The organism is Antarcticibacterium sp. 1MA-6-2, assembly GCF_021535135.1.
Lineage (GTDB): Bacteria > Bacteroidota > Bacteroidia > Flavobacteriales > Flavobacteriaceae > Gillisia.
In genome coordinates this window covers 4,208,150-4,265,820 of record NZ_CP091036.1, presented here as the reverse complement: position 1 = coordinate 4,265,820, position 57,671 = coordinate 4,208,150, and the positions used below count along the sequence as shown (strand labels likewise).

The window sequence follows — 57,671 nt, the reverse complement described above, 5'->3', positions numbered from 1 at the left end:
TAAAATCTCAATTCTCAATTCTAGTATCTCAATACTAAAAACAGTGGAGAATATCGGAGTCGAACCGATGACCTCCTGCGTGCAAGGCAGGCGCTCTAGCCAGCTGAGCTAATCCCCCAAATCAAAAATGAAATTCCAAAAAAACTAAAATTCCAAATTCCAAAAAGGATAGGCATCCCAACTTCTAAAATTTCCTTTCAATACTTGTAATGAACTTATGTCTCCAGTTCAACTTTGAACTTTAAACCTTTAACTTTAAACTCCGCCCTTAGGCGGTAGTAGTCTCAGGCAGACTCGAACTGCCGACCTCTACATTATCAGTGTAGCGCTCTAACCAGCTGAGCTATGAGACTGCAATTAGTAGTGAGTATTTAGTACTGAGTAGTGAGACAAAACTTTTTACTCAATACTCAATTCTTAGTACTCAATACTTATTTTATAAATTAAAATCGACAGCTAAACTAAGACCAAAGAGTTCCTCTTTGAGAACCTTTGATAATTGCGCTTTGCTCTTTAATAAGCAATAGCTCTAGAAAGGAGGTGTTCCAGCCGCACCTTCCGGTACGGCTACCTTGTTACGACTTAGCCCCAGTTACTAGTTTTACCCTAGGCGGCTCCTTGCGGTGACCGACTTCAGGTACCCCCAGCTTCCATGGCTTGACGGGCGGTGTGTACAAGGCCCGGGAACGTATTCACCGCATCATGGCTGATATGCGATTACTAGCGATTCCAGCTTCACGGAGTCGAGTTGCAGACTCCGATCCGAACTGAGATAGGGTTTATAGATTCGCTCCTCTTTGCAAAGTGGCTGCTCTCTGTCCCTACCATTGTAGCACGTGTGTGGCCCAGGACGTAAGGGCCGTGATGATTTGACGTCATCCCCACCTTCCTCACGGTTTGCACCTAAGCAGTCTTGTTAGAGTTCCCGACATTACTCGCTGGCAACTAACAACAGGGGTTGCGCTCGTTATAGGACTTAACCTGACACCTCACGGCACGAGCTGACGACAACCATGCAGCACCTTGTAATCTGTCCGAAGAAGGAGGTGTTTCCACCCCTGTCAGACTACATTTAAGCCCTGGTAAGGTTCCTCGCGTATCATCGAATTAAACCACATGCTCCACCGCTTGTGCGGGCCCCCGTCAATTCCTTTGAGTTTCATTCTTGCGAACGTACTCCCCAGGTGGGTTACTTATCACTTTCGCTTAGCCACTCAGTCCGAAGACCAAACAGCTAGTAACCATCGTTTACGGCGTAGACTACCAGGGTATCTAATCCTGTTCGCTACCTACGCTTTCGTCCATCAGCGTCAGTATTTTATTAGTGATCTGCCTTCGCAATCGGTATTCTATGTAATATCTATGCATTTCACCGCTACACTACATATTCTAACCACTTCATAAACACTCAAGAATAACAGTATCAATGGCAATTCTACAGTTGAGCTGCAGACTTTCACCACTGACTTATTATCCCGCCTACGGACCCTTTAAACCCAATGATTCCGGATAACGCTTGGATCCTCCGTATTACCGCGGCTGCTGGCACGGAGTTAGCCGATCCTTATTCTTACGGTACCGTCAAGCTCCTTCACGAAGGAGTGTTTCTTCCCGTATAAAAGCAGTTTACAACCCATAGGGCCGTCTTCCTGCACGCGGCATGGCTGGATCAGGCTCTCGCCCATTGTCCAATATTCCTCACTGCTGCCTCCCGTAGGAGTCTGGTCCGTGTCTCAGTACCAGTGTGGGGGATCTCCCTCTCAGGACCCCTACCTATCGAAGTCTTGGTAAGCCGTTACCTTACCAACTAACTAATAGGACGCATACTCATCTTGTAGCCATAAATGTTTAACCTAAAAACAATGCTGTCTCTAAGTACTATGGGGTATTAATCCGGGTTTCCCCGGGCTATCCCCCTCTACAAGGTAGATTGTATACGCGTTACGCACCCGTGCGCTTAGTCGCCACCATCCGAAGACGTGCTGCCCCTCGACTTGCATGTGTTAAGCCTGCCGCTAGCGTTCATCCTGAGCCAGGATCAAACTCTTCATCGTTAATCTTTAAATAAATTTACAATTACTAAGGTCGATTTCATCTCTTACCTAAATAAGAAATGCTCAAAACGAATTCTCTAGTCTTAATTTAATTTCTTTGCTTTAATCCCGAAGGATTAAAACGCGCTGTCAATTTCAATATATCAATGAACTTTGCCACATTGTGGCTTTTGTAAAAATAAAAGGACTCGAACCTTTTTCTCTCACCCACCCGGGATTTCTTATTTTTCAATAACTCTTAAAGAACTCTCGCTCGTTTTTAAATCGGCTGCAAATGTACAACAACTTTTAATTAAGCAAAACTTTTTTTTGAAGTTTTTTTGAGGAAATTTTTTGTAGAACTTAACCGCCTTTTCTAATTAGCGGGGTGCAAATATACACCCGAAATTCTTTCCACCAAAAACTTTTTTAAAGTTTTTTTAAGAGACTGCAGAGACTATTCTCCCTACATTTACTCCTACTCCAGTATTCAATGAACTTCCCGCTCTTTTTGAAGCATTACCCTCTCTCTAAGCGGCTGCAAATATACACCCCTTTTTTTCTTTCCCACAAATAAAATCTCCTGATTTATTTTTAAAAATTGTACCCCAATTCTTAACCAATTGACTGTCTTCTTTTTGAAACTAAAACTTTAACATTTGAGGTGACGTCGAATTGTGCAATTAAATTCAGGAACAATCTCAAGGCTGGGGTTAGCCACTAATGCACTAATGTATTTTTATGTGAAGAACGCAGGTACTCTTTGTATCTTCTGATTATGAATTTTATAATTTTAAAAAGAAGTTATGTCATCCTACATCTCCCTTAAGAAACTTCCCGGCAGGCAGGTTGCAGCGGTCGCTTTTATAAAGCCACCAGCTTTTTCAAACTATAGCAGAAATCCCGAACAGAAGGAAAATCTGTAAACATTATAAAGAAAGATTTTCCCCAGTAATTGACGAAGCATCCATGAAGGAAACATATATGCTGGAATATGTACATACTATATTGTGCAACCACATTTATCCTATTATCTTTGCTCTATAATTAAAACAGCGCATGATCAAGATAAGCCTGCCGGATGGCACTATTAAAGAATTCGAGAGCGGCACTACTCCTATGGATGTAGCAAGGAGTATAAGTGAAGGCCTTGCCCGCAACGTAATTTCAGCAAAATTTAATGATACAATAGTAGAAGCATCTACGCCACTAACACAGGATGGCAGTCTTACTTTATATACATGGAATGACAAAGAAGGAAAAAAGCCTTCTGGCATTCCTCCTCTCACGTGATGGCACAGGCTATTGGAGAGTTATATCCAGGAGTGAAACTAACAATCGGTCCCGCGATAGAAAACGGGTTTTACTACGATATTGATTTTGGAGAGCATAAGATTTCTGAAAATGATTTTAAAAAGATCGAAGACAGAATGCTTGAAATTTCCAGAGGTAAGCATGACTTTAGCCTAAGAGCTGTTCCCAAGGAAGAAGCTTTGGGCTACTATAAAAGAGAGAACAATCCATACAAGGTTGAACTAATTGAAAACCTTGAGGATGGCACTATAACATTCTGTGACCACGACACCTTCACAGATCTTTGCCGCGGAGGACATATTCCAAATACCGGAATAATTAAAGCGGTAAAATTGATGAGCGCCGCAGGGGCTTACTGGAGAGGCGATGAAAAAAATCCTCAGCTTACGAGAGTGTACGGAATCTCTTTTCCGAAGCAAAAGGACCTGAAGGAATACCTGGAACTATTAGAAGAAGCCAAAAAACGTGACCACCGAAAACTGGGGAAAGAACTTGAACTATTTACTTTTTCACAAAAGGTGGGACAGGGACTTCCGTTATGGCTTCCAAAAGGAGCTGCTTTAAGAGAGCGGCTTGAAAATTTTCTGAAGAAAGCACAGAAGAAAGCGGGATATGAAATGGTTGTTACTCCACATATCGGGCAAAAAGAACTTTATGTAACTTCAGGCCATTATGCTAAATATGGCGCTGACAGCTTTCAGCCGATCCATACTCCCAACGAGGGTGAGGAATTTTTACTAAAACCCATGAACTGTCCTCACCACTGCGAAATATATAATGCGTCACAATGGAGTTACAGGGATTTGCCAAAGCGTTTTGCTGAATTTGGTACGGTTTACCGTTACGAACAAAGCGGGGAACTTCATGGTCTTACTCGAGTGAGAGGCTTTACGCAGGATGATGCACATATCTTCTGTACGCCGGATCAGCTGGATTCTGAATTTAAAAAGGTAATCGATCTTACATTATATGTATTTGAATCTTTAGGATTTAATGACTTTACTGCCCAGGTTTCTCTACGGGATCTTGAAAAGAAAGAAAAGTATATAGGAAGTGACGATGTATGGGAAAAGGCCGAGAGTGCCATAATTGCAGCTGCGGATGAGAAAGGATTGAAGTATGTGGTAGAAACTGGAGAAGCTGCTTTTTATGGACCAAAGCTGGATTTCATGGTAAAAGATGCACTGGGAAGAAGCTGGCAGCTGGGAACTATACAGGTAGATTATAATTTACCTGAAAGATTTGACCTCACATACAAAGGCAGTGACAACGAAATGCACCGCCCGGTTATGATCCACCGTGCCCCTTTTGGCAGTATGGAACGCTTTGTGGCAGTGCTGCTTGAAAATACTGGCGGAAATTTCCCTCTTTGGTTAATGCCAGATCAGGCTACTATTCTCTCTCTCAGCGAGAAATATGAAAAATACTCACAAAAAGTTTTAACTTTGCTGGAAAATAACGAAATTCGCGCCCTGGCTAATAACCGGAACGATACCATTGGAAAGAAAATAAGGGACGCCGAAATGAGCAAAATCCCTTATATGCTTATTGTGGGAGAGCAGGAAGAAAAGGATGGTACAGTTTCTGTACGTAAACACGGGGAAGGGGATATAGGAACAATGCCTGTAGAAGATTTCGTCGAATTAATAAATAATGAAATTAAGAAAACGCTTAAAGCGTTTGAAGTTTAACCAAAAATATAAGAGCCATAGCAATACGTAGAAAAAGATCGAAGCGACCGCTTAGAGAGATTAAAGAAGATCAACACCGCATTAACGGAAAAATCCGAAGTGATGAAGTTCGCCTTGTAGGTGAAAATGTAGAGATGGGAGTTTATCCTATTAAGCGAGCATTAGAAATTGCGGAAGAACAGGAACTGGACTTAGTAGAAATCTCTCCGAATGCCAAACCACCCGTAGCCAAAGTAATGGACTACAAGAAGTTTCTCTATGAACAAAAGAAGAGAGACAAAGCTTTAAAAGCTAAAGCAACAAAGGTGGTGGTTAAGGAAATTCGGTTTGGTCCTCAAACAGATGATCACGATTACGAATTTAAAAAGAAGAATGCCGAAAAATTTTTAAAGGACGGTGCTAAATTAAAAGCATTTGTATTCTTTAAAGGACGGTCTATTGTTTTTAAAGATCAGGGTCAAATCTTGTTACTACGACTTGCACAGGATTTAGAAGAAATTGGCAAAGTTGAACAAATGCCTAAACTGGAAGGTAAACGTATGACTATGTTTATGTCTCCTAAGAAAACCAAATAAAGATAAGAAATTAAGAACGTTAATATAAAATCGAAAGAGCATGCCGAAAATGAAAACAAAATCCAGTGCCAAGAAGCGTTTTAAGCTTACAGGTACCAGTAAAATAAAAAGAAAGCACGCGTACAAAAGTCACATCTTAACAAAGAAGTCTAAAAAACGCAAGCTTGCTTTAACGCACAGTACTTTGGTACACGAGGCGGATGAAGCAAATATCAAAGCACAATTACGTTTAACGTAATAACCTTTGATGGTTTAAACAATTTAAAAACCCTGGAGTAGTGCAATAAAAGTGTCATTTTGACCGCCTGCTACAAAAAAATTAAAAAATATGCCAAGATCAGTAAATTCAGTTGCGAAGAGAGCCAGAAGAAAAAAGGTTCTTAAGCAAGCAAAAGGTTACTTTGGACGTCGTAAAAACGTTTGGACAGTAGCAAAAAATGCGGTTGACAAAGCAATGTTATATGCTTACAGAGACCGTAAAACCAAGAAAAGAAATTTCCGTTCTCTTTGGATTATGCGTATCAACGCAGGTACAAGACAGTTCGGAATGTCTTATTCTCAATTCATGGGAGGATTAAAAGCAGCAAACATCAATTTGAACAGAAAAGTTCTTGCAGATCTTGCTATGAATCACCCTGAAGCGTTTAAAGCTATAGTCGACAAAGTAAAATAAATTAAAAAAAGTTAACGTTCTTATATATGAAGATCCCGCTCATTGAGCGGGATTTTTGTTTTATGCCATTTAATCCCCGAAAGCAGTAAGAACAAGTTTTCTTGATCCTCCATTGTTCCTGTGCTCACACAAGTAAATTCCCTGCCAGGTGCCAAGATTTAATCTACCATTGGTAACAGGGATTTGGAGAGAATTTCCAAGAAGAGAAGCTTTAATATGAGCCTAAGCATATCATCGGGTCCTTCAAAAGTGTGCTTATAATATGGCTGATTCTCAGGAACCATTTTATTTATGTGGCTTCCAAAATCTTCCCTTACAGTAGGGTCTGCATTCTCATTGATAGTTAAACCTGCCGAAGTATGCTTTATAAATACTGAAAACATCCCAACTTTAATTTCAGATAATTCGGGAAATTGTCTGATAATTTCTTCAGTTACCAGATGAAAGCCTCTTGGTTTTTCTTTTAGTTTTATTTCTTTCTGAAAGATTTTATTCATTTTCCTGCTGAATGATTAGAACTACCTATATCTCTAAGTTATAAAATTCAGCAGCGTTTCTTCCGAAGATCTTACTTTGAATTTCCTCACTATATGCTGAAAAATACTCCTGAACGATGGACAATATTTCTGAATAAGTAGCAGCTGTAAGACTCATAAGCCAATCTGAGCCGAACATCAGCCAGTCTTCTCCAAAACTTTCGTAAATTACATCCAGGAACGGTATAAATTCTTTCGCTGTCCAGCTGAAGTTTTCTGTTTCGGTAACCATTCCGCTTATTTTGCAGTACACATTTTTTAAGGCAGCCAAATTTTGAATGTTCTTCTTCCATTCCGAAGTTATTCCTCGTGAGATTTGCGGCTTTGCCATATGATCTAAAACAAACGGCTGATCAGGAAATCTTTTAACCAGTTCTACCGCTCCCGGCAGCTGATAATCAAAAACAAGAATATCATATGTGAGATCAAAATCTTTTAATTGGGATATTCCGTTTTGAAAAGCAGGATCAAGTAAATATTCTCCATTTTGATCATATACGGTATGTCTTATCCCTTTCAGTAATGAATATTGGGCGTATTTCTTCAATCGGCTTGCTACATCAGGATAACTTAAATCTATCCAGCCAACTACTCCCTTAATAAATGAATTATTTTCCGCAAGGTTCAGGAGAAATTCTGTTTCGGCTTCGCTTTGATCTGCCTGCACAGCAATACAACCATTAAAGTTGTGCTTATTCAGAAGAGGCTGAAGGTCTTTGGGTAAAAAATCCCTTCGGATGCTCTTCATATTGTCACCTATCCAGCCATACCGCACAGGATCATATTTCCAGAAATGTTGATGACTGTCGATTCTAACTTCCAAACTATTCATAGCTTGTAAAAGGGTTGGAATTAAATTTTATTTTTCTTTTTCATTGGCCGACATATTCCCTCTTGCCTTCTTTCCTGTTACATTCTCTGCAGTCTCAGGCTTCTTTATCTTATTTTCTAAACTATTAGCTTCCAGATTGTCTTTTACATACAACTCCTCTATTATAACCATAAGAGCTGCCAGAATAGGGGTAGCCAATATTAAACCCAAAATTCCTGTAAGCACACCTAATAGCACCATCCAAAAAAGAGTAAGAGCAGGAGGTAAACTCACCATCTTCTTTTCTATCATGGGAGTAATTAAATAACTTTCGACTATCTGGATACCAAAATAAAGTATAAGCACATATATAAACATGTTTCCGCCCTGCATGAGTGCGATTAATACGGCAGGTGCAAGAGCCAGATAAGGTCCTATATTTGGAATAAAAGAAAATAATGCCGCCAATAAAGCAAGGGCATAAGGCATGGGCATTCCAAGAATCTCTAAACCAATCGCAGTAAACACACCCACTACCAGCATAGAAATTAATTTAGCTACCATCCATAGACTAAGGGTATATTGGGTTTTATCCATTACCTCCTTTAATCTCGGCCTAAAATTTAACGGAAATAATCTTACGAAACCACTGGTATAAATGTTCGGACTGGAGGCAAGAAATATTCCTGTTACGATTATGATAAAAAAGTTTGCTATTGCACCTATGGTCGTAGAAAAAGAACCTACAATTCTGGACATTACCTCTTCCCTATTTTCTAACAAGGCTCCAAGATCACTGGGAAGTTCTTCAAACAAATTTTTTCCTATTGGAGTTTGGGTTATCTCGTGCTTTAGATTACTAAGGGATTGGGGCAAAGTATTACTCATCTCCTCTACCTGCTCTACCATGGATGGGCCAATCAATATGATTATCAAATAGAGAATCCCTGTGATAAAGAGTAGAATCAAAAACAACGCGAAGCCATAAGACAATGGCGTTTTTTTAACCAGCCAGTTGGAAGCAAAGTTTAATAAAACAGAGAAAAAAATGCCCGCAAAAACTAAAAGAAAAAAATTGGCATGAAAAACAAGAAGAGCGAAAGCTGAAATCATCAGCAGGGTAATGAAGACCGTCTTCGTGATCTTTCTATTAAAAGTATTTGTTTTTTCCATAGTTGAATAAAGATGGCTATTACCGCTCTACGTTTTCTGCTTTTTCTTTTTCGCTGCGGGAAAGAGAACATTATTTAAAATAAGCCTGTAACCGGGAGAATTAGGGTGAAGTTCGAGTTCCGTTTTAGGATCCCCTACTCTATGCTGATAATCTTCAGGATCATGACCGCCATAGAAAGTAAAAAATCCCTGGCCTTTTATGCCGTGGATATATCGGGCTTCTCCGTTGAGTTTGTTTTCTGATAAAACCAGTACAGTAGGTTTTAATGTAGAAGGATCAAAGGCGGTAGTCTGGCCCATGAATCCTTTTACAAGCACCGTATGATTCTGGTTAAGCATTGTAGGCACCGGATCCCATTTTGCTGAAAATTCCATCAGCGTAAAATAATCTCCATCCATAGGGACCTGCCTTTTGGAGGTCATATCTATAGAAGAAAATTCATAAACCATAGGACTTCTCTCAAGTACAAAATCTGTAAAGGCAAAAGTATTTGAGAAATCAAGTTTTGCCTGGTAACCGGGTTCACTGGGATCGCCATCAAACATTGGCTCGGCAATATCTACTCCTTCTGCCGCAAGAGCAATATCAAAACTATCTGTAGCACTGCACATTGCGAACATAAATCCGCCACCGATCACGTAGTTGCGAATCTTTAGGGCCACGGCAAGTTTTTCTTCAGAGACTTTGCTGTATCCCAGCTTTCCCGCTAAAGCTTCTGCTTCCGCTTTTTCCTGTATATACCAGGGAGTGGTTCTGTAGTTCCGGTAGAATTTTCCATACTGGTAAGTAAAATCCTCGTGATGCAAGTGCAACCAATCGTACATCACGAGAGCATCGTTTAAAACCTCTTCATCGTAGATAGTTTCGTAAGGAATTTCGGCATAGGTTAATGCCATAGTAACAGCATCATCCCAGGGCTTATTCCCCTGCGGAGCGTAAACAGCTATCCTCGGCGCCTTCTCAAGAACCATGGCCTCCATATTTTGAGATGGACTTTGGATCTCTTCCAGAATTGCTTCAGCTTTGGCATCACTTACTACTTCAAACGAAACTCCCCGGATTTGGCACTCCTTCCGCAGAGATTCAGTATCTGAAATTAAAAAAGATCCACCCTGATAATTCAGCAGCCACTGGATCTGTAAACCATTTGCTAAAGCGTAGTAGGTAATTCCATAAGCTTTCAGGTGGTTTGCCTGATTTTTTGCATCCATCGGGATCAATATGGAAGAGGCGTGGATTGTGTCTGGGCTAAAAAATAAAAAGAGCATAAGAAAACCTGTTCCTATGCTCCTTTTAAAATTAGTTATTGAATATAATTTTATATTTTTTGTTCTATCGATATATTTAGAAAGGTACATCATTGTCTTCATCATCGCTAAAATCATTCATAGCACTTCCAAAGGCCTCATCTGCACTTGGATTAGGTAATGGTTTGCCCCTGAAGTGATCATCACCCGCTGCTTCATTCATTTTAGAATGAAACTCAAAAGGAGAGTCAAAGTCATCTAAGTTATCGAATTTACCTAAATGACCAAGGAATTTCAACCTAATATTTTCGAGACCACCGTTCCTGTGCTTGGCCACAATAAACTCACCCTGGTTAGCCGTAGGAGATCTTTCTTCATCATCCCATTCATCAATTTTATAATATTCAGGACGGTAAATAAAAGATACAATATCGGCATCCTGCTCAATTGCTCCGGATTCCCTAAGGTCACTTAATAATGGTCTTTTACTACCACCACGCGTTTCCACCGCACGGGAAAGCTGGGAAAGTGCAATTAAGCACACTTAATTCTTTTGCCAGAGCTTTTAGGTTACGGGAAATAGTTGAAATTTCCTGTTCCCTGTTTCCTCCACCTTTTACCGCACTACCTGCAGTCATTAACTGAAGGTAATCGATCATTATCATCTTTATACCATGCTGCGAAGCCAAACGACGGCATTTCGCCCTTAAATCGAAAATGGATAATGAAGGAGTATCATCAATAAATAAAGGAGCTTTTTCCAAATCTTTCACTTTCACATTTAGCTGTTCCCACTCGTGGGTTTCCAGATTTCCTGTTCGTAATTTTTCTGAAGAAAGTCCTGTTTCAGAAGAAATTAGCCTGGTAATAAGTTGTACTGCGGACATTTCCAGGGAGAAAAAAGCTACCGGGATATTACTGCCCACTGCAATATTTCGAGCCATGGACAAGGTCAAAGCAGTTTTACCCATACCGGGACGGGCTGCAATAATGATAAGATCACTGGGCTGCCAGCCGGAGGTAAGTTTATCTAACTTATCAAATCCTGAAGGAACCCCACTCAATCCTTCTTTATTGGAAATCTCCTGTATCCTGTTCTTTGCCTGAATCACGAGGCTGTGAGCAGTCTCTGTAGATCTCTTTATATTTCCCTGAGTTACTTCATATAATTTCGATTCTGCTGTATCGAGAAGATCGAAAACGTCTGTAGATTCATCATAAGAATCTTCAATAATTTCGTTGGAAATTTTTATCAGGCTTCGCTGGATATATTTCTGCAGAATAATCCGTGCGTGAAATTCAATGTGAGCTGAAGAAGACACTTTTTGAGTAAGCTGAATGAGGTAATATTCTCCTCCAATCTTATCAAGTCTGCCATCTTTCCTGAGTTGGTTAGAAACGGTTAATAAGTCAATTGCTTCAGTATTTTCAAACAGCTTGTAAATAGCTTCATAGATGTACTGGTGTGCAATTTTATAAAAAACATCGGCGTGCAGGATATCAATAATCTCATCAACACCTTTTTTATCTATCATCATTGCTCCAAGCACAACTTCCTCCAAATCAACCGCTTGAGGAGGTATTTTCCCTTTTTCCAGGGTGACTACGTTGCCGGAGCCGTATTTTATATTTTGAGGGGCAGTTAGTTTTTCCATTTTACGAATGTAAATAAATTGTTAAGACAATCTTAATGAATTGCGGCCAACTTAATTAACTAAGTCATAAACAATTGCCTGTTGACAACTATATTATTTTGTTAACAAGGCCAAAAAAATCCGAAGTTAATACCTCGGATGTTTTTGAAAGGGTGATGCTTAAAAGAATTACGATTTGAATACTCCCATGTTAGAATATTTATCCATTCTTTGATCAACTAAATCTATTGGTGATAAGTTCTTTACCTCATCAAGTGCAGATAATATCGATTTTTTTACACTATCAAATGTTTCTTCCCTATTGCTATGCGCACCCCCCAACGGTTCTTTCACAATCTCATCAATGAGCTTTTGTTTCTTCATATCCTTAGCAGTAAGTTTCAATGCCTCTGCGGCTACTTCTTTATATTCCCAGCTTCTCCAAAGTATGGACGAACAGGATTCAGGCGATATAACCGAGTACCACGTATTTTCCAACATAAGAACCCTGTCTCCTACCCCAATTCCCAAAGCTCCACCACTGGCTCCTTCTCCTATTATTACTACAATAATTGGTACTTTGAGCCGCGTCATCTCCATAATATTTCTGGCAATAGCTTCTCCCTGTCCTCTTTCTTCTGCTTCCAGCCCGGGATATGCACCCGGAGTATCTATAAAAGAAACAACAGGAATACCAAATTTCTCTGCAGACTTCATAAGTCTTAGCGCTTTACGGTATCCTTCAGGATTTGCCATTCCAAAGTTTCTGTACTGGCGGGTTTTGGTATTATAACCTTTTTGCTGGCCAATGATCATAAAACTTTGATCCCCAATTTTTCCCAAACCACCAATCATGGCTTTATCATCCTTTACATTTCTGTCTCCGTGGAGCTCAAGAAATGTATTGCCACAAATTGCATTAATATAATCAAGCGTGTAGGGACGGTTAGGGTGTCTTGAAAGTTGTACCCTTTGCCATGCTGTGAGATTCTTATAGATCTCTTTCCTGGTTTCGGCCAGTTTTTTTTCGATTTGTTTACAGGTGGCAGTTACATCAACATTACTTTCAGCTCCAATATTACAGGCCTTCTGGTACTGCTCTTCTAACTCTTTAATGGGTAGTTCAAAATCCAAATATTCCATAGGAAGTTATGGTGTTTTTATTAGCATACAAATATAGGAAACTTCTAAAGGAAGAGTCTTTAAGTTGTCTTATAAATTTTTCTTTTCGTCTTAAGATAGCCGTTCAGCACAACCGTAGTAAGAATTATGGCCGCACCGTAATAAAAATGAGAATGCATTTGTTCTTTGTTTCCGAAGACAAGAAACGCAAGAACAATTCCGTATACTAGCTCAAGATTTATCGTAAGCATCACTGTGTACGGACTAAGATGTTTCATTACAGCCACGGAAGCAATAAAAGCATATGCCGTACAAACAGAAGCAAGGATTGAAAGATATAACCAGTCGTTGGAGGACAGGGTGAAAAATTCAGAATTAAAACCTCTGTCACCGTCACTTGAAAAGCTGATATATAAAAGGTACAGACTTATTGCCACAACTCCTGTAAGCAATTCGTAAAATGATATTACTGAAGATGCCGCATGTTTCACTAGTTTGCCATTCATTAGCGTAAAAACTGCTGAAAGAAATGCGGATAAAAGGCCCAAAAGAATTCCGAGGTAATGCTCTGTCTCTACTCTAAAAATTATGTACAGGCCAAACATCACTATTAATCCGAAAATAACTTCATATCCTACCAGTTTCCGCTTATAGAAAATTGGTTCCAGGAGAGAGGTGAAAAAAGCTCCCGTTGATAATAAAGCCAGGGTAATAGAGACATTGGAAACTTTAATAGCTCCAAAGAAGGTAAGCCAGTGCAAAGCTATAACAACCCCCGCTATTAGAAGAAGGATAAGTTTACTGGTGGCAACTTTCAGGTCCTTCTTTTTCCACAGGATCCATAAAAAGATAAAGCCACTTGCAATCAACATTCGGTACCAAACCAGAGGTATGGCATCCAAAGTAATTAGAGCTCCAAGAACGGCAGTAAACCCCCAAATGAATACAATCAGGTGAAAATGAAGATAACTCTTCAGTTTATCGCTTGGCATTGAAAAGAAGGTAAACAGCTAAAATTCCGAAGACGAAATTAGGGAACCAAACGGCGATCAACGGCGAAAAAGTAGACTGTTCAGCTATGGTCCCGAAGACCTTATCAAAAAATATAAAAATAAAGGCAAGTGTAATTCCAACTGCAAGATTTACTCCCATTCCCCCACGCCTCTTCATCGAAGATACCGCCACGGCTATAACTGTAAGAATAAAGGCTGAGACCGTGTAAACTCCATCTTTTATAAGCTACCACTAAATACCTGTTCATATTGCCGGAGCCCCTGCGTTTTTCCTGCTCTATAAAATCATTGAGTTCATTATAATTAAGAGTTTCAGCTATATAAGAAACGGGGGTGAGCTCATCAAATTCGAATGGCAGGATAGTATCCAGGGTACGCATATGATAAATTTCATCGCTCCCTTCCCCTATTACTCTTTTGTTAACATTGGTAAGTTGGTAGGAATTAGATGAATCGATATATACAAGACGGGAAGCGCTAATTTTAAACTCCATTTCGTTCCCGTTAAAGTGCTCTATGGTAAAATTTCGGGCAGACTTATCGCTGGGCTGGAAGTTACTCGCATAGATATATTCTGAATCGTTGATCTGCCTGTAGACGTCATTTGTCTCCTGTACTTCTGCACCTCTTTTCAAATATTTAAACTTAAATTCATTAAATCCCCGGCTGGCCTGCGGTGCTAAAAACATTCCAAGGATAAGGGCGCCTGCACATACTATGGCAGCACCAATAAGGTACGGTCGTAAAAACCTCCAAAAAGAAACTCCACTACTAAGAAATGCTATTATCTCAGTATTATTGGCCAATTTCGATGTGAACCAGATAACACTCAGGAATAAGAACAACGGGAAAAGAAGATTTGTAAAATAGATCGTGAAATTTATGTAGTAGATCACCACCTCGATCAAAGGAACCTCATTCTCCAGGATCTTACCAATTTTTTCAGCAAGATTTATGGTTATTCCAATTGGAATAAACAGAAACAACATCAGGAGAAAAGTTCCCAGATATCGTTTTAATATATACCAGTCAAGAATCTTCAATTTTAAAGTCGCTTATCCATTTGCTTTACCATCATAGTTTTCCATGTGGAAAAATCTCCGGCTAAGATATGTTTTCTGGCTTCACGGACCAACCAGAGGTAAAAGCCAAGATTGTGTATTGTTGCAATTTGCTTGCCAAGCATTTCATTAACAGAAAACAAGTGCTTAAGGTAAGCTTTGGAATATTCTGTATCTACCCAGGTAATATCCATTTCATCAATAGGAGAAAAGTCGTCCTCCCATTTCTTGTTTTTAATATTTATGGTGCCGTGAGCTGTAAACAGCATTCCGTTTCGGGCATTCCTTGTTGGCATCACACAGTCAAACATATCAATTCCCAAAGCTATGTTTTCAAGAATATTAATTGGAGTACCAACCCCCATCAGGTAACGCGGTTTGTCTTCAGGAAGTATTGCTGTAACAACTTCAGTCATTTCATACATTTCTTCTGCAGGTTCTCCTACAGATAATCCTCCAATGGCATTTCCTTCAGCTCCAACTGATGCGATATATTCCGCTGATTCCTTCCGAAGATCTTTATAAGTACTCCCCTGAACAATCGGAAAAAAGGCCTGGGTATAATCGTACAGGTATGGAGTTTTCTCAAGATGCGCAATACAACGATCCAGCCAGCGGTGCGTCATATGCATAGATCTTTTGGCGTATTTATAGTCACAGGGATAAGGAGTACACTCGTCAAAAGCCATAATAATATCGGCTCCAATAGTTCTCTGGATCTCCATCACATTTTCCGGAGTGAAAGTGTGGTAAGAACCGTCAATATGAGATTTGAACTTTACACCTTCCTCTTTAATTTTTCTTCTTTCTGAAAGGGAATAAACCTGGTAACCTCCACTATCGGTAAGGATATTCCGGTCCCAGTTAATGAATTTATGAAGTCCTCCGGCTTTCCGAAGAATTTCAGTTTGTGGCCTGAGGTAAAGGTGATAGGTATTTCCCAGAATAACATCAGGATTTATTTCCTCCTTCAATTCTCTCTGGTGTACTCCTTTTACAGACCCCACTGTACCCACCCTAAGATGAAAATAGGAGTTTCTATTGTTCCGTGGTCTGTTGTTATTTTTCCTGCTCTGGCTTTACTACCGGGATCGGTAGTTAAAAGTTCAAAATTCATACTGCTTTTTAAGTGGTGCAAAGATACTTAACTAAACGACAATTGGAAGACAGCAATTTTGAAAATTGTTACTTACAGAGCTGAATACAATATGTTCGGTAATTCTGGTTCAGAATAATGGACTCACTCCTTTGTGCTGAAACAATGAGAATTCAGAAACAAATATTTAAAATATAAAATCGGGCACTACTAATAATAATATTTTGATTCTGTAAATCTTTGAAGGAAAAATTACTTCTAACCTATTAATCTATAGGCTAATTCCATTAAAGACGCGCAGGCTTTTATAAGTGCAAAAATATTTGGCACCTCTATTGCGTTATAATTGATCTAACGCTAATATAATTAATATGAAAAATTTACTAGTTGCAGCACTGCTGTTTATGGCTAAGCAGTACATATGCTCAAACTTCATTTGGAATTAAAGGAGGTTTAAATTATGGTGCTACAGGAGAATATTCATCTGTTTCAGAAGGTTTTGAAGATGCCACAGACGGGGAAAGCAAAATGGGGTATCATCTGGGTGGATATGCACGATTTGGAATTCTTGGCTTTTTTCTTCAACCTGAATTAGTATATACCAAATTAAATACTGACTACAATGCCTTTGAATACCAGATACAGAAGATAGATGCGCCAGTTCTTGTAGGAGTTAAAATACTTGGACCCTTAAATATAAAAGCAGGACCATCTTTTCAATACATACTAAGCAATAAACTTGAAGATTCAGACTTTGAAATAGCCGAAGCAGAGAACAGTATAACTATGGGGTACCAACTTGGAGCTAAGCCTTAATCTTGGAAGATTTGGTTTAGATGTGAGATACGAAGGCGCTTTTAAAGAGAATACAGCCTTCAGCGACACCGCCAGTGAAAACTTTAGGATAGATTCCAGACCCTCACAATGGATTTTTAGTTTGGCATATAGCTTTAATTAGGAAATACCAGATAAAAAACTTTATAACCCCTGAAGCTGCTCTTCAGGGGTTTTTTCATGTAAAAAATTGATATTGTAATTTTTGCTCCTCCCTAATAGGAGAGAAAGGGCTTAAAGTCATTAAATAGAAGACAGGCTTTCCTCTTTTAAATTTTATTAAATAGAAATGCCCCAAAAAACTTAAATGTTTTTTGGGGCATTTTATAATGGATCTTTTATCTATTCCTCTGCGTTTACATTTTTAAATTCATCCGGATCAAGATGAGCAGGAATATCATTGTTATTGTTGTCATAAAATATAATTACACCATCTTCCCCAACTGTAATTTCATCTTTGGTAGGCATCCCGTCTCCATCATCATCCAGATCAGAATGATTGGGAATGCCATCTTTATCTGTATCGTCATTAAAAAGATCCCCGTTATCATCTATATCTTCCGAAATGGAGGGAATTCCATCACCATCATGGTCAGCTTCTACAGTCCTCAAAAGGTTGAAACTAAAGATTAGAGGACTATAAGCAGGAATACTAGCGGTTGGGGAATTAAAATATCCAAGTCCCGATGGGAAAAAAACTGCTCCAATTCCAAAGTCATTATTCCAGGATATGGTATTATCAGGATTTACCTGGTACCCGGAACCTTCTTTAAATTCTGTTATTCCTGCAGGAAATCCTGGCACTGTACCTCCAGCTTTTACTAATTGCCCTTGGGTATTACGGGTTACATAACCCTCAAAATCAAACCACGCAGGTATAATGGTATTAGAATCGAAAACTTTTCCTCCGGTTAATGATCCCTCATATCTTACATAAGCAGAATCAGCAAAGGTTGGTTGTTCTCCTACCCCTTCCCTTATAGTGAGTATATAAACTTTATAATCAACCTCATTTATAGTAATGGTTTTAGAAGTAAGCTTATCTGATTCAATAAGAGGTGTTTTGTTTTGATTGTCTCCGGCAATAGTATCAAATTTTGCGATGTAGTTAAAATTAGGTCCGGGGTTTTCAAAATCTTCTTCATTGTAAAAATGAGTCTCAAGAAATGAAACCAGGGTTTCATCATCTGCAAGAGATTGTTCCGCAGCATCTCTAGGAGGCTCTACTTCAACTTTATTGTCATCATCTTTAGAACACGATATAAAAAAAACAGTGCTTAACACACTAGTAAAAAACAACTTTTGAAATCTCATCATTAATTAAATTTAAGGGCGCAAGATACAATATTCTTGTATTTTTGTTTAAGATTTCATTGGTTTTAAGCAGCTGTTTTATGAGAGTTGACAAGTTTTTATGGTGTGTAAGATATTTTAAAACAAGAAGTATTGCCACCGAAGCATCTTAGCAGGGCAAAGTGAGGATTGGTGGTGACATTGTTAAACCCTCCCGGGAAGTTTATGCAACAGATAAAATTACGGTGAGAAAAAACCAAATTGATTACCAAATTGATGTTCTGGATCTTCCTTCCAGCCGTGTAGGAGCAAAAATTGTAAACCTTTATATCAACGATATCACTCCTAAAGAAGAATTTGATAAACTGGAGCTTCTTAAATATTCTAAAGATTATTACCGAAAGAAAGGTACAGGCAGGCCTACTAAAAAAGACCGCAGAGATATAGATGAATGGTTTGAAAGTCCCGATGAGGAAAAAAAGAATGACACTGAATAAGAAGTACTGGGAATCCCGATATTTTGAAAAAAGTACAGGTTGGGATTTGGGCAGGATCTCCCCACCTCTAAAAGAATATATCGACCAACTTAGCGATAAGGAAATAAAGATCCTTATTCCCGGCGCAGGAAATTCCTACGAAGCGGAATACCTGTTTTCCCGCGGTTTTAAAAATGTTTATATATTGGATTTTGCAAGGCAACCACTGTTGAACATACAAAACCGAATTCCTTCTTTTCCAAAAGAACATTTGATAGAGCAGGATTTCTTTGAGCATAAAGGACAATACGATTTACTCCTGGAGCAAACATTTTTTTGTGCTTTGCCCGTTGAACAAAGAAAGCAATATTCAAAAAAGGCATACGATCTTTTAAAACCGGAAGGCAAACTTGCAGGAGTTTTATTTAATATTAATTTTCCCAAGCCGGGTCCTCCTTTTGGTGGCAGTAAAAAGGAATATGAAGACTGCTTTAAAAATAACTATGAAATTAAAGTTCTTGAACCCTGTTACAATTCAATTGAGCCACGACAGGGAATTGAATTGTTTTTTATCTTTAAGAAAAAATAAAAAAGATGTCTACATCAAATATTATCCTTAATAACGAAGAGGTTAAATATAAAATTAGAAGAATTGCCTATCAAATCTATGAAAGCAATGTGAATGAAAGTCATCTTCTATTAGCAGGAATTGCCAATAGTGGCTTCGTTTTCGCCGGGCGATTAAAAGAAATTCTTGAGGAGATATCTAATCTTAAAATAGAATTATGTGAAGTTACAGTTGACAAAAAAAATCCTCTTAACCTGGTAAAAACATCTTTACCTCCTGAAGATTACACCAACAAATCTATAGTTTTAACAGATGATGTTCTTAACTCCGGGACAACTCTTATCTACGGAGTAAAACATTTCCTGGAAGTCCCGTTAAAGCAGTTAAAAACCGCTGTCCTCGTAGACCGAAGTCATAAAAAATATCCCGTTAAAGCCGATTTTAAAGGGATCTCTCTCTCTACTTCTATGAGCGAAACCGTCAAGGTTCGTTTTTCTGGAGGAAACGACCGGGTAGAATTACTGTAGTTTTTGAATAATTTCTTCAGTAATAACTTCAGGCGTCTTTCCTTCTACGTTAATTATCAGGTCGGCCTGATTGTAATAGTAGGATCGTTCAAAAAGATGCTTCCGAATAAAATCTTCCAGCTCCTCTTTATTTTTTAAATGGCTAATAACAGGACGCGTATCTTTTTCATTTAATAACCTGTCAGTTAAAAATTTTACTGAGGCTTTTAGATATACGGTCTTAACATCACCTGAGGCTTTAAGCAGTTCCATATTATTACCATAGCAGGGAGTTCCTCCTCCCATTGCAATAACAAGAGACGCAGGTTCTTCAATAACATCTTCTAACACATTGGTCTCTCTTTTCCTAAAATATAACTCACCTCGTGTCTTAAAAATGGCAGGAATGCTTTGCTCTTCAATAAGCGCTATTTGATCATCAAGATCAATATGGGTATAATTAAGTTTTTGGGCCAGATGATGAGCAATAAGAGATTTACCACTGCCCATGTAACCGGATAAGAAAATTTTCATACTGATAAAGAGGGTTTTATATTTTAATTTGAAACAAAAGCAAATTTATACCAATTTCCTCTTGAAAAATAAATTAATGATAGTATATTTGCACCCGCATTTGAGAAATAATGCACTACCCGATTTGGTAGCTCAGTTGGTAGAGCATCTCCCTTTTAAGGAGAGGGTCCTGGGTTCGAGCCCCAGCCAGATCACAAAGTTTAGAATGATTTTGTTGGGCGAGAAGCCTTTCCTGAGTGAAGCGTAGCGAAACCGAAGGAAGCCCTAGCGAGATCACAAACTGAAAATGTTCATTTTATTTTAGCTGAAATATTTTTGCGGGAGGAGTTATTGCTCTTACACCTTCAAATTTTTTCAACTATAAAATTAGATTTGGTAGCTCAGTTGGTAGAGCATCTCCCTTTTAAGGAGAGGGTCCTGGGTTCGAGCCCCAGCCAGATCACAAAATTTAGAATAATTTTTGTTGGCGAGAAAACTGTCCTGAGTGAAGCGTAGCGAAACCGAAGGAAGCCCCAGCCAGATCACAAAATTTAGAATAATTTTTGTTGGCGAGAAGCCTGTCCTGAGTGAAGCGTAGCGGAAACGAGGTAAGCCCAGCCAGATCACAGAATATTCCGGTATTCCGGAATAAGTTTTAAGGAAGATAATTTTTCTTCCGACGTTCTTTTAGCAATTGCTGATTTTAAAATACAGCCCTTTAGATTTTCTAAACTTTTGCCCGGGTGCTGGAATTGGTAGACAGGCATGGTTGAGGGCCATGTGTCCATTAGGGCGTGCGGGTTCAAGTCCCGCTCCGGGTACAACTATTACTTTTCTCCTCCTCTTTTATTAAAAAACAAAAATGGCAGAGGTATTTTAAAACTCCAAAGCTATTCTCTCTATCCTTTTTTGCTTTTCTTCTGCAATTTATTAGCAGGTTCAAATACACTTACCACCTGATTTACTGGTTTCAAATTTTGCAAATATTCATAGATTGCACCCAGATCTTCTTCAGTCATTTCACCATAAAACATCCAGGGCGTCACAGTTTGAAACTCCCCCGGCTTAACTTTATTCGGGATATACGAAGAATCAGAATAAGCTTTAAAACGTGCAACAAAGAGTTCTTTGGTCCAGGTGCCAATCCCCGTTTCGTGCGGAGTAATATTGGCCGACCTCAATATAGCTCCATCAGGGAATTTGAATTCAAATCCGTAAACAAATAATTCTCCTTCTACCTGCCCATTCACTTTTTGGGTATGACATTCTACACAAGCTGCAGCATTCACAAGGTGCTTCCCATATTTAAGGGTTTCCGTCTTTGGTGGTCGTGTTCCAAAATTAGCCTTTTTTGGAACTGTGTTTAATATAAGGCTCATAGGAAATTCAGATCTTGAGAGTTCAGGCTGATGATCAATTGGCTCAAGAGTTCTTATATAAGCGATTATATCTTTAATATCTTCTTTATCCATCGATCCATAATTAGCGTGTGGCATTACAGGAAAAATAGGTTTATTATTCCTGCTAACTCCAGTTGTAATTGCCCTTAGTAGCTCCCCATCTGTCCACTCCCCTAGATTAACAGGAGTGATATTCCTTGACACAAATTTACCTGGGAAGCCCATAGACTGATCAAATATTTCCCCTCCCTGTCCTTCAGTACCTTTTATGATTGGCCATGAAAAATAACTCCAGTCTCTTCCTATGTGACAATCCATACAAACCGTTACATTGTTTGCCAGATAACTGCCCCGCTCCACCCTTTCCGGAGTAACTTCTATAATAATGTCCTCCGGCTCCCCTACATTGGGCAACATGGTTGAAACGTAAATTATTACAACGAGCACAATCAACAGGAGCATACTAAAAATTAGTAAAAACGCTCTTTTAATCCTTTTTTTCATAATGATCTCTAAAGTTAAGACAAAGACGAAGCTAGATTAAGTAGGTAATATACTGGGGATCAGCTAATATAGATTATTTTTACTTACGTTCTCCAAAGCCATAAAATATTTTTTGTTTAAATATTTTCAGATTATATTAAACATTTAACATTTCCTAAATCAACATCGAATACAATTTGTTTAGATTTGTTTAGCATTTTTGGAGACTATGGAACATATTAAACAAAATTTCAGTATTAAAGACCTTGAACACCTTAGCGGTATCAAAGCCCATACGATTAGGATATGGGAAAAGAGATATAATATTCTTACACCAGAGAGAACTGATACAAACATTAGGACCTACGACATTAGTAATCTTCAAAAAATCCTGAATGTTACTTTTCTAAATGAACATGGATATAAAATTTCACGAATTGCTAAACTTAGTGATGAAGAAATTTCCAGTATGGTAAAAAATGTTGCGGCCACTGCAAGTCTTCAAAATCGCGCCATTAATTCATTTAAAGTTGCTATGATCAACTTTGATGAATCATTATTCAGCAAAACCTATAATAAGCTACTGGAGACCAAAACCTTCCGCCAGATATTTCATGAAATATTTCTTCCTCTCCTGGAAGAAGTAGGTCTTTTATGGCAAACAGATACTTTAAATCCTGTTCATGAGCATTTCATAGTAGATCTTATCAAGCATAAGCTTTATTTCAACATAGCTTTATTAAAGGAAAACATACAGTATACAGATGAGAAGCTTTATGTTCTTTTTTTACCTGAAAATGAAATTCATGATCTGGGTCTTCTATATATAAATTATGAACTTCTTCTAAGTGGCAGAAAGACCATTTTCCTTGGGCCAAGTATGCCACTAAAGGAAATGAGGTACATCCTGGAAATTCATCCGGATCCTGCGTTTATAAGCTATCTTACAATTACTCCAAGGGACATAGATGAGTTTATAACCGAATTTAAAACAGAACTATGTACCGATAAGATTAGAAAATTAAACCTGTTTGGAGCTAAAATACAAAACCTTGATCCTTCTAATCAACCTGAATATATTAAAATATACAAGTCTATCACCGAATTTACTAATGAATTGGAATGAAAACCCGGGTTAGCGTCATAGGATCAGGATTTGCATCTTTGGCAGCTTCCTGCTATCTCGCAAAAGAGGGATATGCAGTTACTGTATACGAGAAAAACGAGCAAATTGGGGGAAGAGCCCGGCAATATAAGAGGGAAGGCTTCAGCTTCGATATGGGACCTTCCTGGTATTGGATGCCCGATGTCTTTGAACGTTTTTTTGCAGATTTTGGTAAGTCAACTTCAGATTATTATAATCTCAAAAAATTAGATCCGGCATATCAGGTTGTATTTGGGCCTGATAGCTCAATTAGTATTGGTGATACTCTGGAGAAAATCTACAAAACTTTTGAAAAAGAAGAAGCCGGAAGTGCCGAAAAACTCAAAAATTTTATAGCCAGCGCCAGGAACAATTATGAAATTGCTATAAAAGATTTGGTGTATCGCCCGGGAGTCTCCCCTGTTGAACTTGTTACACTAGCAACTATAAAAAGGATAGGGCAATTTTTTAGTACAATTTCCAGGGATGTGCGAAAAGAATTTAATGATGAAAGGCTTATTCAAATCCTGGAATTTCCTGTCCTGTTCCTGGGTGCAAAACCCAGTGATACTCCCTCTTTTTACAGTTTTATGAATTATGCCGATTTTGGCCTTGGCACCTGGCATCCCATTGGCGGAATGTATAAGGTAATTGAAGGAATGGAGTCGCTCGCGCTGTCTCTGGGGGTGAAGTTTCAAACCAATGCTACAATAGAAAAGATAAAGGTTGAGGAAGGAAGTGTTACTTCCCTTCAAATTAACGGCAAAATCATGCCAACAGAGGTAGTAGTTAGCGGGGCTGATTATCACCATAGTGAAACCTTACTGGATTTGGAACACAGGCAGTATTCTGAAAATTATTGGGCAAAAAAAACATATGCACCTTCTTCCCTCCTGTTTTATGTGGGTTTTAATAAAAAGCTGAAAAATATTGAGCACCACAACCTGTTTTTTGATGTAGATTTTGACGCTCATGCCAGAGAAATTTACGATGACCCTCGATGGCCTGATGAACCTCTCTTCTATGCCAACTTCACCTCTGTAACCGATAAGGGCACTGCACCTGCTAACTGTGAAAATGGATTTTTTCTTATTCCTATAGCACCGGGTTTAAATGATACGCCCCAATTAAGGGAAGAATACTTTGACAAAATCATAACACGGTTTGAAAAATTAACACATCAGGAAGTAAAAAGCAGTATCTTGTTTAAAGATTCCTTTTGTGTCAATGACTTTGTAAAAGATTATAATAGCTACCTGGGAAATGCCTATGGAATGGCAAATACCCTTTTACAAACAGCATTTCTTAGACCCAAATTAAAAAGTAAAAAAGTCAATGGCCTGTTCTTCACAGGACAACTTACAGTACCCGGTCCCGGAGTTCCCCCTTCTCTAATTTCCGGCAAACTTGTTTCCGGCCTTGTACAAAAAGAATATAGTATATGAAATCCATTTTTGACACCGTTTCCGGCACCTGTAGTAAAGCTGTAACTCATGCTTACAGTACATCCTTCTCACTTGCTACAAAAATGCTTGCTCCTTCAATAAGGCAGGATATTTACAATATATACGGATTCGTACGACTTGCTGATGAAATAGTTGACTCTTTCCATGAATTTGATAAAGAAACTCTATTAGAAGAATTTACAGAAGATTTGTACAAAGCCATTGAGAATAAAATAAGTCTTAACCCCATCCTCAACTCTTTTCAGGAAACTGTTCATAGGTATGGCATTGAGAAAAGTCTTTATTGTGCCTTCTTAAAAAGTATGAAAATGGATCTTTACAAGTCTACTTATCTTACCACTAAAGAATATAAGGAGTATATTTACGGCAGCGCAGATGTGGTAGGATTGATGTGTTTAAGAGTTTTCGTAAAAGGAGATCAAACAAAATATAACGAGTTGCGGGAATCGGCGATGAGCCTGGGTTCGGCTTTTCAAAAAGTGAATTTTTTAAGAGATCTTAAAGATGATTTGGAGGATTTAAACAGAAGCTATTTCCCGGGCACTAACCTTCACTCCCTGGACGAATTAAATAAGCAAAGAATAATTGCTGAAATTGAGGCCGATTTTGAGGCAGGCCTGAAAGGAATTTCTAAGTTACCTGTGGAGGCAAAGTTTGGAGTTTACACTGCGTATGTTTATTATAGTAAACTATTGAAGAAACTTAAAGATGTTCCCTCCCTGGAGATCAAAAGCAGGCGCATAAGTGTTCCCAATTATCAAAAGGCCGGACTCCTTGCAAGATCATATATCTTTTGTAGATTAAATCTTTTATAATGGAAATTGTACTTTGGATACTTGTTTTTATTGGAACTTTCCTTGGAATGGAAGGCATGGCGTGGTTTACGCATAAATATGTTATGCACGGATTTTTGTGGAAATTGCATAGCGATCATCACAAAAAAGATCACGACAGCTGGTGGGAGAGAAATGACCTCTTCTTCGTTTTTTATGCTGTTATAAGTATAATCTTTTTCCTATTGTGGCAAAATGAAGGTATTTGGTATGCCTTGCCTATTGGTGCAGGAATTCTGGCTTATGGAATTGCCTATTTTACCGTGCACGATATTTTTATTCATCAGCGGTTTAAGATATTTAGAAATGCCAATAACAGGTATGCTAAAGGTGTGAGGCGCGCACATAAAATGCATCACAAACACCTGGGAAAAGAAGATGGAGAATGTTTTGGAATGCTTTGGGTGCCTATGAAATATTTCAGAAAGTAAAATATAGCTCTTCCTATGCAAAAATATTATGATTATATCATCATAGGAGGTGGACTTGCTGGATTGCAATTAGCATTACATATTGGAAGGGATAGATTTTTTGAACAGAGATCCCTTGCTATCATAGAACCTTCAGAAAAAAACTTCAATGATAAAACCTGGTGTTTTTGGGAAAAGGGAAAGAGTGAATGGGATGGCATTATTATAAAAAGCTGGAAGCAGGGATATTTTATTTCTTCTGAAAAAAATATAGATCTCTCTCTTTCTCCCTATTCCTATAAAATGCTGAGATCAATAGATTTTTATGATTATGTGAAATCACAGCTAGAGGATTCTCCAAACATAAAATTTATAAAAGATAAAATCTCTGATATTGATAAAGCAGCAACAATGGCATATGGAGAAAGCCATTCTTATAACGCATTACATATTTTTGACAGTCGTGTAACCGCTAATTACGCTGAAGCTCCCAACACAACTACCCTATTTCAACATTTTAAAGGCTGGATGGTGGAGACTGAAACTCCACAGTTTGATCCGGCAGCATTTACTATGATGGATTTCAAGGTCAAATATAAGAACAGTACCAGTTTTACCTACGTTCTCCCCATAACTGAAAAGAAAGCTTTAATAGAATTTACTTTTTTCACCCCTTATTTGACCAGAGAAGAGACTTATGATGAGCACCTGGAAAAATATTTGCGGGAGGTTCTAAACATTAATGATTACAGTATTTCGGAAACCGAGAAAGGAGTGATTCCTATGACCGATTATCCTTTTCATAAAGAAAGTACAGCAAAAATCACCAAAATAGGCACGGGAGGTTCCTGGGTGAAAGGATCTACAGGCTATTCTTTTAAAAGCTGTGAAACAAAAGTCATAAAGCTTATTCAAAACATAAAGGAAGGTAAAGATCCTGCCGAAAATTTAATAAACGAGCGCTCCAGAATTTATGATTCCATATTTCTGGATGTTCTTTCCCGAAATAACGAGCTGGGAGAACAAATCTTCACCAAATTTTACAGCCGGAATTCTCCTCAGGAAATCTTTAGGTATCTGGATGAAGAATCAGATCTAAAAGAAGAACTTAAAATTATGTTCTCTCTTTTCCATCCTCAGTTTATATATTCTTTTTTCAGAAAAATAACTTAGCGAAGAGTTACAGGTTGTTGAAGTAATTTATCTATAGTATTGCGCACACTCTCACTATTCCAGTCCGCCGCTCCCACTTTTTGAATTACTATGTTCCCCTGTTGATCTATAAGGTAGGTGGTTGGTAAAGTATTTCCATTTAATGGTTGTGGGGCTTCAGATAGTGGCCTGTAGGCGGGTAGAGTAAAATTCTTTCGGTTTAGGTATCCTCTCACTGTTTGGTGATCTTCAGAAGAAACAAACAGGAAATTTATTTTGTCTCCGTAATCATTGTATAGTTCCTGGAAGCTTGGCATTTCTGCAATACAGGGAGGGCACCAGGTAGCCCAGAAATTAACCAAAATGACCTCTCCATTATATTCCGAAAAATCCAGACGATCCCTGTTGTTTTTTTCTAAAGCCCAATCATAACCTGCTATAGATTCTCTATCCTCTTTTGAAGTGACTGATGGACTAAAAGAAAAGATTTTATTAGCAAATATTTGCAGTGGCTTACGTGTTCCGGGTATGATGAGCACCAGAATAACTACGGCAATTATAATGTTTGACCATTGATTTTTAAAGAGCTTCATCGATGGAAATTTTAAACCGCAAAGAAAAGGATTTTTGCTAAAGCTTCCTAATGGAGTAGCTTATTTCCCTAATTTCTGAAGCTTTTTTTGAACTGCAAAAAGTTCTTTTTTAAGGAACTCGATAGATTCTTCCAGACTCTGTATTTTACCACTGGAAGCCATTTGATGATGGGGAATTAATACATTGGTAATCTTGCCTCTCACCATCATAATTTCCTGAATTTCGGACCTTGAAAATCTAAGGATTTCACTGTCCTCGGGATTATCATTATCAAAAAAGAACTCATCCTCAATATTGCTTTTTCGGAAGCGTTTTACGAGAAGGGCCTCCTTTGTAATAATTAAAACTATAGATCCATCTAAAATAGAATTTATTTTAGGCTGGTTTTGGCATATTATTATATCGCCCGGTAAAATAGTAGGAACCATACTACTCCCTTCAACCTCAAAAAGATAATGATCCTGAGAAGGATTATAGCCTGGAATCCTATACCATTCCCGCTCTTCTTCTGCAAGAGATTTAGTCATATTCCTGATAAATCCCGCGTGAGCTGCAAGTTTTATATAAGGTACAAAACCCATATAAGGCGAAATTCTTATAAGGTGTTTATCTCCTTTTAAAATAAAGTCTGTAGTGACGTCATAAAGATTACTAAGGCTAATTATATGCTCGGCAACTACTCCATTTTGAGAATTTTCAATTAAGGAGTAAGCAGCCTGAGAGATAAAAAGATTTTCGGCTACCTGTTGTTGCGAAAACTTGTTTCTCTTTCTTAATTCTTTAAGCCTGCTACCTATAGCCTGTCTATTATTCATACGTATAATCGAAGATGTGTGGGAAAAAATATTTACTAATCTAGCTAAATCAAAGGTCGTTCAATAAACCTGGTAAATGTGTTCTTATAATTAATAATAGTAAAAGCGACGTGTACCAACATAAAAATTATTAATATTATGTTAAAACAATATTAAACGTTTTTAGCTCTAGGTTGTGGGGTAGATTTCAGTAAAATTAATCTTTTCAATGTCTTTCTACCTATATTACCAAATTTTACGCTTACAGGCATCTAATCGTAATCTCATTAACATGTACATAGAGATCTTAAATGACAGCACTATTGAAGACACTGATTTTCAACGGCCTTTGCTACGGGATAGGATGATTTCCAGGCAGTTGATTGAGCAGGAACTTGTCCAGTGTCAAAATCAGGAAATTCTTGGAAAAATGAAAAACATTGTCAAAAGGATCTTTTCTTCTACCTTACCATATACTGTAGAACTGATATATTTAAAGAAAGTTAATGGTCCTCACATTTTGGAAAAATGCCAGACTTTTGAAATTGAAAATATTACAAAATATTATACTATTTTATACAATACAAAGCTTTCCCGAACCATTACCGATCTTTTACTCCGTCAAAAAGAGCAGGTAGAGAATTTTAATTAATCGACGTGTTTGGGTGAGGAATAATAGAGTAGATAATCCTAAACAAAAAAACTCCTGTTGAAATACAGGAGTTTTTTATATAAGTTACTTCATTCACTAAGCAGCGTTCTGCTTTTTAATAAGATTTAAAGCTGAACCTTGTCTATACCACTCTATTTGTGGCAAATTGTAAGTATGATTTGCTTTAATAACGTCCTTACTACCATCTGCATGAACCACCTCAATTGTAAGAGGCCTGTCTGGTGCAAAACCTTCAAGGTCTACGAAATTGAAGGTATCATCTTCCTGAATTAGGTCATAATCGGCTTCATTTTGGAATGTAATTCCCAGCATTCCCTGTTTTTTAAGGTTTGTTTCGTGAATTCTTGCAAAAGATTTCACCAAAACAACTTTAACTCCCAGGTGGCGTGGTTCCATTGCCGCGTGTTCTCTGGAAGATCCTTCTCCATAGTTGTGATCTCCCACAACTATTGTAGGAATTCCAGCTGCCTTGTAAGCCCGTTGAACTACCAGGGTACTCCATCATATTCCCCGGTTAATTGATTCTTGACATAATTGGTTTTTTTATTGAAGGCATTGATAGCACCAATAAGCATATTATTAGAAATATTATCAAGATGCCCACGGAATCTTAACCATGGACCTGCCATAGAAATATGATCTGTAGTACATTTTCCAAATGCTTTGATCAACAATTTAGCACTAAGTTAAATTTTGGCCATCCCATGGTTCAAAAGGCTCAAGAAGTTGAAGACGTTCACTATCCCTGGCTACTTTTACTTCTACATAACTTCCATCTTCAGAAGGTGCTACATAACCCGGATCCTTAACGTCAAATCCTTTTGGTGGTAACTCAATTCCTGTAGGCTCATCCAGCATTACTTCCTGCCCATCCTCATTTAATAATTTGTCCCGGGTAGGATCAAAGTCTAATCGCCCTGAAATTGCAATTGCAGCAACCATCTCAGGCGAGCCTACAAAAGCATGAGTATTAGGGTTTCCGTCGGCACGTTTAGAGAAGTTCCTGTTAAAGGAGTGAACAATTGTGTTCTTTTCTTCTCCTTTCCTGTCGCTTCTATCCCACTGCCCTATACATGGACCACAGGCATTTGTAAAAATTGTAGCATTAAGATCTTCAAAAATTTGAAGAAGTCCATCTCTTTCTGCTGTATAACGTATTGTTTCTGATCCCGGATTAATACCAAAATCTGATCTTGCCTTAACTTTTTTATCTACCGCCTGCTTAGCTATTGAGGCTGCACGGGTAAGATCTTCATAAGATGAATTGGTACACGAACCAATTAGCCCCCAATCCACATTTATTGGCCAGTCGTTCTCACGTGCCTTTGCTCCCATTTCTGAAATTGGGGTAGCAAGGTCTGGAGTGAAAGGTCCATTAAGATGCGGCCTTAATTCGGAAAGATTAATTTCTATTAATTCATCAAAATATTGTTCAGGATTAGCATAAACCTCAGCGTCACCTGTAAGGTGTTCTCTTACCTGGTTTGCAGCTTCTGCTACATCGGCGCGGTTAGTTGCGTTAAGGTATCTCTCCATTGACTCATCATACCCAAAAGTAGAAGTTGTTGCACCAACCTCTGCTCCCATGTTACAAATAGTACCTTTACCAGGTAGCAGACATAGAGCGCGCACCTTCCCCAAAATATTCTATAATAGCACCTAGTTCCTCCTTTAACAGTAAGAATACCCGCTACTTTTAAGATCACGTCTTTAGGAGCCGTCCATCCAGATAATTTTCCGGTTAACTTTACCCCAATAAGTTTAGGGAATTTTAATTCCCATGCCATTCCTGCCATTACGTCTACTGCATCTGCACCTCCCACTCCAATAGCAACCATTCCTAACCCACCTGCGTTAACAGTGTGAGAATCTGTCCCAATCATCATTCCTCCCGGAAAAGCATAGTTCTCCAGTACTACCTGATGAATAATTCCGGCTCCCGGCTTCCAGAAACCAATCCCATATTTATTGGAAACAGATTCCAGAAAATCAAAAACTTCACTACTGGATTTGTTAGCTGCCTGTAAATCTATTGCAGCTCCCATTTTAGCCTGGATAAGGTGGTCGCAATGTACAGTAGTTGGTACAGCAACGTTCTTCTTACCAGCCTGCATAAATTGTAATAAGGCCATTTGCGCGGTGGCATCCTGGCAGGCTATCCTGTCTGGTGCGAATTCCACGTAATCCTTACCTCTTGTAAAGCTTTGGGTCGCATTGCCATCCCACAAGTGAGAATAAAGAATTTTTTCAGAAAGAGTCAAAGGTTTTCCAACAACTTCACGTGCTTTATTTACACGTTCCGCCATCTGGCTATAAACCTTTCTAATCATATCAATATCGTATGCCATTTTCTATTAGATTTTTGTTCAAAACGTCCTGCAAAATTAAGGAATTTAACCCGATTTTGAAAATTATAACCTAAAGTCAACATTCAATAAACATCTTTCAAAATTCTAAAAAAATTAGTTATGAATTTTACTTGATATTGAATTAAACACCCTTAAAATGTCAAATTCGTAAATTTCACCCCTTATCATTCAATTAGCCAGAAAATTATTTGGATTACAATTAGGCATTTTTTAAAGGAATATAGGATATATGATTACCGATAAGCTGCTGAAATATAAAAAGCATTAATTAATTCCTGGTCAAGCAGAGAAAAACACTTACTGTTCCTGAAAATTTTTCTAAAGGTGCGGGTAAGTATCGCTAAATTGAAGTAGCTTCTCCTTTGCAGAATTCAAAAGTTCTATAGGCAGATTTCTCCCGTAGAACATCCAAAAACAATGAAGCAGAAGATAAAAGGAGAATAATGCAAATCCAGGAAATTAATTTAGAATCTGGATATTTTAGAAAATGTGGGCTTTGTTAGGATCTAAATTTCCTGTAGCAAAAGGAATGCAATGGATGAAAAATTCTGTTTTTCAGCAGAAAATTCATCTATTACTCAAGGCATTAAAATAACTTTCTAATTAGATATTCTTCAGTTATTCCTTCTGCTTCGGCTTTATAATTTTTAATGACTCTATGCCGAAGGATTCCAATAGCAACAGCCTGAACATTTTCTATATCAGGAGAAAATTTTCCGTTTACAACAGCATGAGCTTTTGCAGCAAGAATAAGATTTTGTGAAGCCCGGGGACCTGCACCCCAGTCTACATAGTTTTTCACAATTTCTGGCGCCGCATTGTGCTGTGGCCGGGTTTTCCCAACTAATCTTACTGCGTATTCAACAACATTGTCTGCAACGGGAATGCGTCGTATCAATTCCTGTATTTTAATAATTTCTTCCGCAGAGAAAAGAGGTGATATTTCAAATTTGTTATTTGAAGTAGTGCTTTTTACAACATTTACTTCTTCCTCAAAAGTGGGATAATCCAGATGTATGGCAAACATAAATCGGTCCAGTTGCGCTTCGGGCAAAGGATAGGTTCCCTCCTGCTCAATGGGATTTTGAGTTGCCAGCACAAAATAAGGAAGACTTAACTTATAGTGATTTCCTGCAACGGTAACAGCACGTTCCTGCATTGCTTCCAGAAGTGCTGCCTGGGTTTTAGGAGGAGTCCTGTTAATCTCGTCAGCCAGAATAATATTTGAAAAAACAGGACCTTTAATGAATTTGAAATGCCTGTTCTCATCGAGAATCTCTGAACCCAATATATCGCTGGGCATAAGATCAGGCGTAAACTGGATCCTTTTAAAGTCCAGTCCCAGGGCACGGGAAATTGTATTTACCATTAAAGTTTTGGCTAATCCCGGAACTCCTATAAGCAAGGCATGACCACCTGCAAATACAGACAGGAGGATCTGGTTTACCACTTCCTCCTGTCCTACTATAACTTTTGCAATTTCCTGCTTAAGTTGTTTATGTTTTACAACCAGATTTTCTACCGCTGCAACATCGCTCATGTAATTACTGCTTTAACCAGTTATTGGTGAATTCACAATTACGGTATTTTCCATTAATTTTTATGTAAGTGTCGGCAATTTTCTCTTTTTGCCATTTCGCAATTGCATCCAGTTGTTTCTTTTGCAAAGCCAGTTCCTGAATTTTCATGTAATCCTGTGCAAAATCAGCTTCATGCTCAGGAAATCGCTTATTTACCATAATGATCTTATAAAAGACTCTCCCCGTACGATCCTGATCTGAAAGTATAAGGGAAACTTCTCCCTCTTTTAAATTTACAACCTGATCATATATGGTAGGATCTATTTTGGTAAGTTCAAATCTTGTATCTCCCGTAGTAGGATTAATTAGCCTCCCGTTGTTCGCTGCAGTTTGTTCCTCATCAGAATATTTTTTCGCAGCCTGGGCAAAAGTTATTTCCTTACTAACAATTTGATTTCTTATACTATCAAGTTGTTTTCGAGCTTTATCCATTGTAGACTGGGTAACATCAGGTATTAATAAAATGTGACGAATTTCAAGATTTTGTCCAATGACTTTATCAAGTTTAATAATATGAAATCCAAATTGAGATTCAAAAGGCTCACTTACTTCACCTTCCTGAAGGCTAAAAGCAACATCTTTAAACGTTTTATCCAGAGGATCTTTACGAGAAACAATCATTTTACCTCCATCCCTGCTGGAGCCTGGATCCTGGGAATACATAATAGCTTTCGTATTAAAACTTGCGCCGTTATCGAGTACATCTTCTCTCATTTCGAGAAGACGGGCAATAATCTTTTGCTTCTCACTTTGGGGAATTTCTGGTTTAATAACAATCTGTGCTACCTCAACCTCATCTCCAAAAATAGGTCTTGCGTCTTTGGGGATAGATTCGAAATAGGCACGCACCTCATCGGGAGTTACTTCTACATTCTCAATAATTTTTTGCTGCATCCTGCTGGATAACTCTCTTTGTTTGTTTATTTCAAGAAGTTCACTTTTAAATTCTGTTTCAGAATCTCTCTTATAAAAAGCAAGTACCTTTTCAATAGAACCAATTTGTTGAACCATCTGGTTGATTTGCTGGTCCACATAATTACTTAGCTCTGCATCAGAAACAACAATACTATCCTGGATGGCGTGATGTGCATACAATTTATTCTCAAGCAGGTTACTTACCAATTGGCAATCTGTAACGTCTGCTGTAGAAACCCCCTGGCTCTTTAGATCCTGGAAGAGCATTTGCACGTCACTATCGAGAATAACATATCCTCCAACCACTCCTGCAATCCCGTCTACTTTTTGTCGGGAAGAATTTTGACTGGTTGGTGTAGCCTCTACATATTGCTCTTCGGGCTGGATAGCTGTACTGTCTGTAACTATCACTTCCTGTGCAATACCTATTTGGCCTACTGCTGCAATAACCGCAACAGTAAAGCCTTTAATTATAAATTTTAAATTGTTCGTTTTCAATTGCATCTCTTGTTATATCTTTTTCTAATTCTTTGACCAATTCGGCCTTTCTTTTATTGAGAAGGATTTGCTTGATTGTAGAGTTGGCATACTCGAGGGGTGCCTGCTCATTTCTCAATAACACATCGTTTACATAAATCAAATATACTTCTAATGAATCTTCAAGCTGAAGAAAATTAGACTTTTTTAATAGTTGGGATTTGTTCGAATCATTTAGTGGCCCAATTTTGCTGAACACCGATTTAGTACCAACCCAAACCGAATCATTGAAGGAATAATTTTTAAATTGAATTGCCGTCTCATCCAGTTCGGCCTTATCTTTCTCATTAAAACGGATGAATTTCTTTTTAATATCCTGGAAATCCAGGACATTCTTATCTAAACTAATAAACCTAAGCTTTACGAGATCTTCGTTCAATTTAAAGCTTTCTTTATTCTCTTTATAATATTCTTCAATATCTCCCAGATTTAAAGATGTGTCCAGCTTTTTGGCAACCAGGGCATCTGCATAAGCCTTTGTATATAATTCGTTCTTGTAGTTCTTCACAAGTTCGTCAAATTCTTCTTGTTGCTCCGTACTTAAATTAAACTTAGCACGGTCAATTAATAGCTGCTGTGTAGCCCAACGAGTAATATAATTATTAACAATTATTGCGCTATCTTCTGGTGAAATGCTTTCATCTACCAGAGCTTCTATATCTTCTTTATATAAATATGTTTCATTAACCCTGGCCAAAATTTCTTTTTCTTCAGTTTTTTCGAAATAATTGCAGGCAGTTACAATTAAAGAACCTGCGAAAACTATTAATCCCGAAGAAAACTTTTTACTCATTATTAAATTACAATTGCAATTTTTCAACTTAACCTTTTGAACTTCAGAAAAAAATGTTAAAATATTCTGGCAAAAATAAGAAATCCCACAGCTTAAACAAGTTATTACTAAACGTTTTCGATTTCAAAAAATTTTAAAAAAATATTAAAATCTTGAATTAAATTGTATTGAACAAAAATGGCACCATTATGAAATATTCCAAACAAATAATTATTGCCCTGCCACGAGCAGAAGTATTTAATAAACTGGAAGATCCTGCTTATCTCAAATACTGGCAACAAGGATTTATTTCATTTATTTCATTAGGAGACCAAAGAGGAGCTGTAGGCTCCCGGGCAAAACTGAAATATAAAATAGGCCACAGAGAAATCGTTATAATTGAAACCGTTACCAAAAGAGTATTTCCAAAGAAGCTACACGTTATATACGAATCAGAGGGAGTTTTTAATTCTCAAAAAAGTTATTTTGAAGAAGAACCAGATAATTCTACCTTGTGGATCACAGATAATGAATTTAAATTTTCCGGATTTATGAGGATCATCGGGTTTTTAAAGGCAGGATCTTTTAAAAAGCAAACTCAACAATTTATGGAAGATTTTAAAGCCTTTGCAGAAGAAGGAAAAAGAATAGATAAAAATTAATATGGAAAGAAAAATAAAACTAATCTGGGATTTTCGCGGACCTGCTTCTTTACCAACGGCCAGACATCACGAAATACATCTCAAGGAATTTATTAAAAATAACAATATACAAAACACCGAAATTACGGGAGTAGAAACCCTTAATGACATGCATTCGCTCGCGTTCTGGGTAATACCGGAATCTGCCATTCCTACTTATAGAGATGTACTAAAACCTCACAGGGCAACAGTTTATGCAGAGGAATAATTACATTTTTTTTAGATATTATAAAATGCTCTTCTATATTTGTCCAAACTTAAATTAATCATGAAGAGATACATTTTATTATTTGCGGTCCTGCTTTCAGGATTTTTTTGCCAGGCACAATCCAAGGTGGGGACTATAGATGCCGAATACATTTTAGCTCAAATGCCTGAAATCGCTACTGTTGACGAAGGTCTAAAGACTTACAACACCGAGCTGCAGGAAGAATTACAAAAAACTATTCAGAAATATGAAAAAATGGTAGCCGATTACCAGGCTACTACAGAGAGCAGTACCCAGGAAGAAAAAACATCCAAGGAGAATGAAATTATAGGTCTTGAAAATGAGATAAAAAATTTCCGACAAAAAGCCAGTGTCTTACTTCAAATGAAGAGAAACGAATTAACCAAACCTCTTTACGCCAAAATAGATGAAGCAATGAGGCAGGTAATTATCGAACAAAAATATACCCAGGTTATCAATTCAAGTGCGAATGCTCTTGCGTATGCCGATCCTGCTTATGATATTACAGAGGCAGTCATATCAAAATTAGGTATTACCGTTAAACAATAGGGTCTACTACAACAAAAAAGAGGCTGCCAGTGGTAGCCTCTTTTTGTTATTTACAATCACTTCTATCTACTGTAGTTAGGAGATTCCTTGGTAATAGTAACATCATGCGGGTGACTTTCATGAATTCCAGAGGATGTAATTTTAACGAATCTTCCCGTTTCTTTCAAAGTATCAATATCTTTTGCTCCACAATATCCCATTCCAGCTCTTAGTCCTCCAATAAATTGATGGATACTTTCCTCTAAATCCCCCTTATATGGGACCCTGCCCACAATACCTTCCGGCACCAGCTTTTTAAGATCGTCTTCCACATCCTGAAAATACCTGTCTTTGGAACCTTGTTTCATAGCTTCAACTGAACCCATCCCGCGGTAAGACTTAAATTTTCTTCCTTCAAAAATAATTGTTTCCCCCGGAGACTCTTTTGTCCCGGCCAGTAGTGATCCCAACATAACAGTATCTGCTCCGGCAGCAATAGCTTTTGGAATATCACCTGTATACCTAATTCCACCATCGGCAATAATAGTACACCACTTCCTTTTATAGCAGCTGCCACTTCAAGAACTGCTGAAAACTGAGGGAATCCAACACCAGCAACGACTCTTGTTGTACAAATAGAACCGGGTCCTATTCCCACCTTAACAGCATCTGCTCCTGCTTCTACAAGATATTTCGCAGCTTCCCCTGTAGCTATGTTTCCTACAACTACTTCCAGGTTTGGAAAACTCTTTTTTACTTCTTTAAGAATATTTACCACTCCTTTTGTATGCCCGTGAGCTGTATCAATAATTATAGCATCAACACCTGCCGCAACAAGAGCTTCTGCTCTTTGAACAGCATCTGCAGTAACCCCAATGGCGGCGGCCACACGTAACCTACCATAGTTATCTTTATTAGCAATAGGTTTTTGAGAGACTTTAGTAATATCTCTAAATGTTATTAAACCTACCAGCTTGTACTCCTTATTCACTACCAGTAACTTCTCTATCTTATTCTCCTGGAGAATTTCCTCAGCCTCCTCCATAGAAGTACCTTCAGCAACAGTAACAAGATTTTTTGAAGTCATTACCTCAGTAATGGGTCGATTGTTATTTTTTTCGAAACGCAAATCGCGGTTTGTTACAATTCCCAATAACTTATCATCTTCATCAACAATAGGGATACCGCCAATACTATGTTCCCGCATATTATCTTTAGCATCCCTCACCTTTGCCGTAATAGGTAAAGTAACAGGATCTATTATCATCCCACTTTCAGCACGTTTTACTTTTCGCACTTTTAGAGCCTGTTCTTCGATGGTCATATTTTTGTGAAGAACCCCAATTCCCCCCTCGCGTGCCATTGCAATTGCCATACGTGATTCTGTCACAGTATCCATTGCTGCGGAAACTATAGGGACATTAATACGAATATTGCGGGTGAAATTTGTTTGAATATTAACTTCGCGTGGAAGAACTTCAGAAAAAGCAGGGACCAGAAGAACGTCATCGTAAGTTAATCCTTCGCCTATTATTTTGGAATCGTGAGCGATCATAGCAATTAAGATTTAATTGCGTGCAAATGTAGTGATTTTTAATGCAAAAGCCGAATTAAGTTTAGCTGAAGAAAAAGCTGAAAATATTAAAATAAAATTCCAATATCCGGCAGGACCTTCAGGAAGAATTTTTTAAGAACAATAGATTAACTGAAGTTACCGTACACTAATGATAGACTGTAAAAATCTTTGTCGCCTCATTATAGGCCGACTCAAAGCTGGTCATTTTAATATGACTTTCAGCTTTTTTAGAAGTGACATAGGAAACAACTTTTTCTGTAGGCATATTACCTGTTAACTCATCTTTTGCCATAGGGCAACCTCCAAATCCCTGAATAGCACCATCAAATCTTCTGCAACCTGCCAAATATGCCGCATCAACTTTTTCGTGCCATGAACCCGGCGTAGTATGCAGATGTGCACCAAACTCTATGGAAGGATAACGCGGAATTAGATTAGAAAAAAGATATTCGATTACATCTGGCGTGGAACTTCCAATAGTATCTGAAAGAGAGAGAATTTTTACTCCCATTCCCGAAAGTTTTTCTGTCCACTCCCCTACAATTTCGACATTCCATGGGTCCCCGTAAGGATTTCCGAAGCCCATAGATAAATATGCCACTACCTCCTTGCCGGATTGATCAGCGATTTCTAAAATTTCCCCCAGAGTCTCAACAGATTCTGCTATGGTTTTATGAGTATTCCTCATTTGAAAGTTTTCAGAAATTGAAAATGGATATCCCAAATAATTTATTTCCGGGTGTTTGGAAGCATCCTCTGCCCCCCTGGTATTTGCAATTATCGCCAAAAGTTTACTCCTGGTTAAAGATAAGTCCAATCCTGCCAAAACCTGGGAAGTATCGGCCATTTGAGGAATGGCTTTGGGAGAGACAAAACTGCCAAAATCTATGGTATCAAATCCGCATCTAAGTAGCGACTGGATGTATTGAACTTTTTTATCTGTGGGTATAAAGGCTTTAATGCCTTGCATAGCGTCCCGCGGACATTCAATTAATTTGATTTCATCCATAGCCCAAAGATAATATTTTAGATACCATATACTCTAAGAGCTATTCCTAATATTTTCTAGATTAGAATATACACAGCTATACCTGAAAATACTATTATTTGAGTCCATTTAATATATTTTCCCGAAGAAGGATATTTTCTAAGAAAGAGTGAAATTTTTCCCGCGAGCAGTGCCACAGCACCAAAGATAATGAGCGTTTGCAGCATAAATATAAACCCCAGAATATAAAACTGAAATATTGTATTGTTTTGCGGCTCCCAAAGAAATCCCGGGAGGAAGGCGAGGAAAAATATGGTAACCTTGGGATTGAGGACATTCATAATAAAGCCCTGCTTAGTAGAGTGAAAATTGCCTTTTCCCCAATTTTTTATCAGAGCTTATGGAAATAGAAGCGTCACTTTTATAAACCTTCCAGGCGAGGTAAATGAGATAAATTGCTCCAAAAATTTTAATCAGGTTAAATAGAAATTGACTCTCTTTAATAATTGCTGAAACACCAAATGCCACTAAGCTTGTGTGAACCAAAATACCTGAAGTTAATCCCAAAGTTGTAATAACCCCCGCTTTTTTACCATTTGAAATGCTTTGAACGAGTACATAAATATTGTCCGGACCCGGAGCCAGTGTGAGTAAAACAGAGGCAGTAAGAAAAGGCAAGAGTTGCGCTATCACGATTGTTCCTGCTGTAAAAGAACAGCTTTATTTATAGCTTTTACTAAAGATGGGCCTTCGTAAATAAACCCGGTGTATAATTGCACAAGGCTTGCTCCGGCGGCGAGTTTTTCCAAAGCATCTTCAGCTGAGTGAATTCCTCCCACACCTATTATAGGAAAGGCGTTATTGCTTTTTTCTGAAAGAAATCGAATGACCTCAGTAGATCTTTTAGTAAGAGGCTTACCGCTTAAACCTCCCATCTCTTCTTTATTAGAACTTTGTAAACCTTCCCTTGAAATAGTGGTATTAGTAGCAATAACTCCTGCAATTTTGGATTCAGCGACTATATCAATAATGTCCAGAAGTTGAGAATCGGTAAGATCTGGTGCTATTTTAAGCAGGATCGGCTTTGGATGTTGTTTTTGATTATTATTCTCCTGCAATTTTAGAAGCAGCTTTGTCAAAGGCTCTTTATCCTGAAGCTCTCTTAAATTTGGAGTATTAGGAGAACTTACGTTTACCACAAAATAATCTACATAATTGAAAAGAGCTTCAAAACAAATAAGGTAATCATCGGCAGCGTTTTCATTAGGAGTAACCTTATTCTTTCCAATATTACCCCCTATCAGTACATTGTGATTATTACTTTTTAATCTTGCTACTGCAGCTTCTACACCTTCATTATTAAATCCCATTCTGTTGATAATCGCCTGATCTTCCTTCAGCCTAAAAAGCCTTTTCTTATCATTTCCAGGTTGTGGTTTGGGAGTTACAGTTCCTATTTCAACAAAGCCAAAACCTAATTCCCCCAGCTCCTTGTAAAGCTGTGCATTTTTGTCGAAACTAAGCCGCCAGTCCTACTGGATTTTTGAATTTTAGACCGAAAACTTCTCTCTCCAGCCGCTTATCTGTTACTTGGTATTTCTTCTGAAGGATTGAAGACATTCCCGGAATTCTGCAAATTTTGCGTAAGGCATCAAAAGTAAAATAGTGGATTTTTTCGGGATCAAATTTGAAAAGAAATGGCCTTACCAGAGATTTATACATAACTGCAGATTTGTGCAAAAATAGGGAAATTAAAAAACCTTAGGTAAATATTAAAAGGCTTTGTAACTGGCTTCTGAATGTTTATTTTTGAAAAAACAGAAATTTTTTATGATATCAAAAAAGCAGCTAATCAATAGATTCATTAACTACCTAACTATAGACACACAAAGCGACTCCAGCAGTAATGAAACTCCCAGTACATCAAAACAATGGGACCTTGCACGGAAACTGGCAGAAGAACTAAAGGAAATAGGAATGCAGGAGGTAGAAATAGATGAGAATGCTTACATCATGGCTACTTTGCCTGCTAACATATCACACGACGTGCCCGTCATAGGATTTATTAGCCACTTTGATACCTCGCCCGATTACTCAGGAACCAATGTGAAGCCTCAGATTATTGAAGAATATGATGGTAAAGACATTGTTCTTAATGAAGAAAAACAGATCATCCTATCACCTGATTATTTTGATGATCTCTTACAGTATAAAGGGCAAACAATTATAACTACTGACGGTACAACTCTTTTGGGAGCCGACGATAAAGCGGGTATTACTGAAATTGTTACCGCTATGGAATATCTCATTAATAACCCCGATATACCACATGGAAAAATTAGAGTTGGCTTTACACCAGATGAAGAAATAGGCAGAGGGGCTCACAAATTTGATGTTGAAAAATTTGGGGCAGAATGGGCCTATACAATGGACGGTAGCCAGGTAGGAGAACTTGAATATGAGAACTTTAATGCTGCCGGAGCAACAGTAACTATTAAAGGTAAAAGTGTCCACCCGGGGTATGCTAAAGATAAAATGGTTAACAGCATCTATATAGCTCAGGATTTTATCAATTCGCTTCCCAGACTGGAAACTCCTGAGCATACTGAAGAGAGACAGGGATTTTTTCATCTTTCAGATGTTAGAGGCAACGTAGATGAAACCAGGCTGAAGTACATTATAAGAGACCACGATAAAGATCATTTTGAAGCCCGCAAAGAAGTACTTCGAAAACTGGCCGGGGAAATAAATTCGCAATATGAAAAAGAAGTAATTCAAATTGACATAAAGGACCAGTATTTCAATATGCGGGAAAAAGTAGAGCTAAGTAATGCACATTGTGGATATTGCCGAAGAAGCTATTAAAGCAGTGGACGTTCAGCCAATAATAAAGCCTATTCGCGGAGGAACAGATGGTTCACAACTAAGTTATAAAGGCCTCCCCTGTCCCAATATTTTTGCAGGAGGTCACAATTTTCACGGTCCCTATGAATATGTACCTGTAGAAAGTATGCAGAAAGCCGTTGCAGTCATTGTAAAAATTGCCGAAATAACTTCTGAAAAATATAAAAACAATGGCCAAAGCTGAAAACGCAGAGGCATATATAGAAGCTCATGAAAAATGGAAGGATGAACTTGTGATTCTAAGATCGTTCCTAAAATCTTTTCCATTCGAGGAAGCTATAAAATGGGGAGCTCCCGTGTATACTTATAAAGGTAAAAATCTAATAGGCCTGGCAGCTTTTAAAAAACATTACGGATTATGGTTTTTTGATGGTTCTCAACTTCAGGAGAATACAGCTTTTCTGCACAATGCCCAGGAAGGCAAGACCAAAACTCTCAGGCAGATAAGGTTTTCCAAAGAGACGGTACTTAATATTCCTGCTTTGAGACCATATGTGCAGGAGGCAATACAATTAATAGACCAGGGAAATATATCCAAACCCGACCTCTCAAAAACGGTAAAAATGACTCAGGAATTCGAGGAGCGCCTTAAAAAAGAACAAGATCTTGAAACTGAATTTTCGAATTTGTCTCCCGGTAAACAAAGAGAATACATTTCTTATATTCAAGAAGCAACAAGATTAGAAACAAAGGAGAAGAGATTTGAAAAGATCATCCCTCTAATCAGGGACGGGAAAGGTTTAAATGACAAATACAAAAAATAAAAAGGGGCAGAAAAATCTGCCCCCAATATACTAAATTTGTACTTCACTAAAAGTAACAGTTTCCTCCTCTTCTTCTCCTCTTTCCGGCATTTTCACTGTCCCACAATTTAATGGTAAGACTCACAATTATCTGGTTAAGTCTGGCATCTTCAAAATTAGCCTTATTAACCCCGTATACACTATTAATGATATCAACTTCCTGATTTTCTTCGTTGGCCAAAGAGTGATCGTATCTCACATCAAGCCCAAAACTTCCAAATTCGACTTTAGCTCCCACCTGTGCTGATAAGGGAAAATTTTGCACCACAATAAGTTGATCAGCTAGCTCTGTTCCTTCCAGAGAAGCATCAACTATATTTTTGTAAGTAAGTCCACCATAGATATCTATTGGGCCCCAAATATTATAACCCACCAAAAACGGTACACTTAACTCATCTACTGCATAAATTGCGGGTCGATTAGGAAAATCAAAACGAGATTCAAGTTTAGAATATACTACTTCAGGTCTTATAAAAAACTTCCCAAAGCTTAATTGTGTCCAAAGACCTCCATGAAACCCAATTTCACCTTCAGCATTAAAAGTTGCTCCTGTATAAATTGGAGTAGATCTTATCCCTGTGAGTGTCCCTCCCGAGGTAAGGTTTATACCTCCTTTTAAACCAAAGCTAAATTCCTGGGCGTGAACTGCAGTTTGTAAACTGCCAAAACATATAAGAACAAATAAAAATAGTTTATTCATAGATATAGGGTTATTTCATTTCCTACGATGAGGGGTAAATATATTATATTAAAAAATAAATTAAACCAGTTTTCTTAAGCAAATAACGTAGGAACCGGAAAAAAATTATAAGAGGCAGTTTTAAAAGTGATAAAAAGAAAAAGGCTACCTGCAGTAACCTTTAAAACATTTTCAAAATATATTTTTATTTTTTCCCGTTCTCGCTTGTGTCATCCCGCCACTTTTTAATTCCACCTTCTAATACGTAGATGTGGAGAAAACCAGCATCTTTAAGAATTTGTGCAGCCTCAGGGCTTACTTTTCCCGTGGTACAATAAAGTGCAACGGGCCTGGATTTATCAAGTTTATCTAATTTTTTTCTGAAGTCCTTATCATAGATTATATTGCGCGCATTAAGAAGATGGGATTTTTGATATTCTTCTTCTGGCTGGACGTCTACAACCTGAACATTGTCATCATACTTCAGATGATTTTGCATCTCTGCAGGGGTAACTGTATGAATATCGGTTGCAGCCGCATCTTTACAACTTCCACAAGATATAACAAGAGCTAATCCTACTATAAGCTTTAGAATTTTCATAGCAGGAGGATTATTTTGTGATCTCACCTTCCCATTCAGTAATTCCACCCATTAAATTATAGGCATTTTGAAATCCTTGCTGGTCCATTAAAGCACAAGCCTGTGCACTACGCGCTCCGGATCGGCAATAGACGTAGTAATTTTTTGATTTATCGAGTTCATTAATTCGATCAATAAATCCCTGTCCTTTATAAATATCTATATTAGTTGCCTCGGGAATATAACCTTCTATAAATTCCTCTTCAGTTCTAACATCAAGGATTTCAGCATTTTCGTCGGCTGCTAATCCTTCTTTCCATTGGTCCTGTGTAAGATTTTTCATTTGCTGGTAAAATTTTGGGATTTTTAAAGTGGTAAATATAAGAGAAAGCCTACAAATAGAATATTTTTTATTAAAAAATGGAACATACGACTCAGCATCTTCCGTTATTCGACTTCTATAAATTTAACTAATTATTATGAAGTGAAAAAAATATTTTACAATACATTTGTACCTACAATTGTTGTTATGGCTATTAAAGTTGAAGACATATTAAAAACCCGGCATCCTGTTTCTGAAGAAAAGAAACTGGTGATTAACCTTATGCTTACCACTAACGAGGCGTCATCCAGAATGGCAGAAGCATTAAAACCATTTGAACTCTCGATACAGCAATTTAACGTACTACGAATTCTTAGAGGTCAGGGAGAGAAACCTAAGCAAACCTATGCACAGTTCAGGATAGGATGGTGAGCAAGATGAGCAATACTACCCGGCTGGTAGACAAGCTCCTTGAAAAAAAATTGGTAGACAGGAACACCTGCGAAGAAAACCGGAGAAAAATTGAAATTTTTATAACACAAAAAGGTCTTGAACTTTTAAAGCAATTAGATCCATTAGTAGAACATACTGAAAAGGATTTTGTAAAGGACCTGAATTTAGAAGAGGTTAAAACTCTTAATACTTTACTGGAAAAACTGAGAGATTAAAAAAATTTGAAACAATACTTGTAGGTACAATATTGGTAAAAACAAAAATTAATATATATGAATAATTACATTGATGCTCTTAACTGGCGATACGCCACAAAAATATTTGATAAAAACAAAAAGGTTTCTCCTGGAGACCTGGAAAAATTAATGGCAGGAATACAACTTTCTGCTTCCTCCTATGGCTTACAGCCCTATGAAGTGTTTATCATTGAAGATGAAGAAATTCGGGAAAAACTGAAATCTGTTGCATGGAATCAAACTCAAATTACCGACGCTTCACATCTAATTGTTTTTGCCAGTTACACCGAAATTTCAGAAAAGCATATTGAAGCTTACCTGCAAACTATCAGTAAAGCACGGAATGTGTCTATGGAAGAACTTGCTGGATTCCGCACCATGCTTCAAAATACCATTTTACAACAATCCAAAGAGGCCCAGGCTATTTGGACTGCCAAGCAGGCGTACATTGCTTTGGGCAACCTTCTTTCAGCTGCAGCCAATATGAAAATTGACACCTGTCCTATGGAAGGATTCAATGCTGAAGAATTTGACAATCTTCTTAACTTAAAAGAGAAAGGTCTCAAAACTACAGTTATTGCACCAATTGGCTACAGAAGTGTAGAGGATCAAACTCAATTTGTTCCAAAAGTCAGGAAAAGCAAAAAACAATTATTCCACTTAGTATAACTTTAAAATTTACAACGATGAAAAAGAATGTTTTAAAAGGTGCAACGGCATCAGTAATTATTTTGACCACTCTATCCTTTACAACTTTAAAAAAGGAAATTCAAATTAAAGAAAGCCAGGTAACCTGGACAGGAAAAAAAGTAACTGGTTCTCATACGGGTACGATCCAACTGAAAGATGGTCATTTTAACGTAGAAGATGGGAAGTTAATAGGAGGAGAATTTATAATTGATATGACTTCTATTACAGTAACAGATCTTTCCGGTGACGGAAAAAGAGATTTAGAAGGGCATCTAAAATCTGAGGACTTTTTTGGAGTAGAAAACCATCCTGTCTCAAAACTGGTCATTACCAAGGTGGCGAAAAAGAATGATAATACTTACGCTGTGACTGGTAATCTTACCATTAAAAATATAACACATCCTATTAATTTTGATCTTGACTGGAAGGAAAATTCCGCTTCTACCAAACTATCCATAGATCGTTCTAAATACAATGTAAAATATGGATCTGGTAGTTTTTTCCAAAATCTTGGTGACAAAACTATTTATGATAACTTCGACCTTGAAGTAGATTTAAAATTTTAATTACCCCATTACAAATTTCTTGATGCCCAACCTGATATTTTGTGGCATCTTTTTTTTAAAAAGTTTTGCCAGTTTAGCTTTCCTGTTTATATTTGGCTAATGAAAATTTGTAATGTACATACCTGGTGGTGGAACAACTTACGTCAATCGTCGTGAAGTAACACTGCTATAGTATGAAATCATATACAAAAGGCTTGTCTCACGACAAGCCTTTTTTTATTTAATTATTCAAGATGTACAAACTAAAAACGACTTACAAGAAGCTTTTGGCAGATACCATAACACCTGTGAGTATTTACCTGAAGATTAGGGACAGATATCCTAACAGCCTGTTATTGGAAAGTAGTGATTACCACGCCAGCGACAACAGTTTTTCCTACATCTGCTGTAATCCCATCGCCTCCATTAAAGTTGAGAAGGAAAAAATCACGGAAGTCTTTCCAGATGGAAGTAAGAATAATGAGGATTTAAAAGGGAATAAAGAGATTGTAAAGCGTATTGAACAATTTTCACAAAATTTTGAAGCAGAAAGTTCAGATTTTAAATTTATCAACAATGGCTTATTCGGATTTATCGCCTATGATGGAGTAAGATATTTCGAGAATATTAAGATCACTCCAAAAAAAGGTAACCTGGAACTTCCTGATGTTTACTATGCAGTCTATCAAAATATTATCGCAATTAATCATTTTAAAAATGAAGCCTATATTTTTGATCATAACTACAATACAGAAAGTAAGCTTGAAGAAATAGAACAGCTTTTGAAAGTAAGAAATTTTGCAACCTATAACTTCCGGAGGCAACAAGAACCAATTTCTAATCTAACTGATGAAGAATTTAAAGAAAACGTAAAAAACGGAAAGAAACACTGCCAGCGGGGAGACGTTTTCCAGTTGGTACTTTCCAGAAGGTTTTCGCAGGCTTTTAAAGGAGATGAATTTAATGTTTATCGGGCTTTACGTAGCATTAACCCTTCCCCTTACCTCTTCTATTTTGACTACGGAAACTTCAAAATTTTTGGTAGTTCCCCGGAAGCTCAACTGGTGGTCAAAGATGGACAGGCCGAAATTCATCCAATTGCGGGAACTTTTCGCCGTACGGGGAATGATGAGCAGGATGCAGAGCTTGCAAAAAAACTTGCAGTCGATGAAAAGGAAAATTCTGAACACGTTATGCTGGTAGATCTGGCGCGGAATGATCTTAGCCGTCACAGCACTAATGTCACAGTTGAAAAATACAGGGAAATTCAGTTTTTCTCTCACGTGATCCACCTGGTAAGCAAAGTAACTAAGTGCTATAAAAAAAGGAACAGGAACTATGGAAGTCGTAGCAAGTACCTTTCCGGCGGGAACATTAAGTGGCGCTCCAAAACATAGCGCGATGAGCCTCATCGAGAAATATGAAAATGTAAATCGAAGTGCATATGGAGGTGCAATTGGATTTATGGATTTTGATGGAAATTTTAATCACGCCATCATAATCCGCACTTTCGTGAGTAAAAATCACCAGCTTCATTACCAGGCAGGGGCGGGAATAGTTTCTGAATCTAATGAAGAAAACGAATTACAGGAAGTCTATAATAAACTGGGAGCTTTAACTAAAGCTATGGAAATTGCTGAAGATATATAATATGCTAAGTTTATCCCAGACTTTCTGAAGGAAAAAAGCCTCCCCCAGCCCCTCCAGCGGTGGGGAGAACCACCCCTGCCCCTCCAGCGGAGGGGAATAAAATAAAAATATTAAGAAATGAAGAATATAAAAACAGATAGTCCTGACATGCAGATACCTTCTCCTTCGGGGAAAGGAATTTCTGTACTGGTTATAGATAATTACGATTCCTTTGTCTATAATCTTGTTCATTACCTGGAAGAGCTGGATTGCATTGTTACGGTTCGCAGGAATGACGAAATTACCCTGGAAGACGTAGCAAAGTATGATAAAATTTTATTGTCCCCTGGACCTGGAATACCCGATGAAGCCGGACTTCTAAAAGAGATCGTGAAGGAATATGCTCCTAAAAAGAGCATATTGGGAGTATGTTTGGGACAGCAGGCAATAGGCGAAGTTTTTGGGGGGAAATTGATTAACCTGGAATCTGTGTATCATGGAGTAGCTAATTCGGTTACGACAATCGTAGATGACGAATCTCTTTTTTCGGGATTGGAAAAATCATTTCAGGTGGGGCGTTATCATTCCTGGGTTGTGGAGAAAAATTTAAGCCTGCCTGGAAGCCACTTCCTTTGATGAAAACGGACAGATCATGTCCCTTAGGCACCGGGAGTTTGACGTAAGAGGAGTTCAGTTCCATCCGGAATCGGTACTTACTCCTGATGGTAAAAAGATGATCAAAAATTGGGTAATAAGCCCCTCCCCAAGTCTCCCCAAAGGGGAGGGAGCAAATAATTCTCAAATACGAACTGAAGTATAAATAAAAATCTACTCTCTAGCTCTCCCCCTTCGGGGGAGCTGGAGGGGCCTACTTTCTATGAAAAACTTGCTTAACCGACTTATAAATCACGAAACCATTACCAAGGAAGAAGCCCGGGAGGCGCTGGTAAATATTTCTCAAGGGGAGTACAACCAGAGCCAGATCGCTGCTTTTCTTACTGTTTATATGATGCGCAGTATTACAATAGAAGAGCTGGAAGGTTTTAGGGATGCTTTACTGGATCTGTGTATTTCTATAGATCTTAGCGGCTACGATCCCATTGATCTTTGCGGTACCGGGGGAGACGGAAAAGACACTTTCAATATTTCTACCCTGGCTTCTATTATTACTGCAGGTTCTGGAGTAAACGTAGCAAAGCACGGGAATTACGGGGTGTCATCTGTTAGTGGAAGTTCCAATGTAATGGAGCACCTGGGAATAAAATTCAGCAATGATAAAGATTACCTGGAAAAATGTATAGACGAGGCAGGAATTTGTGTACTTCACGCCCCCTTTTTCATCCGGCAATGAAAAATGTAGCTCCAATAAGAAAGTCCTTAGCCGTTAAAACATTTTTCAATATGTTGGGTCCTATGGTAAATCCGGCTTTTCCGAAAAAACAACTGGTAGGGGTTTTTAACCTGGAACTGGCCCGAATGTATGGGTACCTATATCAAAATACCGATAAACAATTTACCATTCTCCACGCTTTAGATGGATATGACGAAATTTCTTTGACGGGCCCTACTAAAACAATATCAAACAATTCTGAAGGAATGCTGGAAGCTTCAGATTTTGGAGTAGAAGAATTAAAAGCTGAAGAAATTAGCGGTGGAAATTCCGTAGAAAGTTCAGCTGAAATCTTTCTGAAAATATTAAAAGGAAATGGGACACAACCTCAGAACAATGTGGTTTGTGCAAATGCGGGAATGGCGATTGCTACCGCCAGATCCTGCTCTCCAAAAGCAGGGTTTGAAACTGCCAAAGAAGTATTACTCTCAGGAAAGGCTCTGGAAGTTTTGAAGAAATTACAGGATTTGAGCAAAGCGTAAAATAAATAATAATGAACATTTTAGACAAAATTATTGCCGATAAAAGGAAAGAAGTTGATATTAAGAAGCGGCTTATTTCTTCCAGAGAATTTGAAAAATATCCACTCTTCAGCTCTGGAACGGTTTCCCTTGCTTCCGCCTTACGAAATAGTAATTCAGGAATAATTGCTGAACATAAAAGAAGATCCCCTTCCAAAGATGTTATTCACCAGGGGCACAATGTTCAGGATGTAGCGAATGGTTATGAAAATGCTGGAGTTTGCGGCATGTCTGTTTTAACAGATGCTAAATATTTTGGGGGTTCCCTGGATGATTTGGTTTTGGCCAGGGCGGCAGTTAAAATGCCACTTCTTAGAAAAGAATTTATTGTTGACGAATATCAAATAATAGAAGCCAAAGCCCATGGAGCTGATGTTATTTTGTTGATTGCAGCGGTTCTCTCGAGAAAGGAAATCAAAAGTTTTTCTCAATTGGCCAAAAGCCTGAAGCTGGATGTACTTTTGGAAGTTCATAACAATGAAGAACTGGACAAATCGCTGATGCCCAGTCTCGATATGTTGGGCGTGAACAATCGAAATTTAAAGACTTTTGAAGTGAGTACGAATGTGAGTAAAACACTTTCTGAAAACATTCCTGCCGACTTTGTAAAGGTTTCAGAAAGCGGGATAAGTAGTGTAGAAACGATAAAAGATCTTCAGCAATACGGATATAGCGGATTTTTGATTGGAGAAAACTTTATGAAAACTGAAGATCCGGGGAAAAGTGCGGTCGAATTTATAAATCACCTCAAATAAATAAGATGAAGATAAAGGTCTGCGGAATGATGGTTTCAGAAAATATCGAAGCAGTAGCCGCTTTACAGCCGGACTACCTGGGCTTTATTTTCTATCCCTCATCTCCCAGGAATTTTGAAAAGGAGATCCCGTTGATCGCTTCAGAAATAAAAAAGACAGGGGTCTTTGTAGATGCCTCTGTAGATTTTGTAGTTGAAAAGGTAAATAAATATAAATTTAAGGCGGTACAACTTCACGGGGAAGAATCTCCCGCTTATTGCGCCAGTATTCGATATGCACTACCGGAAACCGAAATTATTAAAGTTTTTTCGGTTCGGGATGAGTTTGAATTTGACATACTCAAGAATTATGAGGCATCAGTAGATTTTTTTCTATTCGACACGAAGGGGAAAAATAAGGGTGGAAATGGATATGCCTTTGACTGGGAGATCCTTCAAAATTATCCTTCTAAAACACCTTTTTTTCTTAGTGGAGGAATTGGACCGGAAGATTTGTTCAAGATCAAAAATTTCCAACAACATCTGGAAAAATCTGGTAAAGCTGATCTTCTCTACGCGGTGGACCTGAACAGCAAATTTGAAACAGAGCCAGGATATAAAGATGTTGAGCAGTTAAATGAATTTAGAAAAATATTGAAAGGAACGAAACCTTAGAAAATGATGTAATTGCATCAAGTAATAAAACATTAAAAGAACATAATGACATATCAGGTTAATGAAAAAGGTTATTACGGAGATTTTGGGGGAGCTTACATTCCCGAAATGCTTTATCCCAATGTGGAAGAATTAAGGTCCCGCTACCTTGATGTAATGAAGGAGGAATCTTTTCAAAAAGAGTTTAAAGAACTTCTGAAGGAATATGTGGGACGGCCTACTCCGTTGTATTATGCTGAAAGATTCAGTAAAAAATACAAGACAAAAGTTTACCTGAAGCGGGAAGATCTTTGCCACACAGGGGCTCATAAAGTCAATAATACTATTGGACAGATCTTGATGGCTAAAAGGCTGGGAAAAACCCGGATTATTGCAGAAACCGGGGCCGGGCAACATGGAGTGGCAACAGCAACTGTTTGTGCGTTAATGGGACTGGAATGTATTGTTTACATGGGTGAAGTCGATATTAAACGGCAGGCACCTAACGTGGCGAGGATGAAAATGCTTGGTGCTACAGTTGTCCCTGCTTTATCTGGCAGCCGCACTTTAAAAGATGCTACCAATGAAGCGATCAGGGACTGGATAAATAATCCGGTAAATACTCATTATATAATTGGTTCAGTCGTGGGACCACACCCTTACCCGGATATGGTAGCCAGGTTTCAAAGTGTAGTTTCAGAAGAAGTCAAAAAACAACTTCTGGAAAAAGAGAATCGTGAAAATCCCGATTATGTAGTGGCTTGTGTGGGAGGAGGAAGCAACGCGGCAGGTTTATATTATCATTATTTAGACAATCCGGAGGTTAAAATAATTGCAGTAGAAGCTGCCGGAAAGGGAATACTTACGGGAGAAAGTGCTGCAACCTCAGCATTGGGAAAAGAAGGAATAATTCACGGTAGTAAAACCTTGCTGATGCAAACGGAAGACGGGCAAATCACAGAACCTTATTCAATTTCAGCAGGATTGGATTATCCCGGGATTGGACCCATGCATGCAAACCTTTTTAAAACCGGAAGAGCAGAATTTATTTCGATCACAGATGATGACGCTATGAAGGCGGGTCTACAACTGGCTAAACTGGAAGGTATAATTCCGGCTATTGAAACTTCACACGCCCTTGCCATTTTTGAAGATAGAAAATTTAATGAGGACGATGTAATTGTTGTTAATCTTTCGGGACGTGGGGATAAAGACCTTAGTTCTTATATAGAGTACTTTAATTTGTAAGAAATGAGACCTCACAGGTTTTGAAAACCTGTGAGGTCTAAATAATAGACCAAACTAACTCATTAACCTGTGAGGTCTTATCAAACAAGAAGAATAAATGAACAGAATCAACCAAAAACTGCAGGAAAACAAAAAACTCCTGTCTATATATTTTACAGCTAGGTTATCCACAACCGGAGGATACAATTTCCATTATTCAGGAACTTGAAAAAAATGGCATTGACATGATAGAAATAGGATTGCCGTTTAGCGATCCTTTGGCCGACGGTCCTACTATCCAGGAAAGTTCTACCGCAGCTTTAAAAGTAGGTATGACCACAAATAAGCTTTTTCAACAACTTCAAAGCATTAGAGAATCGGTTTCAATTCCTTTGCTGATTATGGGTTATTTTAATCCTATTCTGCAATACGGAGTAGAAAGATTTTGCCAGGAATGTCAAAAAGCAGGAATAGACGGATTAATAATTCCCGATCTTCCTGTAGATGTTTATTCTGAAAACTATAAAGAGATCTTTGAGCAGTATGGACTGGTGAATGTATTTTTAATTACCCCACAGACTCCGGATGAACGTATCCGATTTATTGATTCAGTCTCTAATGGATTTATCTATATGGTCAGCAGCGCAAGTGTTACAGGCTCAACTTCAGGTTTTGGAGAAGAAACTTTAGATTATTTCCGAAGAATTTCTGCAATGAATTTAAAAAATCCTCAGGTCATCGGGTTTGGAATTAGCGATAAAGAAAGCTTTGAGCAGGCAACGCAATATGCCAGTGGGGCAATTATAGGCAGTGCATTTATAAAGCATCTTACAAATGAAGGAACTACAAGAATTCCGGAATTTGTTAAAAAGATCCGATAGCTTTAACCTAAAACTAACAGCTTCTTAGGAGTTCTTTCGTTTTCAAAGCATTATATTTAGGTATAAATCACAAAATTGAAGATTATGGGACGTATAGAAGATAATAGAAGAACCCGAAAAGACGGGAAAGACACTAAAGAACCTCTTAGCGAAATTGGTAACAGAAGAGAAAATACAAATGATTTTGATATAGACGAAAAAACGATCAAAGATCAAAAAAACAAGAAATAATGGGTAGAGGTGATAAGAAAACAAAACGCGGAAAAATTGCTCTTGGAACCCACGGAAGGTTAAGGCCTAAACGGAAAAAGTTTAAGATCAAACCAACCACAATGGCTGACCAGGATAAGAAAGAACTTCAATAATTTTTCCTCCCGTTTTAAAAATATCCTTTATACTGAAGAACCCTGAAATCAATTGTATTGAATTCAGGGTTTTTTAGTTTTCTGCTTTTATATTCATCTAAAGCTCCAATAGCCCTGTTAGCCGAGCCTGAAGGCGCTGTTAGGGAAACGGTATTGATCAGCCTGCCATCAAGGACAAATTGATGAACCCGCGGAACTTCATTGGAAACAACTTTCAAATTTATTTTTTCTCCGCTAAGTCTTATATGTCTCCTAAAAAAATATTCCGGACCGTTCTTACTATTTCCATAAGTGAAGAGAAGGGTATCAACCTTAGGATGATTTCGTAATATTTGGATCATATTCCGCATCTCTACCTCCATCATCCCAAGATCTGACGCATCAATTTTTTCCCGGCGACTGCTTTCAACCATGTCACAAATACCAATACCCCTTTTAATAAGAAAGTGCTCTCTTTGTTCTATAGCTTCAGCAGTGTTTTCAAATTTCAGGTTTAAATCAAACAACCTGTCCAGGATGATCCACAAAAAACCATCCCTGCTTCCGTAGCAAAAATCTACATCTCCCTCTTTTAGATCTCCTGTGGTAAACCTTGGAGGAGGTAAGGTTCCTACTATTAATTTAGTGGCATCTTCAGGAATAAAAGGCCTGTACGGGTGCCTGTGGTGAAATTTTTCTTTTTCCTTTTCCTTCATTAAATTTTACTTCAGGACAACTACAAGATCATCTGCAAAAACCATCTCTCCTTCACGTAGTACAACCTTATCTATCTCCCCTTCAGAATTAGAGGTTATAGTAGTTTCCATTTTCATTGCTTCAATTATAAAAAGAGGTTCATTCTTTTTCACCTTTTGTCCTGGTTTAACAAGAATGGAAGCCAAAGATCCCTGGAGAGGAGCACCAATTTCTTTAGAATTACCTTTTTCAATTTTCGTGTGCTGTACCTTTTCTACTTTTATAGACTTATCCTGGATCTTAACTGCCCTGGTTTGACCATTTACCTTAAAGAATACATCTACCAGTCCATCTTCATCAGCTTCACCAATAGACAATAATTCTATTAGGAGGGTCTTACCCTTGTCCATTTCTACAATTATCTCTTCCCCCTGTTTTACACCATAAAAGAAGTTTTTGGTTGGGATACTAAGAATGTTACCGTATTCCTTGTGATGATTATAAGCATCAGTAAAAACCTTTGGATATAATTTATAAGAAAGGAAATCGGTAATATATAATTCTCTTCCCATCCCTTCGTTGAAGGCTTCCTTAAATTCTGCAAACTCGGCTTCAAAATCTATAGGTTCCAGCTGGGCGTTGGGCCTTTCGGTATAAGGTTCCTCATCTTTAAGAACAATTTTTTGGATCTTTTCGGGAAAACCACCTTCAGGTTGACCTAGATCTCCTTTGAAAAAACTTTTTACTGAAGCGGGAAAGGAAATTGTTTCTCCTCTTTCCAAAACATCCTCAATACTAAGATTATTACTTACCAGGTATTGAGCCATATCACCTACTACCTTAGAACTTGGAGTTACCTTAATAATATCCCCAAAGAGATCGTTTACCTTTTCATACATTTGGGTAATCTCATAGAACCTATCTGAAAGTCCAAGAGATTCTGCCTGAGGTTTTAAATTGGAATATTGTCCCCCCGGAATTTCATTCTGATAAACATCTGCTGAACCAGCTTTTAAGCCACTTTCAAAAGGGTAGTAATAACTTCTAACAGCTTCCCAGTAATGGGAATATTCGTTTAATTTATCAATATTAATGTCTTCAGTTCGACCTTGAGACTTCAACATTTCCACAACAGAATTGAAATTGGGCTGAGAGGTTAAGCCGGATAATCCACCTAATGCAACATCTACCACATCTACACCTGCCTCAACAGCTTTAAGGTAGGTGGCTGCCTGTATAGAAGAGGTGTCGTGAGTATGCAGGTGAATAGGAATATTTATATTTGATTTTAAAGCCCCTATAAGTTCTTCTGCGGCATAAGGTTTTAAGATACCTGCCATATCTTTAATCCCTAATATATGTGCACCTAAGCATCTTCCATTTGTTTCGCCAGGTTAATATAATACTGCAGCGTATATTTAGTTCTCTTTGGATCCAGGATATCACCAGTGTAACACATAGAAGCCTCAGCTAACCCACCTGTATTATTACGTACGTATTTAATACATGGTTCTATAGATTTCATCCAGTTTAAAGAATCAAAGATCCTAAAGACGTCTACTCCATTTTCCCAGGATTCGGTAACAAACTTTTCTATCAAATTATCGGGATAAGCAGTATAACCTACGCCATTAGATCCTCTAAGCAACATTTGAAGCAGGACATTAGGCATTGCTTTTCTCAATAATTGTAATCGCTCCCACGGATTTTCTTTTAAAAATCTCATACAAACGTCAAAAGTAGCACCACCCCATACTTCCATACTAAATACCTGAGGATGATTTTTCGCAAAACCTTCAGCCACCTTCATCATATCATAGGTCCGCATTCTGGTGGCGAGCAAACTTTGGTGAGCATCCCGCATCGTAGTATCAGTAAACTGTACTTTTCCCTGGTGACGCAACCAGCGTGAAAATTTATCGGGTCCGTATTCTGTTAAAAGATCCTTTGTGCCTTTTGGATAAGGTGCAAATTCATCAAACTTGGGAACATTGGGGATTAGAAATTTGTGTTTAGGATCAATAGCTTTTACATCGGGGTTTCCATTTACTGTAATATCTCCTAAAAACTGAACAAGCTTTGTTGCCCGGTTCCTTGTTTGACGGATCTGGAAAAGTTCAGGATTATCTTTAATAAAATTGACTGTTACCTCTCCCTGGCGAAAAGTTGGATGTTTTAGGATGTTATCCAGGAAGGCTATATTCGTCATTACCCCTCTCACCCGGAACTCTGCCAAAGCACGTCTCATTTTTCGACACGCTCCGTCAAGTGTTCTGCCACTGGCAGAAACTTTCACTAACATAGAATCAAAAAACGGAGAAATTTTCACTCCCTGGTAAACACTTCCTGCATCCAGCCTAATTCCAAAACCCGATGCACTTCTATAAGTGGTAATGATTCCATAATCAGGTTTAAAATCGTTGGTAGGATCTTCTGTGGTTACTCTACATTGAAGAGCAAAACCGTGCGTGGTAAGTTTGTCCTGACTTTCAATTTTTATTTGTTGGTCACTAAGCTTGTAACCTCCGGCAATAAATAATTGTGTCTTTACAAGATCAATATTGGTAACTATTTCAGTAACTGTATGTTCTACCTGTATTCTAGGATTAACTTCAATGAAATAAATCTCATCCTTTTCTACTAAAAATTCTACTGTACCAATATTGTTATAATTTACGGCTTTACATATCCTAAGAGCATAATCGTAAAGCTTATCTTTTGTTTCCTGTGAAACCCCCAGAGAAGGTGCAAATTCTATCACCTTTTGATAACGGCGCTGTACAGAGCAATCCCTTTCAAAAAGATGTACCATATTCCCGTGGTTATCGGCGACTATTTGGATTTCTATGTGCTTTGGATTTTCTACAAATTTTTCCAGAAACACAGTATCATCTCCAAAGGCATTTCCGGCTTCCCGTTTAGATTCAGTAAAACCAGCACGTAGTTGCTCCTCATCTCTTATTACACGCATTCCACGACCTCCACCTCCAGACGCGGCTTTGAGCATTACAGGATAACCTATTTTCTCTGCCTCTTCGAGGGCTACATCTATAGATTCCAATTCCTTATC

Annotated in this window: 43 protein-coding genes, 5 tRNA genes, 1 rRNA gene and 16 pseudogenes (1 of these 65 cut by a window edge); 35 read left to right on the top strand and 30 right to left on the bottom strand. The window is 38.0% G+C overall.

What is annotated here, in order from left to right:
* Nucleotides 1-44 precede the first annotated feature (44 nt).
* From LZ575_RS21545 to LZ575_RS21535, 3 genes are all read right to left on the bottom strand, one after another.
* Nucleotides 45-118, bottom strand: a tRNA-Ala gene (locus LZ575_RS21545).
* Nucleotides 119-279: 161 nt separating this feature from the next.
* A tRNA-Ile gene (locus LZ575_RS21540) sits at nt 280-353 on the bottom strand.
* A 180-nt stretch (nt 354-533) separates the two neighbouring features.
* Nucleotides 534-2,054: ribosomal RNA gene (locus tag LZ575_RS21535) — 16S ribosomal RNA — on the bottom strand.
* 1,038 nt (nt 2,055-3,092) lie between these two features.
* Here LZ575_RS21535 and thrS point away from each other — a divergent pair.
* The 4 genes and pseudogenes from thrS to rplT all read left to right on the top strand — a co-directional run bounded on the left by thrS (nt 3,093) and on the right by rplT (nt 6,286).
* Nucleotides 3,093-5,038, top strand: a pseudogene (gene thrS / locus LZ575_RS21530) (threonine--tRNA ligase).
* A gap of 80 nt (nt 5,039-5,118) precedes the next feature.
* Nucleotides 5,119-5,613, top strand: a complete 495-nt coding sequence (infC, locus tag LZ575_RS21525; RefSeq protein ID WP_235330790.1) for a translation initiation factor IF-3 — start codon at nt 5,119-5,121, stop codon at nt 5,611-5,613.
* 40 nt (nt 5,614-5,653) lie between these two features.
* Complete coding sequence (rpmI, locus tag LZ575_RS21520) at nt 5,654-5,851, top strand: 50S ribosomal protein L35 (protein ID WP_235327273.1); 198 nt, start codon at nt 5,654-5,656, stop codon at nt 5,849-5,851.
* Between the two features lie 90 nt (nt 5,852-5,941).
* Nucleotides 5,942-6,286: a 50S ribosomal protein L20 gene (gene rplT / locus LZ575_RS21515; RefSeq protein ID WP_235327271.1), complete on the top strand. Its 345-nt coding sequence runs from the start codon at nt 5,942-5,944 to the stop codon at nt 6,284-6,286.
* 69 nt (nt 6,287-6,355) lie between these two features.
* Here rplT and LZ575_RS21510 read toward each other — a convergent pair.
* The 9 genes and pseudogenes from LZ575_RS21510 to tgt form a co-directional block, all read right to left on the bottom strand.
* A pseudogene (locus tag LZ575_RS21510) lies at nt 6,356-6,783 on the bottom strand (secondary thiamine-phosphate synthase enzyme YjbQ).
* A 25-nt stretch (nt 6,784-6,808) separates the two neighbouring features.
* Nucleotides 6,809-7,654, bottom strand: coding sequence for an amidohydrolase (locus tag LZ575_RS21505; RefSeq protein ID WP_235327269.1), 846 nt, complete (start codon nt 7,652-7,654; stop codon nt 6,809-6,811).
* A gap of 27 nt (nt 7,655-7,681) precedes the next feature.
* Nucleotides 7,682-8,806, bottom strand: a complete 1,125-nt coding sequence (locus LZ575_RS21500) for an AI-2E family transporter (protein ID WP_235327268.1) — start codon at nt 8,804-8,806, stop codon at nt 7,682-7,684.
* A 27-nt stretch (nt 8,807-8,833) separates the two neighbouring features.
* Nucleotides 8,834-10,075: an asparagine synthetase B gene (locus tag LZ575_RS21495; RefSeq protein ID WP_235327266.1), complete on the bottom strand. Its 1,242-nt coding sequence runs from the start codon at nt 10,073-10,075 to the stop codon at nt 8,834-8,836.
* A 76-nt stretch (nt 10,076-10,151) separates the two neighbouring features.
* A pseudogene (dnaB, locus tag LZ575_RS21490) lies at nt 10,152-11,709 on the bottom strand (replicative DNA helicase).
* A 168-nt stretch (nt 11,710-11,877) separates the two neighbouring features.
* Nucleotides 11,878-12,831 carry an acetyl-CoA carboxylase carboxyltransferase subunit alpha gene (locus LZ575_RS21485; RefSeq protein WP_235327264.1) on the bottom strand — a complete coding sequence of 318 codons (954 nt, stop codon included), beginning with the start codon at nt 12,829-12,831 and terminating at the stop codon, nt 11,878-11,880.
* Between the two features lie 59 nt (nt 12,832-12,890).
* On the bottom strand, nt 12,891-13,802 hold the full coding sequence (locus LZ575_RS21480; protein ID WP_235327262.1) for a DMT family transporter: 912 nt from the start codon (nt 13,800-13,802) through the stop codon (nt 12,891-12,893).
* Nucleotides 13,789-14,866: pseudogene (locus LZ575_RS21475) on the bottom strand (LptF/LptG family permease). The gene LZ575_RS21480 and the pseudogene LZ575_RS21475 overlap by 14 nt, the downstream one beginning before the upstream one ends.
* Nucleotides 14,867-14,868: 2 nt before the next feature.
* A pseudogene (tgt, locus tag LZ575_RS21470) lies at nt 14,869-16,001 on the bottom strand (tRNA guanosine(34) transglycosylase Tgt).
* A 366-nt stretch (nt 16,002-16,367) separates the two neighbouring features.
* Here tgt and LZ575_RS21465 point away from each other — a divergent pair.
* The gene (locus LZ575_RS21465) at nt 16,368-16,796 is read left to right on the top strand and encodes a PorT family protein (RefSeq protein WP_235327260.1); all 429 of its coding nucleotides are present in this window, start codon (nt 16,368-16,370) and stop codon (nt 16,794-16,796) included.
* A 360-nt stretch (nt 16,797-17,156) separates the two neighbouring features.
* On the opposite strand, the gene LZ575_RS21460 is transcribed toward LZ575_RS21465, so the two are convergent.
* Complete coding sequence (locus LZ575_RS21460; RefSeq protein WP_235327258.1) at nt 17,157-18,131, bottom strand: FKBP-type peptidyl-prolyl cis-trans isomerase; 975 nt, start codon at nt 18,129-18,131, stop codon at nt 17,157-17,159.
* 77 nt (nt 18,132-18,208) lie between these two features.
* On the opposite strand from LZ575_RS21460, the pseudogene LZ575_RS21455 reads away from it, so the two are divergent.
* The 3 genes and pseudogenes from LZ575_RS21455 to LZ575_RS21445 all read left to right on the top strand — a co-directional run bounded on the left by LZ575_RS21455 (nt 18,209) and on the right by LZ575_RS21445 (nt 19,678).
* Nucleotides 18,209-18,604, top strand: a pseudogene (locus LZ575_RS21455) (RNA-binding S4 domain-containing protein).
* Nucleotides 18,591-19,172 carry a methyltransferase domain-containing protein gene (locus LZ575_RS21450; RefSeq protein ID WP_235327256.1) on the top strand — a complete coding sequence of 194 codons (582 nt, stop codon included), beginning with the start codon at nt 18,591-18,593 and terminating at the stop codon, nt 19,170-19,172. Before LZ575_RS21455 ends, LZ575_RS21450 begins: the two are co-directional and overlap by 14 nt.
* Nucleotides 19,173-19,177: 5 nt before the next feature.
* On the top strand, nt 19,178-19,678 hold the full coding sequence (locus LZ575_RS21445) for a phosphoribosyltransferase family protein (RefSeq protein ID WP_235327254.1): 501 nt from the start codon (nt 19,178-19,180) through the stop codon (nt 19,676-19,678).
* Here LZ575_RS21445 and LZ575_RS21440 read toward each other — a convergent pair.
* Nucleotides 19,670-20,191 carry a shikimate kinase gene (locus LZ575_RS21440; RefSeq protein WP_235327252.1) on the bottom strand — a complete coding sequence of 174 codons (522 nt, stop codon included), beginning with the start codon at nt 20,189-20,191 and terminating at the stop codon, nt 19,670-19,672. The two genes, LZ575_RS21445 and LZ575_RS21440, sit on opposite strands and share 9 nt — an antisense overlap.
* A gap of 121 nt (nt 20,192-20,312) precedes the next feature.
* Here LZ575_RS21440 and LZ575_RS21435 point away from each other — a divergent pair.
* From LZ575_RS21435 to LZ575_RS21425, 3 genes are all read left to right on the top strand, one after another.
* Nucleotides 20,313-20,385: transfer RNA gene (locus LZ575_RS21435), tRNA-Lys, on the top strand.
* A 175-nt stretch (nt 20,386-20,560) separates the two neighbouring features.
* A tRNA-Lys gene (locus LZ575_RS21430) sits at nt 20,561-20,633 on the top strand.
* A gap of 274 nt (nt 20,634-20,907) precedes the next feature.
* Nucleotides 20,908-20,991 (top strand) — tRNA-Leu (locus tag LZ575_RS21425).
* 78 nt (nt 20,992-21,069) lie between these two features.
* On the opposite strand, the gene LZ575_RS21420 is transcribed toward LZ575_RS21425, so the two are convergent.
* On the bottom strand, nt 21,070-22,074 hold the full coding sequence (locus LZ575_RS21420) for a c-type cytochrome (RefSeq protein ID WP_235327250.1): 1,005 nt from the start codon (nt 22,072-22,074) through the stop codon (nt 21,070-21,072).
* Between the two features lie 208 nt (nt 22,075-22,282).
* Between LZ575_RS21420 and LZ575_RS21415 the strand changes: the two genes are divergently transcribed.
* Genes LZ575_RS21415 through LZ575_RS21395 form a run of 5 tightly spaced genes read left to right on the top strand, consistent with a single transcriptional unit; the run spans nt 22,283 to nt 27,079 of the window.
* Nucleotides 22,283-23,179 carry a MerR family transcriptional regulator gene (locus LZ575_RS21415; RefSeq protein ID WP_235327248.1) on the top strand — a complete coding sequence of 299 codons (897 nt, stop codon included), beginning with the start codon at nt 22,283-22,285 and terminating at the stop codon, nt 23,177-23,179.
* The gene (locus tag LZ575_RS21410) at nt 23,176-24,642 is read left to right on the top strand and encodes an NAD(P)/FAD-dependent oxidoreductase (RefSeq protein ID WP_235327246.1); all 1,467 of its coding nucleotides are present in this window, start codon (nt 23,176-23,178) and stop codon (nt 24,640-24,642) included. Before LZ575_RS21415 ends, LZ575_RS21410 begins: the two co-directional genes overlap by 4 nt.
* Nucleotides 24,639-25,478 (top strand): phytoene/squalene synthase family protein, encoded by an 840-nt coding sequence (locus LZ575_RS21405; protein WP_235327244.1) that lies wholly within the window; start codon nt 24,639-24,641, stop codon nt 25,476-25,478. Before LZ575_RS21410 ends, LZ575_RS21405 begins: the two co-directional genes overlap by 4 nt.
* Entirely contained in the window at nt 25,478-25,927 is a 450-nt protein-coding gene (locus tag LZ575_RS21400; RefSeq protein ID WP_235327242.1) for a sterol desaturase family protein, read from the top strand. Before LZ575_RS21405 ends, LZ575_RS21400 begins: the two co-directional genes overlap by 1 nt.
* Nucleotides 25,928-25,942: 15 nt before the next feature.
* The gene (locus tag LZ575_RS21395; protein ID WP_235327240.1) at nt 25,943-27,079 is read left to right on the top strand and encodes a lycopene cyclase family protein; all 1,137 of its coding nucleotides are present in this window, start codon (nt 25,943-25,945) and stop codon (nt 27,077-27,079) included.
* On the opposite strand, the gene LZ575_RS21390 is transcribed toward LZ575_RS21395, so the two are convergent.
* Entirely contained in the window at nt 27,076-27,651 is a 576-nt protein-coding gene (locus tag LZ575_RS21390) for a TlpA disulfide reductase family protein (protein ID WP_235327238.1), read from the bottom strand. The two genes, LZ575_RS21395 and LZ575_RS21390, sit on opposite strands and share 4 nt — an antisense overlap.
* Before the next feature lie 60 nt (nt 27,652-27,711).
* A complete protein-coding gene (locus LZ575_RS21385) occupies nt 27,712-28,467 on the bottom strand; it encodes a S24 family peptidase (RefSeq protein WP_235327235.1) in 756 nt (251 codons plus the stop codon).
* A gap of 208 nt (nt 28,468-28,675) precedes the next feature.
* Here LZ575_RS21385 and LZ575_RS21380 point away from each other — a divergent pair, with 208 nt between their 5' ends.
* Entirely contained in the window at nt 28,676-29,098 is a 423-nt protein-coding gene (locus tag LZ575_RS21380) for a hypothetical protein (protein ID WP_235327233.1), read from the top strand.
* A gap of 96 nt (nt 29,099-29,194) precedes the next feature.
* Here LZ575_RS21380 and LZ575_RS21370 read toward each other — a convergent pair.
* From LZ575_RS21370 to LZ575_RS21355, 4 genes and pseudogenes are all read right to left on the bottom strand, one after another.
* Nucleotides 29,195-31,467 (bottom strand): annotated as a pseudogene (locus tag LZ575_RS21370) (aconitate hydratase).
* Between the two features lie 607 nt (nt 31,468-32,074).
* Entirely contained in the window at nt 32,075-33,028 is a 954-nt protein-coding gene (locus tag LZ575_RS21365; RefSeq protein WP_235327231.1) for a MoxR family ATPase, read from the bottom strand.
* Nucleotides 33,029-33,032: 4 nt separating this feature from the next.
* Nucleotides 33,033-34,487, bottom strand: coding sequence for a peptidylprolyl isomerase (locus LZ575_RS21360; protein WP_235327229.1), 1,455 nt, complete (start codon nt 34,485-34,487; stop codon nt 33,033-33,035).
* The gene (locus tag LZ575_RS21355; protein WP_235327227.1) at nt 34,450-35,313 is read right to left on the bottom strand and encodes a peptidyl-prolyl cis-trans isomerase; all 864 of its coding nucleotides are present in this window, start codon (nt 35,311-35,313) and stop codon (nt 34,450-34,452) included. Before LZ575_RS21355 ends, LZ575_RS21360 begins: the two co-directional genes overlap by 38 nt.
* 188 nt (nt 35,314-35,501) lie before the next feature.
* On the opposite strand from LZ575_RS21355, the gene LZ575_RS21350 reads away from it, so the two are divergent.
* The 3 genes from LZ575_RS21350 to LZ575_RS21340 are packed head-to-tail and all read left to right on the top strand — an operon-like array spanning nt 35,502 to nt 36,771.
* On the top strand, nt 35,502-35,954 hold the full coding sequence (locus LZ575_RS21350; protein ID WP_235327225.1) for an SRPBCC family protein: 453 nt from the start codon (nt 35,502-35,504) through the stop codon (nt 35,952-35,954).
* A gap of 1 nt (nt 35,955) precedes the next feature.
* A complete protein-coding gene (locus LZ575_RS21345) occupies nt 35,956-36,201 on the top strand; it encodes a hypothetical protein (protein ID WP_235327223.1) in 246 nt (81 codons plus the stop codon).
* 60 nt (nt 36,202-36,261) lie between these two features.
* A complete protein-coding gene (locus LZ575_RS21340) occupies nt 36,262-36,771 on the top strand; it encodes an OmpH family outer membrane protein (protein WP_235327221.1) in 510 nt (169 codons plus the stop codon).
* 62 nt (nt 36,772-36,833) lie between these two features.
* Here the strand turns inward: LZ575_RS21340 and guaB are convergent.
* The 4 genes and pseudogenes from guaB to LZ575_RS21320 form a co-directional block, all read right to left on the bottom strand.
* Nucleotides 36,834-38,305: pseudogene (guaB, locus tag LZ575_RS21335) on the bottom strand (IMP dehydrogenase).
* 166 nt (nt 38,306-38,471) lie between these two features.
* The gene (locus LZ575_RS21330) at nt 38,472-39,335 is read right to left on the bottom strand and encodes a hydroxymethylglutaryl-CoA lyase (protein WP_235327219.1); all 864 of its coding nucleotides are present in this window, start codon (nt 39,333-39,335) and stop codon (nt 38,472-38,474) included.
* 56 nt (nt 39,336-39,391) lie between these two features.
* Nucleotides 39,392-40,007 (bottom strand): annotated as a pseudogene (locus tag LZ575_RS21325) (LysE family translocator).
* Nucleotides 40,004-41,036: pseudogene (locus tag LZ575_RS21320) on the bottom strand (quinone-dependent dihydroorotate dehydrogenase). The pseudogenes LZ575_RS21325 and LZ575_RS21320 overlap by 4 nt, the downstream one beginning before the upstream one ends.
* 108 nt (nt 41,037-41,144) lie before the next feature.
* Here LZ575_RS21320 and pepT point away from each other — a divergent pair.
* Nucleotides 41,145-42,402 (top strand): annotated as a pseudogene (pepT, locus tag LZ575_RS21315) (peptidase T).
* Nucleotides 42,389-42,982, top strand: coding sequence for a YdeI family protein (locus LZ575_RS21310; protein WP_235327217.1), 594 nt, complete (start codon nt 42,389-42,391; stop codon nt 42,980-42,982). Before pepT ends, LZ575_RS21310 begins: the two are co-directional and overlap by 14 nt.
* Before the next feature lie 46 nt (nt 42,983-43,028).
* Here the strand turns inward: LZ575_RS21310 and LZ575_RS21305 are convergent, their stop codons facing one another.
* The 3 genes from LZ575_RS21305 to LZ575_RS21295 all read right to left on the bottom strand — a co-directional run bounded on the left by LZ575_RS21305 (nt 43,029) and on the right by LZ575_RS21295 (nt 44,623).
* Nucleotides 43,029-43,721: a hypothetical protein gene (locus tag LZ575_RS21305; RefSeq protein WP_235327215.1), complete on the bottom strand. Its 693-nt coding sequence runs from the start codon at nt 43,719-43,721 to the stop codon at nt 43,029-43,031.
* 184 nt (nt 43,722-43,905) lie between these two features.
* Entirely contained in the window at nt 43,906-44,301 is a 396-nt protein-coding gene (locus LZ575_RS21300; RefSeq protein WP_235327213.1) for a rhodanese-like domain-containing protein, read from the bottom strand.
* 10 nt (nt 44,302-44,311) lie between these two features.
* Nucleotides 44,312-44,623, bottom strand: coding sequence for a rhodanese-like domain-containing protein (locus LZ575_RS21295; protein ID WP_235327211.1), 312 nt, complete (start codon nt 44,621-44,623; stop codon nt 44,312-44,314).
* 141 nt (nt 44,624-44,764) lie between these two features.
* Between LZ575_RS21295 and LZ575_RS24090 the strand changes: the two genes are divergently transcribed.
* The 13 genes and pseudogenes from LZ575_RS24090 to LZ575_RS21235 all read left to right on the top strand — a co-directional run bounded on the left by LZ575_RS24090 (nt 44,765) and on the right by LZ575_RS21235 (nt 53,926).
* A complete protein-coding gene (locus LZ575_RS24090) occupies nt 44,765-45,034 on the top strand; it encodes a hypothetical protein (RefSeq protein WP_311195892.1) in 270 nt (89 codons plus the stop codon).
* Nucleotides 45,035-45,039: 5 nt separating this feature from the next.
* A complete protein-coding gene (locus tag LZ575_RS24085) occupies nt 45,040-45,270 on the top strand; it encodes a hypothetical protein (RefSeq protein WP_311195891.1) in 231 nt (76 codons plus the stop codon).
* Nucleotides 45,271-45,327: 57 nt separating this feature from the next.
* The gene (locus tag LZ575_RS21285; RefSeq protein WP_235327209.1) at nt 45,328-45,960 is read left to right on the top strand and encodes an NAD(P)H-dependent oxidoreductase; all 633 of its coding nucleotides are present in this window, start codon (nt 45,328-45,330) and stop codon (nt 45,958-45,960) included.
* A 17-nt stretch (nt 45,961-45,977) separates the two neighbouring features.
* Nucleotides 45,978-46,547: a YceI family protein gene (locus LZ575_RS21280; RefSeq protein WP_235327207.1), complete on the top strand. Its 570-nt coding sequence runs from the start codon at nt 45,978-45,980 to the stop codon at nt 46,545-46,547.
* Nucleotides 46,548-46,780: 233 nt separating this feature from the next.
* Nucleotides 46,781-48,176, top strand: a pseudogene (locus LZ575_RS21275) (anthranilate synthase component I family protein).
* A gap of 147 nt (nt 48,177-48,323) precedes the next feature.
* Nucleotides 48,324-48,975, top strand: a pseudogene (locus tag LZ575_RS21270) (anthranilate synthase component II).
* Nucleotides 48,976-49,032: 57 nt separating this feature from the next.
* Nucleotides 49,033-50,027, top strand: a pseudogene (trpD, locus tag LZ575_RS21265) (anthranilate phosphoribosyltransferase).
* Between the two features lie 11 nt (nt 50,028-50,038).
* The gene (gene trpC / locus LZ575_RS21260) at nt 50,039-50,821 is read left to right on the top strand and encodes an indole-3-glycerol phosphate synthase TrpC (RefSeq protein ID WP_235327205.1); all 783 of its coding nucleotides are present in this window, start codon (nt 50,039-50,041) and stop codon (nt 50,819-50,821) included.
* A gap of 5 nt (nt 50,822-50,826) precedes the next feature.
* The gene (locus LZ575_RS21255) at nt 50,827-51,474 is read left to right on the top strand and encodes a phosphoribosylanthranilate isomerase (RefSeq protein ID WP_235327203.1); all 648 of its coding nucleotides are present in this window, start codon (nt 50,827-50,829) and stop codon (nt 51,472-51,474) included.
* 45 nt (nt 51,475-51,519) lie between these two features.
* Nucleotides 51,520-52,701 carry a tryptophan synthase subunit beta gene (gene trpB, locus LZ575_RS21250; protein ID WP_235327201.1) on the top strand — a complete coding sequence of 394 codons (1,182 nt, stop codon included), beginning with the start codon at nt 51,520-51,522 and terminating at the stop codon, nt 52,699-52,701.
* A 97-nt stretch (nt 52,702-52,798) separates the two neighbouring features.
* Nucleotides 52,799-53,561, top strand: a pseudogene (gene trpA, locus LZ575_RS21245) (tryptophan synthase subunit alpha).
* Between the two features lie 84 nt (nt 53,562-53,645).
* Nucleotides 53,646-53,792: a hypothetical protein gene (locus LZ575_RS21240; RefSeq protein WP_235327199.1), complete on the top strand. Its 147-nt coding sequence runs from the start codon at nt 53,646-53,648 to the stop codon at nt 53,790-53,792.
* Nucleotides 53,792-53,926, top strand: a complete 135-nt coding sequence (locus LZ575_RS21235; protein ID WP_235327197.1) for a 30S ribosomal protein THX — start codon at nt 53,792-53,794, stop codon at nt 53,924-53,926. The genes LZ575_RS21240 and LZ575_RS21235 overlap by 1 nt, the downstream gene beginning before the upstream one ends.
* Nucleotides 53,927-53,940: 14 nt before the next feature.
* Here the strand turns inward: LZ575_RS21235 and LZ575_RS21230 are convergent, their stop codons facing one another.
* Nucleotides 53,941-54,621, bottom strand: a complete 681-nt coding sequence (locus LZ575_RS21230; RefSeq protein WP_235327195.1) for a uracil-DNA glycosylase family protein — start codon at nt 54,619-54,621, stop codon at nt 53,941-53,943.
* Between the two features lie 6 nt (nt 54,622-54,627).
* A pseudogene (locus LZ575_RS21225) lies at nt 54,628-57,671 on the bottom strand (pyruvate carboxylase) (it continues 408 nt past the right edge of the window).

Excerpts from the sequence above, each read along its gene's own strand:
- rpmI (WP_235327273.1), top strand. The coding sequence starts at position 5,654 with ATGCCGAAAATGAAAACAAAATCCAGTGCCAAGAAGCGTTTTAAGCTT.
- rplT (WP_235327271.1), top strand. The coding sequence starts at position 5,942 with ATGCCAAGATCAGTAAATTCAGTTGCGAAGAGAGCCAGAAGAAAAAAG.
- LZ575_RS21505 (WP_235327269.1), bottom strand. The coding sequence starts at position 7,654 with ATGAATAGTTTGGAAGTTAGAATCGACAGTCATCAACATTTCTGGAAA.
- LZ575_RS21500 (WP_235327268.1), bottom strand. The coding sequence starts at position 8,806 with ATGGAAAAAACAAATACTTTTAATAGAAAGATCACGAAGACGGTCTTC.
- LZ575_RS21495 (WP_235327266.1), bottom strand. The coding sequence starts at position 10,075 with ATGCTCTTTTTATTTTTTAGCCCAGACACAATCCACGCCTCTTCCATA.
- LZ575_RS21485 (WP_235327264.1), bottom strand. The coding sequence starts at position 12,831 with ATGGAATATTTGGATTTTGAACTACCCATTAAAGAGTTAGAAGAGCAG.
- LZ575_RS21480 (WP_235327262.1), bottom strand. The coding sequence starts at position 13,802 with ATGCCAAGCGATAAACTGAAGAGTTATCTTCATTTTCACCTGATTGTA.
- LZ575_RS21460 (WP_235327258.1), bottom strand. The coding sequence starts at position 18,131 with ATGATGAGATTTCAAAAGTTGTTTTTTACTAGTGTGTTAAGCACTGTT.
- LZ575_RS21450 (WP_235327256.1), top strand. The coding sequence starts at position 18,591 with ATGACACTGAATAAGAAGTACTGGGAATCCCGATATTTTGAAAAAAGT.
- LZ575_RS21445 (WP_235327254.1), top strand. The coding sequence starts at position 19,178 with ATGTCTACATCAAATATTATCCTTAATAACGAAGAGGTTAAATATAAA.
- LZ575_RS21440 (WP_235327252.1), bottom strand. The coding sequence starts at position 20,191 with ATGAAAATTTTCTTATCCGGTTACATGGGCAGTGGTAAATCTCTTATT.
- LZ575_RS21420 (WP_235327250.1), bottom strand. The coding sequence starts at position 22,074 with ATGAAAAAAAGGATTAAAAGAGCGTTTTTACTAATTTTTAGTATGCTC.
- LZ575_RS21415 (WP_235327248.1), top strand. The coding sequence starts at position 22,283 with ATGGAACATATTAAACAAAATTTCAGTATTAAAGACCTTGAACACCTT.
- LZ575_RS21410 (WP_235327246.1), top strand. The coding sequence starts at position 23,176 with ATGAAAACCCGGGTTAGCGTCATAGGATCAGGATTTGCATCTTTGGCA.
- LZ575_RS21405 (WP_235327244.1), top strand. The coding sequence starts at position 24,639 with ATGAAATCCATTTTTGACACCGTTTCCGGCACCTGTAGTAAAGCTGTA.
- LZ575_RS21400 (WP_235327242.1), top strand. The coding sequence starts at position 25,478 with ATGGAAATTGTACTTTGGATACTTGTTTTTATTGGAACTTTCCTTGGA.
- LZ575_RS21395 (WP_235327240.1), top strand. The coding sequence starts at position 25,943 with ATGCAAAAATATTATGATTATATCATCATAGGAGGTGGACTTGCTGGA.
- LZ575_RS21390 (WP_235327238.1), bottom strand. The coding sequence starts at position 27,651 with ATGAAGCTCTTTAAAAATCAATGGTCAAACATTATAATTGCCGTAGTT.
- LZ575_RS21385 (WP_235327235.1), bottom strand. The coding sequence starts at position 28,467 with ATGAATAATAGACAGGCTATAGGTAGCAGGCTTAAAGAATTAAGAAAG.
- LZ575_RS21380 (WP_235327233.1), top strand. The coding sequence starts at position 28,676 with ATGTCTTTCTACCTATATTACCAAATTTTACGCTTACAGGCATCTAAT.
- LZ575_RS21365 (WP_235327231.1), bottom strand. The coding sequence starts at position 33,028 with ATGAGCGATGTTGCAGCGGTAGAAAATCTGGTTGTAAAACATAAACAA.
- LZ575_RS21360 (WP_235327229.1), bottom strand. The coding sequence starts at position 34,487 with ATGCAATTGAAAACGAACAATTTAAAATTTATAATTAAAGGCTTTACT.
- LZ575_RS21355 (WP_235327227.1), bottom strand. The coding sequence starts at position 35,313 with ATGAGTAAAAAGTTTTCTTCGGGATTAATAGTTTTCGCAGGTTCTTTA.
- LZ575_RS21350 (WP_235327225.1), top strand. The coding sequence starts at position 35,502 with ATGAAATATTCCAAACAAATAATTATTGCCCTGCCACGAGCAGAAGTA.
- LZ575_RS21345 (WP_235327223.1), top strand. The coding sequence starts at position 35,956 with ATGGAAAGAAAAATAAAACTAATCTGGGATTTTCGCGGACCTGCTTCT.
- LZ575_RS21340 (WP_235327221.1), top strand. The coding sequence starts at position 36,262 with ATGAAGAGATACATTTTATTATTTGCGGTCCTGCTTTCAGGATTTTTT.
- LZ575_RS21330 (WP_235327219.1), bottom strand. The coding sequence starts at position 39,335 with ATGGATGAAATCAAATTAATTGAATGTCCGCGGGACGCTATGCAAGGC.
- LZ575_RS21310 (WP_235327217.1), top strand. The coding sequence starts at position 42,389 with ATGGCCAAAGCTGAAAACGCAGAGGCATATATAGAAGCTCATGAAAAA.
- LZ575_RS21305 (WP_235327215.1), bottom strand. The coding sequence starts at position 43,721 with ATGAATAAACTATTTTTATTTGTTCTTATATGTTTTGGCAGTTTACAA.
- LZ575_RS21300 (WP_235327213.1), bottom strand. The coding sequence starts at position 44,301 with ATGAAAATTCTAAAGCTTATAGTAGGATTAGCTCTTGTTATATCTTGT.
- LZ575_RS21295 (WP_235327211.1), bottom strand. The coding sequence starts at position 44,623 with ATGAAAAATCTTACACAGGACCAATGGAAAGAAGGATTAGCAGCCGAC.
- LZ575_RS24085 (WP_311195891.1), top strand. The coding sequence starts at position 45,040 with ATGAGCAATACTACCCGGCTGGTAGACAAGCTCCTTGAAAAAAAATTG.
- LZ575_RS21285 (WP_235327209.1), top strand. The coding sequence starts at position 45,328 with ATGAATAATTACATTGATGCTCTTAACTGGCGATACGCCACAAAAATA.
- LZ575_RS21280 (WP_235327207.1), top strand. The coding sequence starts at position 45,978 with ATGAAAAAGAATGTTTTAAAAGGTGCAACGGCATCAGTAATTATTTTG.
- trpC (WP_235327205.1), top strand. The coding sequence starts at position 50,039 with ATGAACATTTTAGACAAAATTATTGCCGATAAAAGGAAAGAAGTTGAT.
- LZ575_RS21255 (WP_235327203.1), top strand. The coding sequence starts at position 50,827 with ATGAAGATAAAGGTCTGCGGAATGATGGTTTCAGAAAATATCGAAGCA.
- trpB (WP_235327201.1), top strand. The coding sequence starts at position 51,520 with ATGACATATCAGGTTAATGAAAAAGGTTATTACGGAGATTTTGGGGGA.
- LZ575_RS21240 (WP_235327199.1), top strand. The coding sequence starts at position 53,646 with ATGGGACGTATAGAAGATAATAGAAGAACCCGAAAAGACGGGAAAGAC.
- LZ575_RS21235 (WP_235327197.1), top strand. The coding sequence starts at position 53,792 with ATGGGTAGAGGTGATAAGAAAACAAAACGCGGAAAAATTGCTCTTGGA.
- LZ575_RS21230 (WP_235327195.1), bottom strand. The coding sequence starts at position 54,621 with ATGAAGGAAAAGGAAAAAGAAAAATTTCACCACAGGCACCCGTACAGG.